At 40.8% G+C, this 57,671-nt stretch carries 58 protein-coding genes (1 of these 58 only partly in view); 48 read left to right on the plus strand and 10 right to left on the minus strand.

Annotated features, from left to right (window positions below; genetic code table 11):
- The 9 genes from FTT88_RS02415 to FTT88_RS02455 all read left to right on the plus strand — a co-directional run.
- Positions 1-1,424 carry the 3' end of a DUF3418 domain-containing protein gene (locus FTT88_RS02415; RefSeq protein WP_218953879.1) on the plus strand. It extends 2,494 nt beyond the left edge of the window, so the window shows 1,424 of its 3,918 coding nt (coding positions 2,495-3,918); the start codon falls outside the window, past its left edge; the stop codon is at positions 1,422-1,424.
- A 30-nt stretch (positions 1,425-1,454) separates the two neighbouring features.
- On the plus strand, positions 1,455-2,570 hold the full coding sequence (locus FTT88_RS02420) for a beta-ketoacyl-ACP synthase III (protein WP_078189024.1): 1,116 nt from the start codon (positions 1,455-1,457) through the stop codon (positions 2,568-2,570).
- 11 nt (positions 2,571-2,581) lie between these two features.
- The gene (locus FTT88_RS02425) at positions 2,582-3,349 is read left to right on the plus strand and encodes a 1-acyl-sn-glycerol-3-phosphate acyltransferase (RefSeq protein ID WP_180003116.1); all 768 of its coding nucleotides are present in this window, start codon (positions 2,582-2,584) and stop codon (positions 3,347-3,349) included.
- Positions 3,350-3,562: 213 nt separating this feature from the next.
- Positions 3,563-5,578 carry a hypothetical protein gene (locus FTT88_RS02430; protein ID WP_180003114.1) on the plus strand — a complete coding sequence of 672 codons (2,016 nt, stop codon included), beginning with the start codon at positions 3,563-3,565 and terminating at the stop codon, positions 5,576-5,578.
- A 96-nt stretch (positions 5,579-5,674) separates the two neighbouring features.
- Positions 5,675-7,390, plus strand: a complete 1,716-nt coding sequence (locus tag FTT88_RS02435) for an AAA family ATPase (RefSeq protein WP_180003112.1) — start codon at positions 5,675-5,677, stop codon at positions 7,388-7,390.
- Between the two features lie 244 nt (positions 7,391-7,634).
- The gene (locus tag FTT88_RS02440) at positions 7,635-8,555 is read left to right on the plus strand and encodes a LysR family transcriptional regulator (RefSeq protein WP_078189020.1); all 921 of its coding nucleotides are present in this window, start codon (positions 7,635-7,637) and stop codon (positions 8,553-8,555) included.
- A 9-nt stretch (positions 8,556-8,564) separates the two neighbouring features.
- The gene (locus FTT88_RS02445; protein WP_180003110.1) at positions 8,565-8,891 is read left to right on the plus strand and encodes a gamma-glutamylcyclotransferase family protein; all 327 of its coding nucleotides are present in this window, start codon (positions 8,565-8,567) and stop codon (positions 8,889-8,891) included.
- A 252-nt stretch (positions 8,892-9,143) separates the two neighbouring features.
- The gene (locus tag FTT88_RS02450; protein WP_180003108.1) at positions 9,144-10,154 is read left to right on the plus strand and encodes a sensor domain-containing diguanylate cyclase; all 1,011 of its coding nucleotides are present in this window, start codon (positions 9,144-9,146) and stop codon (positions 10,152-10,154) included.
- Between the two features lie 305 nt (positions 10,155-10,459).
- A complete protein-coding gene (locus tag FTT88_RS02455) occupies positions 10,460-11,626 on the plus strand; it encodes a CynX/NimT family MFS transporter (protein ID WP_257233006.1) in 1,167 nt (388 codons plus the stop codon).
- 32 nt (positions 11,627-11,658) lie between these two features.
- On the opposite strand, the gene FTT88_RS02460 is transcribed toward FTT88_RS02455, so the two are convergent.
- Positions 11,659-12,114 (minus strand): DUF441 domain-containing protein, encoded by a 456-nt coding sequence (locus tag FTT88_RS02460; RefSeq protein WP_180003104.1) that lies wholly within the window; start codon positions 12,112-12,114, stop codon positions 11,659-11,661.
- 151 nt (positions 12,115-12,265) lie between these two features.
- On the opposite strand from FTT88_RS02460, the gene FTT88_RS02465 reads away from it, so the two are divergent.
- On the plus strand, positions 12,266-12,985 hold the full coding sequence (locus FTT88_RS02465; RefSeq protein ID WP_180003102.1) for a pseudouridine synthase: 720 nt from the start codon (positions 12,266-12,268) through the stop codon (positions 12,983-12,985).
- Between the two features lie 138 nt (positions 12,986-13,123).
- Here FTT88_RS02465 and FTT88_RS02470 read toward each other — a convergent pair whose 3' ends face one another.
- The 3 genes from FTT88_RS02470 to FTT88_RS02480 form a co-directional block, all read right to left on the minus strand.
- Entirely contained in the window at positions 13,124-13,567 is a 444-nt protein-coding gene (locus tag FTT88_RS02470; RefSeq protein WP_168378877.1) for a GNAT family N-acetyltransferase, read from the minus strand.
- 98 nt (positions 13,568-13,665) lie between these two features.
- Positions 13,666-14,013, minus strand: a complete 348-nt coding sequence (locus tag FTT88_RS02475) for a type II toxin-antitoxin system RelB/DinJ family antitoxin (protein ID WP_180003101.1) — start codon at positions 14,011-14,013, stop codon at positions 13,666-13,668.
- A 112-nt stretch (positions 14,014-14,125) separates the two neighbouring features.
- Positions 14,126-15,031, minus strand: coding sequence for a pseudouridine synthase (locus tag FTT88_RS02480; RefSeq protein ID WP_180003099.1), 906 nt, complete (start codon positions 15,029-15,031; stop codon positions 14,126-14,128).
- Positions 15,032-15,166: 135 nt separating this feature from the next.
- Here FTT88_RS02480 and tsaE point away from each other — a divergent pair, with 135 nt between their 5' ends.
- The 4 genes from tsaE to hfq all read left to right on the plus strand — a co-directional run bounded on the left by tsaE (position 15,167) and on the right by hfq (position 19,201).
- Positions 15,167-15,646, plus strand: coding sequence for a tRNA (adenosine(37)-N6)-threonylcarbamoyltransferase complex ATPase subunit type 1 TsaE (gene tsaE, locus FTT88_RS02485; protein WP_180003097.1), 480 nt, complete (start codon positions 15,167-15,169; stop codon positions 15,644-15,646).
- Positions 15,636-17,648, plus strand: a complete 2,013-nt coding sequence (gene mutL, locus FTT88_RS02490) for a DNA mismatch repair endonuclease MutL (RefSeq protein ID WP_180003095.1) — start codon at positions 15,636-15,638, stop codon at positions 17,646-17,648. Before tsaE ends, mutL begins: the two co-directional genes overlap by 11 nt.
- A gap of 6 nt (positions 17,649-17,654) precedes the next feature.
- Positions 17,655-18,599 carry a tRNA (adenosine(37)-N6)-dimethylallyltransferase MiaA gene (gene miaA, locus FTT88_RS02495; RefSeq protein WP_180003093.1) on the plus strand — a complete coding sequence of 315 codons (945 nt, stop codon included), beginning with the start codon at positions 17,655-17,657 and terminating at the stop codon, positions 18,597-18,599.
- 92 nt (positions 18,600-18,691) lie between these two features.
- On the plus strand, positions 18,692-19,201 hold the full coding sequence (hfq, locus tag FTT88_RS02500) for an RNA chaperone Hfq (RefSeq protein ID WP_168378882.1): 510 nt from the start codon (positions 18,692-18,694) through the stop codon (positions 19,199-19,201).
- A 153-nt stretch (positions 19,202-19,354) separates the two neighbouring features.
- On the opposite strand, the gene FTT88_RS02505 is transcribed toward hfq, so the two are convergent.
- Both FTT88_RS02505 and FTT88_RS02510 read right to left on the minus strand, forming a co-directional pair.
- Complete coding sequence (locus FTT88_RS02505; protein WP_180003091.1) at positions 19,355-20,662, minus strand: peptidylprolyl isomerase; 1,308 nt, start codon at positions 20,660-20,662, stop codon at positions 19,355-19,357.
- Complete coding sequence (locus FTT88_RS02510) at positions 20,662-23,133, minus strand: LPS-assembly protein LptD (protein WP_180003089.1); 2,472 nt, start codon at positions 23,131-23,133, stop codon at positions 20,662-20,664. The genes FTT88_RS02505 and FTT88_RS02510 overlap by 1 nt, the downstream gene beginning before the upstream one ends.
- 120 nt (positions 23,134-23,253) lie before the next feature.
- Here FTT88_RS02510 and FTT88_RS02515 point away from each other — a divergent pair, with 120 nt between their 5' ends.
- The 28 genes from FTT88_RS02515 to pyrF all read left to right on the plus strand — a co-directional run bounded on the left by FTT88_RS02515 (position 23,254) and on the right by pyrF (position 45,271).
- A complete protein-coding gene (locus FTT88_RS02515; protein WP_180003087.1) occupies positions 23,254-24,267 on the plus strand; it encodes an aminoglycoside phosphotransferase family protein in 1,014 nt (337 codons plus the stop codon).
- Positions 24,267-24,956, plus strand: coding sequence for an N-acetylmuramate alpha-1-phosphate uridylyltransferase MurU (murU, locus tag FTT88_RS02520; protein WP_180003085.1), 690 nt, complete (start codon positions 24,267-24,269; stop codon positions 24,954-24,956). The genes FTT88_RS02515 and murU overlap by 1 nt, the downstream gene beginning before the upstream one ends.
- 84 nt (positions 24,957-25,040) lie before the next feature.
- Positions 25,041-25,673, plus strand: coding sequence for a 16S rRNA (guanine(527)-N(7))-methyltransferase RsmG (rsmG, locus tag FTT88_RS02525; protein WP_180003083.1), 633 nt, complete (start codon positions 25,041-25,043; stop codon positions 25,671-25,673).
- A gap of 24 nt (positions 25,674-25,697) precedes the next feature.
- On the plus strand, positions 25,698-26,480 hold the full coding sequence (locus tag FTT88_RS02530; protein ID WP_078188958.1) for a ParA family protein: 783 nt from the start codon (positions 25,698-25,700) through the stop codon (positions 26,478-26,480).
- A complete protein-coding gene (locus tag FTT88_RS02535; RefSeq protein ID WP_180003081.1) occupies positions 26,477-27,364 on the plus strand; it encodes a ParB/RepB/Spo0J family partition protein in 888 nt (295 codons plus the stop codon). Before FTT88_RS02530 ends, FTT88_RS02535 begins: the two co-directional genes overlap by 4 nt.
- A 31-nt stretch (positions 27,365-27,395) precedes the next feature.
- The gene (locus FTT88_RS02540; protein WP_180003080.1) at positions 27,396-28,037 is read left to right on the plus strand and encodes a MotA/TolQ/ExbB proton channel family protein; all 642 of its coding nucleotides are present in this window, start codon (positions 27,396-27,398) and stop codon (positions 28,035-28,037) included.
- A gap of 13 nt (positions 28,038-28,050) precedes the next feature.
- Positions 28,051-28,473: a biopolymer transporter ExbD gene (locus tag FTT88_RS02545; protein WP_078193671.1), complete on the plus strand. Its 423-nt coding sequence runs from the start codon at positions 28,051-28,053 to the stop codon at positions 28,471-28,473.
- Positions 28,473-30,200, plus strand: coding sequence for a lipid A export permease/ATP-binding protein MsbA (gene msbA, locus FTT88_RS02550; RefSeq protein ID WP_180003078.1), 1,728 nt, complete (start codon positions 28,473-28,475; stop codon positions 30,198-30,200). The genes FTT88_RS02545 and msbA overlap by 1 nt, the downstream gene beginning before the upstream one ends.
- 3 nt (positions 30,201-30,203) lie before the next feature.
- Positions 30,204-31,217: a tetraacyldisaccharide 4'-kinase gene (gene lpxK / locus FTT88_RS02555; RefSeq protein WP_180003076.1), complete on the plus strand. Its 1,014-nt coding sequence runs from the start codon at positions 30,204-30,206 to the stop codon at positions 31,215-31,217.
- Positions 31,218-31,220: 3 nt separating this feature from the next.
- Positions 31,221-31,982 (plus strand): 3-deoxy-manno-octulosonate cytidylyltransferase, encoded by a 762-nt coding sequence (gene kdsB, locus FTT88_RS02560; RefSeq protein ID WP_180003074.1) that lies wholly within the window; start codon positions 31,221-31,223, stop codon positions 31,980-31,982.
- A 13-nt stretch (positions 31,983-31,995) separates the two neighbouring features.
- Positions 31,996-32,979: a DNA polymerase III subunit delta' gene (locus FTT88_RS02565; protein WP_180003072.1), complete on the plus strand. Its 984-nt coding sequence runs from the start codon at positions 31,996-31,998 to the stop codon at positions 32,977-32,979.
- A gap of 15 nt (positions 32,980-32,994) precedes the next feature.
- Positions 32,995-33,336: a PilZ domain-containing protein gene (locus FTT88_RS02570; RefSeq protein WP_111885061.1), complete on the plus strand. Its 342-nt coding sequence runs from the start codon at positions 32,995-32,997 to the stop codon at positions 33,334-33,336.
- A gap of 31 nt (positions 33,337-33,367) precedes the next feature.
- Entirely contained in the window at positions 33,368-34,141 is a 774-nt protein-coding gene (locus FTT88_RS02575; protein WP_180003070.1) for a TatD family hydrolase, read from the plus strand.
- Positions 34,142-34,183: 42 nt separating this feature from the next.
- Complete coding sequence (locus FTT88_RS02580) at positions 34,184-34,798, plus strand: TetR/AcrR family transcriptional regulator (protein ID WP_168378896.1); 615 nt, start codon at positions 34,184-34,186, stop codon at positions 34,796-34,798.
- Positions 34,799-34,807: 9 nt separating this feature from the next.
- The gene (locus tag FTT88_RS02585) at positions 34,808-35,365 is read left to right on the plus strand and encodes a type II secretion system protein (protein ID WP_180003068.1); all 558 of its coding nucleotides are present in this window, start codon (positions 34,808-34,810) and stop codon (positions 35,363-35,365) included.
- Complete coding sequence (gene gspI, locus FTT88_RS02590) at positions 35,355-35,747, plus strand: type II secretion system minor pseudopilin GspI (RefSeq protein ID WP_078188947.1); 393 nt, start codon at positions 35,355-35,357, stop codon at positions 35,745-35,747. The genes FTT88_RS02585 and gspI overlap by 11 nt, the downstream gene beginning before the upstream one ends.
- Positions 35,748-35,793: 46 nt before the next feature.
- Positions 35,794-36,423 (plus strand): type II secretion system minor pseudopilin GspJ, encoded by a 630-nt coding sequence (gene gspJ / locus FTT88_RS02595; protein ID WP_180003180.1) that lies wholly within the window; start codon positions 35,794-35,796, stop codon positions 36,421-36,423.
- Positions 36,424-36,462: 39 nt separating this feature from the next.
- Positions 36,463-37,410: a type II secretion system minor pseudopilin GspK gene (gspK, locus tag FTT88_RS02600; RefSeq protein ID WP_078193662.1), complete on the plus strand. Its 948-nt coding sequence runs from the start codon at positions 36,463-36,465 to the stop codon at positions 37,408-37,410.
- A gap of 130 nt (positions 37,411-37,540) precedes the next feature.
- Positions 37,541-38,137: a 6-carboxytetrahydropterin synthase gene (locus tag FTT88_RS02605; protein ID WP_168378899.1), complete on the plus strand. Its 597-nt coding sequence runs from the start codon at positions 37,541-37,543 to the stop codon at positions 38,135-38,137.
- A gap of 36 nt (positions 38,138-38,173) precedes the next feature.
- On the plus strand, positions 38,174-38,887 hold the full coding sequence (gene ung, locus FTT88_RS02610; protein ID WP_168378900.1) for a uracil-DNA glycosylase: 714 nt from the start codon (positions 38,174-38,176) through the stop codon (positions 38,885-38,887).
- Positions 38,884-40,005 (plus strand): enoyl-CoA hydratase/isomerase family protein, encoded by a 1,122-nt coding sequence (locus FTT88_RS02615; protein WP_180003065.1) that lies wholly within the window; start codon positions 38,884-38,886, stop codon positions 40,003-40,005. The genes ung and FTT88_RS02615 overlap by 4 nt, the downstream gene beginning before the upstream one ends.
- 7 nt (positions 40,006-40,012) lie before the next feature.
- Positions 40,013-40,564, plus strand: coding sequence for a tRNA adenosine(34) deaminase TadA (tadA, locus tag FTT88_RS02620; RefSeq protein WP_078188939.1), 552 nt, complete (start codon positions 40,013-40,015; stop codon positions 40,562-40,564).
- A gap of 26 nt (positions 40,565-40,590) precedes the next feature.
- Complete coding sequence (locus FTT88_RS02625; RefSeq protein WP_078188937.1) at positions 40,591-41,022, plus strand: SRPBCC family protein; 432 nt, start codon at positions 40,591-40,593, stop codon at positions 41,020-41,022.
- Between the two features lie 17 nt (positions 41,023-41,039).
- The gene (gene cmk, locus FTT88_RS02630) at positions 41,040-41,723 is read left to right on the plus strand and encodes a (d)CMP kinase (protein WP_168378902.1); all 684 of its coding nucleotides are present in this window, start codon (positions 41,040-41,042) and stop codon (positions 41,721-41,723) included.
- Between the two features lie 107 nt (positions 41,724-41,830).
- Positions 41,831-43,510: a 30S ribosomal protein S1 gene (gene rpsA / locus FTT88_RS02635; protein WP_078188933.1), complete on the plus strand. Its 1,680-nt coding sequence runs from the start codon at positions 41,831-41,833 to the stop codon at positions 43,508-43,510.
- 162 nt (positions 43,511-43,672) lie between these two features.
- On the plus strand, positions 43,673-43,975 hold the full coding sequence (locus tag FTT88_RS02640; RefSeq protein WP_067767464.1) for an integration host factor subunit beta: 303 nt from the start codon (positions 43,673-43,675) through the stop codon (positions 43,973-43,975).
- 24 nt (positions 43,976-43,999) lie between these two features.
- Positions 44,000-44,365 carry a lipopolysaccharide assembly protein LapA domain-containing protein gene (locus FTT88_RS02645; protein WP_078188931.1) on the plus strand — a complete coding sequence of 122 codons (366 nt, stop codon included), beginning with the start codon at positions 44,000-44,002 and terminating at the stop codon, positions 44,363-44,365.
- 225 nt (positions 44,366-44,590) lie between these two features.
- Positions 44,591-45,271, plus strand: a complete 681-nt coding sequence (gene pyrF, locus FTT88_RS02650) for an orotidine-5'-phosphate decarboxylase (RefSeq protein WP_180003063.1) — start codon at positions 44,591-44,593, stop codon at positions 45,269-45,271.
- Between the two features lie 77 nt (positions 45,272-45,348).
- Here pyrF and FTT88_RS02655 read toward each other — a convergent pair whose 3' ends face one another.
- Together FTT88_RS02655 and FTT88_RS02660 are read right to left on the minus strand one after the other, a co-directional pair.
- Positions 45,349-46,257, minus strand: coding sequence for a lysine exporter LysO family protein (locus FTT88_RS02655; protein WP_180003061.1), 909 nt, complete (start codon positions 46,255-46,257; stop codon positions 45,349-45,351).
- 49 nt (positions 46,258-46,306) lie between these two features.
- Positions 46,307-47,836 carry an NAD(P)/FAD-dependent oxidoreductase gene (locus FTT88_RS02660; RefSeq protein ID WP_180003178.1) on the minus strand — a complete coding sequence of 510 codons (1,530 nt, stop codon included), beginning with the start codon at positions 47,834-47,836 and terminating at the stop codon, positions 46,307-46,309.
- Positions 47,837-47,993: 157 nt separating this feature from the next.
- Between FTT88_RS02660 and FTT88_RS02665 the strand changes: the two genes are divergently transcribed.
- The 5 genes from FTT88_RS02665 to FTT88_RS02685 all read left to right on the plus strand — a co-directional run bounded on the left by FTT88_RS02665 (position 47,994) and on the right by FTT88_RS02685 (position 55,044).
- Positions 47,994-49,001 carry an AraC family transcriptional regulator gene (locus FTT88_RS02665; RefSeq protein WP_180003059.1) on the plus strand — a complete coding sequence of 336 codons (1,008 nt, stop codon included), beginning with the start codon at positions 47,994-47,996 and terminating at the stop codon, positions 48,999-49,001.
- An 84-nt stretch (positions 49,002-49,085) separates the two neighbouring features.
- Positions 49,086-50,237 carry a cell division protein ZapE gene (zapE, locus tag FTT88_RS02670; RefSeq protein WP_180003057.1) on the plus strand — a complete coding sequence of 384 codons (1,152 nt, stop codon included), beginning with the start codon at positions 49,086-49,088 and terminating at the stop codon, positions 50,235-50,237.
- 525 nt (positions 50,238-50,762) lie between these two features.
- Positions 50,763-52,925 carry a malate synthase G gene (locus FTT88_RS02675; RefSeq protein WP_168378907.1) on the plus strand — a complete coding sequence of 721 codons (2,163 nt, stop codon included), beginning with the start codon at positions 50,763-50,765 and terminating at the stop codon, positions 52,923-52,925.
- An 88-nt stretch (positions 52,926-53,013) separates the two neighbouring features.
- Positions 53,014-53,490 (plus strand): hypothetical protein, encoded by a 477-nt coding sequence (locus FTT88_RS02680; RefSeq protein ID WP_180003055.1) that lies wholly within the window; start codon positions 53,014-53,016, stop codon positions 53,488-53,490.
- Between the two features lie 111 nt (positions 53,491-53,601).
- Positions 53,602-55,044 carry an aldehyde dehydrogenase family protein gene (locus FTT88_RS02685; RefSeq protein ID WP_180003053.1) on the plus strand — a complete coding sequence of 481 codons (1,443 nt, stop codon included), beginning with the start codon at positions 53,602-53,604 and terminating at the stop codon, positions 55,042-55,044.
- A 76-nt stretch (positions 55,045-55,120) separates the two neighbouring features.
- On the opposite strand, the gene FTT88_RS02690 is transcribed toward FTT88_RS02685, so the two are convergent.
- A complete protein-coding gene (locus FTT88_RS02690; protein ID WP_180003051.1) occupies positions 55,121-56,107 on the minus strand; it encodes a hypothetical protein in 987 nt (328 codons plus the stop codon).
- A 38-nt stretch (positions 56,108-56,145) separates the two neighbouring features.
- Here FTT88_RS02690 and FTT88_RS02695 point away from each other — a divergent pair, with 38 nt between their 5' ends.
- A complete protein-coding gene (locus FTT88_RS02695) occupies positions 56,146-56,805 on the plus strand; it encodes an SOS response-associated peptidase family protein (RefSeq protein ID WP_180003049.1) in 660 nt (219 codons plus the stop codon).
- A 21-nt stretch (positions 56,806-56,826) separates the two neighbouring features.
- Here FTT88_RS02695 and FTT88_RS02700 read toward each other — a convergent pair whose 3' ends face one another.
- The gene (locus FTT88_RS02700) at positions 56,827-57,291 is read right to left on the minus strand and encodes a MarR family winged helix-turn-helix transcriptional regulator (protein WP_180003047.1); all 465 of its coding nucleotides are present in this window, start codon (positions 57,289-57,291) and stop codon (positions 56,827-56,829) included.
- Between the last annotated feature and the right edge of the window lie 380 nt (positions 57,292-57,671).

Genomic DNA, 57,671 nt, shown 5'->3' on the forward strand with positions numbered 1-57,671 from the left:
ACTGGCGTGCAACTGTAGAACCGAAAAATCCACGGCATTTATTTATCGATGATGATGCGCTTTGGATGAATGACCGTCCAACGACCCAGCAATTTCCAGACTACCTACGAAATGGTGAACTGCGTTTGGCTGCAAGTTATCGTTTTGACCCAAGTCATGATGAAGATGGTGCAACGGTCAAAATTCCAGTTCAAGCTTTGCCGCAAGTGGATGAAAATATTTGGTCATGGGGTATACCTGGTTGGCGACAAAATCTCATTGAAGCTTTACTTAAAGCACTGCCTAAGGATAAACGCCGTCACTTGGTGCCAATACCTGATACAGCGCGTAAATTGATGGATCGTGTCGATGCCGTGCATTTGCGCGAGCATATTTTTAGTTTCTTGGCGTTCCAACTGCGTGGTGAGCAAATCACAGATAAGGACTTTTCTTGGGAACGCGTTGAGCAATATCTGCTGCCTTTAATCAAAGTCATTGATGAAAAAGGCCGTGTGATTGAGCAAGGTCGTGATCTAGATGAACTCAAAGCACGCTGTCGTACGGAAACTCATAGCCCAGTCAAACAGTTAAAAGGTGAGTTTAAAACCTTCCCTGATAATTTTGTGTTCGAAGCATCACAAAAAGTCACGGGTGTGGTGGTGAAACAATATCAAGCGCTTGTTCCAGTCAAAAGCTTTGCGGAGTTGGATGCCAAAGACGAATCTGGCGTGGTGATTCAGACCTTCAATGACCAATTTGAAGCAGTAAAACAACACCGCGAAGGGATCATTCGTTTGGTTCATATGCAGCTGGGGGACTTAGTTCGTCAGTTGAAAAAACAGATTTCTAAACCCTTGGCATTGGCTTATTCACCGCTAGGTGACAAAGCAAAACTAGAGCAAATGTTAGTTTATGCCACACTTCAGCTTGCAATAAATGAGCTACCTGTCAATGTGCAGGAGTACCAAAACCTGATTTTAAATGTAAAGAAATCTTTCTTAACCCATGGGCAACAAGCATTAGCCGTTTTAACTGAAACCTATATTCAATGGCAGGATATACGTCGGAAATTGTTGGTTTTAGATGATTCTGTGTTTGGAAAGAACATTGATGACATTGAAGATCAGCTCGATTTGATGCAACTTTCAGATTTTGTTTATGGCAAAACTTCCGATGTGTGGCTCGAATTTCCAAGATATTTGAAGGCATTAGTCTTGCGTTTAGACCGCTTGCCAAATAACCTACAAAGGGACAATTCTGCCATTGATCAAGTTGACCCATGGATGGAAAAATTATTTAAGTTTAAAAATGACACTCGCCTTAAAGAATTGTATTTCATGGTTGAGGAGTTACGCATCTCTATTTTCTCTCAACCAATGAAGACCAAGATGCCAATTTCTCCATCCCGCTTGCAAAAAGTATGGGATAAGCTCGGAATCAGTTAAGATATAGGTATTTTCTAAAAGGAGTTTTACATGGGCATCCGCATTACGGGTACAGGTCTTTATCATCCAGAAGACGTAATTACTAACGAAGAGTTAGTTGAAGCTTTAAATGCTTATGTGGAACAGTACAACAGCGACAATGCTGAAAAAATTGAAGCCGGTGAACTAGAAGCACGCCGTGGTTCAAGTGCAGAATTTATCGAAAAAGCATCTGGCGTGAAAGCACGTTATGTTGCTGAAAAAAGCGGTATTTTAGATCCAAAACGTTTACGCCCAGTGCTACATGAACGTCCAAATGATGAAATTTCGCTACAAGCGGAATGGGGTGTTGCTGCGGCTAAACAAGCGATGGAAAATGCAGGAGTGACTGCAGAAGACATCGATGTAGTGATTTTGTCTTGTTCAAATATTCAACGTGCTTATCCTGCTGTAGCGATTGAGATCCAAACTGCATTGGGTATTCAGGGCTATGCATATGACATGAACGTTGCATGTTCAGCTGCAACTTTTGGTATCAAACAAGCCTATGACGCGATCAAATCAGGCGCTCGTCGCGTGTTATTGGTGAACGTTGAGATCACATCTGGTCATACGGATTTCCGCATGCGTGACTGCCACTTCATCTTTGGTGACGTTGCAACGGCTTCGATCATTGAAGAAACTGAAACCAAAGCTGGTTTTGAAGTGTTGGATATTGACCTGTTTACACAGTTCTCAAACAACATTCGTAACAACTTTGGTTACTTAAATATGAGTGAAGTCGATGCTGACATCGACAACAACCGTTTCCGTCAAGACGGTCGTAAAGTATTTAAAGAAGTGTGTCCATTAGTGGCGAAAATGATCACCAAGCAATTGGATGACAACAAAATTGCGGCAACAGATGTAAAACGCTTCTGGTTACACCAAGCAAATGCCAGCATGAATGAATTGATTCTGAAACTGGTTGTGGGCAAAGAACATGCTCAGCCAGACCTTGTGCCAATTATTCTTGATGAATTTGCCAATACTTCATCAGCAGGTGTCATTATTGCATTGCACCGTACTGCGAATGAAGTAAACCATGGCGAGTACGGTGTACTTTGCTCATTTGGTGCAGGCTATTCAGTAGGTTCTGTACTTGTTCAAAAACATGATGCTGCCTAAGGTCAGCACATTTGCAGGTTGAACATGATGCAAAATGGATAAAGCGTTTAAGCGCTTTATCCCGCATGTATTTCACGCCAACGTTTTTGGGCGCTGAATATATCGATGCATCTAAACCTGCAATGTATGTAGGGAATCACACAATTTACGGTGTACTCGATTCACCGGTGATTATTGATTATCTCTACAATGAACATAAAGTGGCTGTGGTCAGTATTGCTGATCATAGCCATTTTTATTTGCCTGGTTGGCGTGGCATGGTCAAAAAGTTCGGTGCAGTCCAAGGTATTCAGGACTATGTCAGAACAGTGATGCAACAAGGTTATTCCATTTTGGTTTTTCCCGGTGGCGGTCGAGAGGTTTTGAAACGCAAAGGCGAAGCCTATCAACTGATCTGGAAGCAACGTTATGGCTTTTTAAAACTGGCGCAAGAATTTAATTATGACATCGTGCCTTTTGCTGCTTTAGGTGGGGATGAAGTCTTTGAACTGGGTTTTGATGCCAGTGTGATCGTTGAACATCGTTGGTTTAAACAACTATTAAAAATACAAAAACTCGATAAATTATTACGCCATGGTGATGTGATTCCGTCTTTACCCAAACGGATTATCCCCAAGCGCATTCCGTTCTATTTTCAATTTTTACCCCGTCAAAGTTTAAGTCATATTCAGAGTGTGGAGGATTTAAAGCGTTATCGAGAGGCTCTACAACAAGATATTTACACTGCGATAGAACAGCTCAAAAAAATCCGTGCAGAACAACATTCTACAGATCAATAATAGTGACTACTCTGAAACTTTACCCATTTTTTATCCGTCACAGCTCAAAATCATGGTGAATTTTGTCACAACAATAGCCTTTAGATTATTTTATTTAACGCCTTCGTATTGACCTTTTGTACAGCTATTTGGCCGATTAATGGCAGTAGTCGGAGCATTAAACTTTGACTATAGTGAAGGTTGCAAAATAATCAACGATCGTTAGGGCGGAAGATGGAACAGAACAGCTTGACCCCGCAGCTTGAGCATATTGCTCGGCAACTTATTCGAATATCTCCAAGTTTAAAGCAGTTGTATCAAGAGCAAATGGATCTTGCTACAGCACTCAATTCACAAAATATCTTTAAAATTGAGCAAGAGCAGCACCGCATTCAACTGTGTAATGGACTGTGGGCCTTACAACTACAAAGTCGTGAATCAATTGGTTATCAGTTTCCTAGAAGTTCGTTTAGACCTATCAAAATTGCTGAATTGCATTCGACAGTGCCTTGTATTGAGACAATAGAAGATTTCTTATTTCATGAATTATATTTTTTTACTGGAGACCTAAAGCCGCAACATTCACTTTTGCTCAGAGAAAAAGCACAGCAGTTTAGACAATTGATCTTACAGTCGATTTTTCAACATCTAAATGGGCCAGCGCGTGTTCAGCAGTTTTTAGCACAGATGACAGCAGTTGAAGCGCAAATTTTTGATCAGTTGATGCAAGAGCAGCAGATTTATCAGACACCGCTATTACAAACGTATATCGAATGCCAAATCTGTCTACCCCATTGGTTGATGCAAAAGATTGAGCAGATGTTTGCGCTTCATTCACTTACAGAAGCTGAAATATTGCCGATACAGCTCTTGATGGATAGTTTGGACGAGATTTGTTTTGCTACAGCACAATTTTTAGATCCAACGATTTACCGGATCATGAGTTTGAGTTATGAAGATCGGTTCAATTTACAAGAATTAAATGAACATATAGAAGATATTATTTTGTTGCTCGACCATGCATATGAGCGTCCCAATTTGTTGGGTTTTATTCGTTTGATGCATCGGGATGTTTGGGCAGAGCAGGACATATTAAGCCATAGCAATTTTGTGCAAGCCACAGCAATTTGGCAAAAAAAATGTGGAAAACTCCCTTTACTCGATAACAACCGTGCAGTGCGATGGATGTTCAAGCAGTCAGCCGAAGTGTTGGATTGGCTGAGTCGTAATTTTCAACACAGTAATGTACGAGTGGCTGTGACGGCATTAAGTTTTGTCGATACGCAGCATATTTATCCAACATTGATTCTTGCGACCTTACAACATTTTCAATTTATTGCAGCGCGCTTATTTATTCAAAATTGCCATGCGATTGCGCATGAACATGATTGGTTTAATCATGAAAAAAATCTGCAGTTTGTTTTACAGCGAAAATATCAGCCGCACGATGATCATCGTGTAGTGATCAGCCCATCGATTTTGTATTTAGATGAGTGGTTGATCTTAATGCGACAGGTGTTAGGCGCAGAGGATCAGGCCATAAAAAAAGTCTATCTACCTTTGAGCCGTATTATGCAGGCCTATCTGCAACATTTAGTACGTTGTACGCAGCAATTACCGCAGGCTTTGATGGATTATATCCGTCCAGAAACCCAAGAAAATCGCCAGTTTTTAAGTATGTTACGACAGCATAAAATTCAACTGCAGGATTTTCGAAATTTATTTTATTTAAAGCATGCTAATTTAAGAGTATCTGTATTTGATGCATATGTGCGTGACTATGTTAGTGCGACTTATTCTACAGGTCATACAGTCCCTAAAAATATTACCTGGAATGGGGTCTTTCATCAGGCGGTGCATTGGCATGCTAAGCAACAAAAGCAAGAAATGTTAACTCAATTAAAGCGTAAATTTGCGACAACAGTCTGGCAGCCATTTACAACAGAAGACAAAATATATTTTCAAGATTGGGTCTTTGAAGAATTAAAAACCATCGATCGAATTATTGATGAATCTATTCACTTTAAACATTGTTTGGCATCAAGTTATAGCGCCAGTATCATTGCAAGAGTATATGTAGCTTTTCATATGTACCATCCCATTTTGCATGTATCGATGACTTTGGGCTGTCATGTGCAAAACCACATTTTGGTTTTTGATCAACTTGAGTATTCAAATAATACCCAAGCAGAAATAGAAAAAGTAAATATCGCCAAAGAATTTTTAAATAGGTTCAATAGCTTAAAGTAAGATTGGCGAAATACGGATTTAGGAAACTGTGTTGTGCGCTTAACTTTTGAGTCAAAAATCGTTAGGCTATAGCCGTTCTTTTACGGTATAGGTCTTATGAAACAAGAAACTGCACTCAAGCTGCTCAAAGCAGGCGAAAATGTGTTTTTAACAGGTTCGGCTGGTGCAGGGAAAACTTATACTTTAAATCAGTACATCAATTATCTAAAAGCGCGCAAAGTGCCGGTGGCAATTACGGCTTCTACAGGGATTGCTGCAACCCATATGAATGGCATGACAATTCATACATGGGCAGGGATTGGCATTAAAGATGCGATTTCCGAAGATGAGTTAAAGCGCTTAAAAGAACGTAAATATTTAAAAGAGCATTTGGAAAATGCCCAAGTTTTAATCATCGATGAAATTTCGATGTTGCATGCCAAGCAATTAAACTTGGTGAATAAAGTTTTAAAATTTTTTAAAGACAGTGAAGATGCTTTTGGGGGGATTCAAGTCATTGTTGCAGGTGACTTCTTCCAGTTACCCCCTGTGGGACGCAAAGGTGAATTAAACCGTGACAAGTTTTGCTTTATGTCTGAGGCATGGGTAGAAGCGAAGTTTCGCGTGTGTTATTTGACCGAACAACATCGTCAGGGTAATGACTATCTCAATGATATTCTAAATGCGATTCGTGCTCAGCAAATTACTGGCGATCATTTGCATGCTTTAAGGCAGACAAGTTCACAAAATATAGGTGAAACCTTTACGCGCTTGTATACCCATAATATGGATGTAGATAGTATTAACTATAAACATCTAAATGAAATTGAGCAAGAATCTCGCCAGTTTGATGCCCAATGTGATGGTAATGATAAACTGATCGAAACCTTAAAATCTTCAGTGCGTGCGCCGGAAACTTTGACCTTAAAGAAAAATGCCAAAGTGATGTTTGTAAAAAACAACTTTGATGTGGGCTATATCAATGGCAGTCTCGGTGAAGTGATAGGTTTTGAAGAAGATGATGAATATGGCATCTTGCCTAAAGTAAAGCTCACTGATGGCACGACCTTAGTGGTCGAGCCTGAAACATGGTCTGTCGATAATGATGATGGTAAAACCATTGCCAGTTTCCAACAAATTCCACTGCGATTGGCCTGGGCAATCACCATTCATAAATCTCAAGGGATGACCCTTGCAGCGGCTGAAATTAACTTAACGCATACTTTTGAGAAAGGTCAGGGTTATGTGGCATTGTCGCGTTTAAAAACATTAGATGGTCTGCGTTTACTTGGTTTTAATGAACAAGCCTTAGAACTCGACAGTTTGGCGATTAAAGCCGATCGACGCTTTCAGGAACTCTCTGATGAAGCGGAAACCAATTTTGCAGAGGCCGATTTAACCGTTCAACACAAAGCCTTTATTCGCCATTGTGGCGGAACACTGAATGAAGTGGAAATCGAGCGCAATGAAAAGAAAATTGCCAAAACTGGTGCGAAACAAAGCTTTGCCACAGCGACTTTAGATCAAACTCGTGAATTGTTTGAAGAAGGTTATGAAATTCAAGATATTGCAGTGGAGCGTGGCTTAACACCAGCCACCATTATTAACCATTTGGCTCGTCTGCAAAAAGAGCAAGGTTTAGATATCTCGGTGGCACATCCGGGAGAAGACGTGGTTGAGCAGGTGCGTAAAATTTATAAACGCTTGGCGAAACGACAAGACCCAGCACATTATAATGATGACGGCACGGTTAAGCTGCGCCCAATTGTGGAGTTGACCAGTCCACGCATGGGTTATGACCAAGTTCGTTTGGCTTTATTATTTGTGGAATAACACATTCTTTGGATTACATACATTTAAAGCCAGATTGATCAATCTGGCTTTTTTAATAAGAGGCATCGTGTTTATTTTCATCCTTTGCATCTGCTTAAAAACGATGAATTGGTGATTAAAGTTCCAAATAAAACTTTAAATGAATAAAACTTAATAAAATAATGATAAGGTGAGTATAATTCATTAATGCTTTGCGAAAAATATTCGATTGCAAAGTTGCTCCCAAGTTTAGTTGAGAACAATCATGTTGGAATTACGCCATCTCAAAACCTTATTGGCACTCAGAGAACACGGTTCTTTGGTCGCTGCATCTAATGATCTGTGTTTAACGCCTTCTGCACTTTCACACCAGTTGAAAGAGCTAGATCATTGGTATGGGGTAGAGGTGGTGAACCGACGCACACGTCCTGTTACTTTTTCGAATGTTGGGCAACGTTTACTACGCCTTGCTGATGATATTTTGCCGCAAGTTCAAATTGCGCAATCGGACATTACACGGATTGTGCATGGTCAAACCGGCCGAATTATTTTTTCTTCTGAATGTCATAGTTGCTTTGACTGGCTGATGCCGTTATTGAATGTCTACCGTCAGCAATACCCTGATGTAGATTTGGACTTTGCTTCTGGCTTTGAAGCCAATCCGCATGAACTATTACAAACGGGCGAGTTTGATCTTCTGATTACGGCAGACCCAATCAATTTAAAAGGTGTGGAATATTTCCCAATCTTTGAATATGAGTCTCGTTTGGTATTGTCAAATACACATCCATTGGTTCGTGCGACAAATGTGACTGTTCAAGAATTAGCAGAAGAAACGCTGATTACCTATCCGGTCGATAAACATCGTTTAGATATCATGGCAAAATTATTTTTACCGGCCAATATTCAACCTAAACACGTTCGTACTACAGATTTGACCCAGATGCTGATTCAGTTGGTTGCTAGTGGTCGTGGTATCGCGGCATTACCTGATTGGGTAGTGAATGAATATGAGCAAAAAGGTTGGGTGACCTCTCGACGTTTAGATTGTGTTTCACCTGAAGGTTTAAGACGGACCTTGTACGCAGGCTATCGTACCGAAGAGGCTGAAAAAAGCTATTTTGAAGGCTTCCTAAAACAGTTGGCGAAATTCTCACAAAAGCGCAATCAATATTATTCCAACTAAGGAGGATCTATGACACAGAGTCTTTTTGTATGCGGGACATTACGTCTAGGTCAGCCCAATGCTCATGTGATGGAGCACATAGGTGGCGAGTGGAAGAAAGGTGTGGTTTGGGGTGAGTTAGAACATAAAGGCTGGGGTGCGGCGATGGGCAGTCCGGGCATCCGTTTATCGAAGGCAGGTCAAGCCATTGAAGGCTATGTTTTTATCTCTGAAAACTTAGCAGCTCATTGGGCTGCTTTAGATGAATTTGAAGGTACTGAATATCAACGTGTTGCTGTCGATGTACAACTGGAAGGCGGAGAATGGATGCAGAGTGAAATTTATGCATTGAAATAATATCCAGGGGGAGAGTCGTAAAATACGTGGGCCATCCATACATCATGACTTTCCCCAACCTTCGATATGTGTATCGATGATTCTGCTTGCTCTGTTGTTTCCTTGAGTGCAATTTTTTAAAGAGCCGTATCTAAAAGAGTTGTATCTAAAGTGCTTGAATGCACAGAAATCACTTTAAGATCGCTATACAAGTGGATGAATAATTTTTAGAATTGAGCTGTATCTCACATTGAACCCTGTTTGAACTCAATCATGCCCAATTCTATAGAACCCTCACCAACTCAACTCATGTCTGTGATTCAAACTCAGACAGCTATTGCCAAACTGGGTTTAGATCTAAATGCAGTGATGACCGTAGTGGCAGAACAGGCGCAGCAGATTACACATGCTAAAGGTGCAGTTGTAGAGTTGGCTGAAGATGGTGATATGGTCTATCGTGCAGTGTCTGGTGGGGCGAGTCATTTACTGGGTTTAAGACTTCATATTGAAAATAGTTTATCGGGTCTATGTATAGCGCAAAAACAAACACTGTATTGCCAAGATTCGGAAACAGATGCACGGGTAGATCGCGTGGCATGTCAACGTGTTGGATTGCGTTCGATGGCAGTAGTGCCATTGATTCATTGTGATGAAGGTGTCGGTGTTTTAAAGATTTACTCTGACCAAGTCGATGCCTTTCAGGAAGCCGATTTACATATATTGAGTTTGATGTCTGAGTTGATCGCTGCGGCGATGTACCATGCAACACGTTTCGGTGCGACAGAGTTATATAAATTGGCGACTCAAGATAGCTTAACAGGTTTAGCTAATCGGGCTTTGTTTGTCGACTTTTTACGCCAAGGTATAGAAAAAGCACGTGCGCAGAAAAAAGTGCTAGGTATCTTGATGATTGATATGGATGGTCTGAAGCCGATTAATGATCAGTTTGGACATCGCATTGGGGATGCTGCACTGAAAGAAATTGCACAGCGCATTTTGCGTGAAACACGTCAAGATGACTTGGTTGCACGCTTGGGTGGTGATGAATTTGCTGTGATTTTAACCAATATTGCCAACTTAGAGCGTGCGCAAACGGCGATGAATCGAATCGCAGAAAGTTGCGGACTACCGTTTGCATTTGAGCAAATGAGTTTGAAAATTGGTGCCAGTATTGGCATGGCTTTATTTCCAGAAGATGCCGAATCCATCGATCAATTGGTCGAAATGGCAGATTTGAAAATGTACGCCAATAAGCGTGAACGGAAACAAGTAAATATTGAATAACTCACTGCTTAAATAATTCACTAATTGTTATGCAGGTGAATTCCTTCACTACCGCCAAATTATTGAAAGTATCAGAAAAAACATTTTTGATGGGAATACGTGTTGTCTCAAATAATTGCAGATGACATGACTAAGTATCGTTGTTTAATTTAAATCAAAGTGCGCTTAGCATGTGACGGTGCAAGATGATTAAATAATTGAAAAATCATCTAAGGTCATTTGTTTTTTGACTCAAAATAATATTTTGAATTGTTAAGCTGTGCACTATTGCATGGCGAAAAGAGCATGACAATTCAATGAAAGGGATGTCAAAAGATTTATTCATTATTGCGGCAGGTTTTGTTGCTGCAATGCATATCGGGAAACTACCGCCCGCAATACCTGTATTACAACAGCAACTCGGCATTAGCTTTATTCAGTCTGGTTTATTGCTCTCACTAGTACAGGGTGCAGGAATGTGCTTTGCATTGTTGATTGGTAGTTATATCCAAAAAATTGGATTTAAACTGTGTATCTTATTGGGCTTAAGTCTATTGACGATAGCAAGTGCATGGGGGAGCTTTGCACAAAGCTTTGATGTCTTGTTGCTACTGCGTGTCATAGAAGGATTTGGCTTCTTATTGGTGACACTCACAGGGCCTGCATTTATCCGTCAGCTTGTACCGCTACAGCACATCAGCGCAAAGATGGGACTGTGGAGTGCTTATATGGGCGGAGGTATGGGCATAGCCTTATTGGTTGCGCCATTTCTAATTGCTCAATATGGTTGGAGTGTGGTTTGGCTCAGTTTCGCTATGATTACTGCAGCATTACTACTCTGTATCGCTATGTTTATTCCTCAGCCTAATGTGGCGCTGAATACAACACCTATTATTGGTCTCATTCGGGATACTCTGAAACATCCAGCAGCATGGCTTTTGGCGCTCATTTTTGGGACATATGCAGGGCAATGGTTTGCTTTGGTGGGTTTCTTACCGATGATTTATGCACAAAACCAAATTTCAGCTGAATTGGCAGGCGCTTTAACAGCCAGTGTTGCCGTTGCGAATGCAGTGGGCACATGGGGGTGTGGACTGCTATTACAGCGTGGTTTTCAAGCTAAAACTTTAGTCCAACTGGGTTTTGCAGTTTTGATCATTTGCTCCTTAGGGTTTTATCTCTTTAAAGATGCGTTACCGTTTTTATTGCAATATTTAACGGTGTTTAGTTTTTCGCTTTTTGGAGGCTTGGTTGCTGCGACGGTCTTTGCGCAATCACTGCATTTTGCACCTTATCCTGCGGCAATTAGTACGACGGTCGGCATGATTTTACAATGCTCTGCCATATCACAATTTGTTCTGCCACCTGTGATTGCCACTGTGGTTTCACAAACTGGAGCGTGGTTTTGGGCGGGGATCTTGATGTCAGCATTATCATTCGTTGGAATCATGCTTAGTCGACGTTTATTTCAAATGCAGCATGGCTCAAATTAAAATTTTGTTAAACCGCTATGTCAGCAACGGCCTTATTGTTTAATCCCAATCAGTAGCGACAAGATGCCTGCTGCAATGAGTGGGCCGACAGGTACACCACGCAGCATGGCAACACCTGCGACTGTCCCAATCAATAGTCCGGCAACCACATCTGGCTGATTGGACATCAGTTTGACACCGCGACCGCCTAACCATGCGACAAAGATGCCAATGGCGATTGCGACGAGGGATTTCCAACTTAAAAAGGATTTTAAAATCGAATCACCGGGTATTTTTCCGCTAGCGATCGGCGTGAGTACGCCAATGGTTAAAATAATAATGCCAATGTTTAAGCCATATTGTTGCAGATAGGGGAAAAATTCACTTAAAGGCGTGATGCGGAAAATAATCAAGACACCTGCTGCTATGGTGATCGCTGTATTGTGGCTAAAGATGCCACAAGCCAATAACACCAATAACACGATCAGATTTAAATCCAACTGAGACATAGGATATTCGTGAGAAACTTCAATAAATAATCAATAGTGTAGCGCAGAAACATTAAAAACTGGCGTTCAAGATTATTTCCGCTATTTTTCCTGCAAGTTGGCTCGTGGTTCAGTATAAAATAGCAATATATGGTGTTTATTAGGTTGTTCTATGTTTTTGGAAAAAATGCTGCAATCACAAGGTTTTGGTTCGCGTAAATATTGCCAACAGTTGATTAAAAATGGTGCGGTCGAAATACACGCTGAGATTGTAGATAATCCAAAGCAAAAACTGGACTTGAATGATTTAACTTACAGTGTGCATGGTCAGGACTATGTCTATCGTGAGCATATCTATATTGCGTTAAATAAACCCCAAGGTTATGAATGTTCGCATCAGGCAACCCATCATTTTAGTGTTTTTGAATTATTTGATGATGTGCTGTTAAATCGTGGTCTGCAATGCGTCGGGCGACTGGATCAAGACACCACGGGACTGTTGCTGCTCACGGATGATGGTCAATATCTACAAGCGCTTACACACCCTAAAAAGCATGTTGCCAAAGTGTATTCGATGCATACCGCAGATCCTGTGACGCCTGAGCAAATACAACAATTAGAACAAGGCGTGGAGCTTCGAAACGAAAAAGGCATCTTCGCTGCAACCGATGTACAGCTATTGGCTTCACAGCAATTACAAATGACTGTCCATCAAGGGGTCTATCATCAAGTAAAGCGGATGTTGGCGGCTGTCGGTAATAAAGTTGAAACTTTACATCGAGCTCAAATTGGACAATTAAAGCTTGAAGATCTCGCTGAGGGTGAATGGATTTATTTGAATGCAGCGCAAATTGAACAATCGAAATTTCGTGAAAATCTAAATCCACAGTAATGGGTATTGGGCTTTGATACGTCATCATTTGAAGGATGAATGTGCGGTATTAAAGCCCCTTAATATGTCTGCTATCTACTGATCGAAAGATTCGTTTCTAATATGCGTTGATGATGTATTTTAATGCCGAGCAAGGCATTAGCGAATAAAGTAATGATAAGTTTGAAATTCATCATCTTTAATGAAGCCCATCGATTCATAGAGCTGATGTGAGTGATAGTTATTTTTTTGAGTTTCGAGGCTGATTCGAAGCGCACCTTCATGTTGAGCAAAGAGAACCGCGGTATCGATCAATTGTTTGGCTGAACCCTGACGACGATATACAGGGCTGACATAGACATCATCTAAAATATAGTAGGTTGAACAAGCCACAGATGAAAAGCCCAAATACAGTAAGATAAACCCAGTAATCACATCATCTTTTAAGCAAATAAAAATTACACTTTCATTATTTTCAAAACGTTGTCTTAGAAATTTATATGAGATATCAAGATTAGAAGAGGTGCCATAAAATTGGCGATATTCATCAAATAAAACAGCAAGTGGATGAAGGTCTGCTTCTGTTGCGCGTCGAACGATCATTTTTTTCTATACTCCATGCTATTTTTATCAGTCTTGCATGAAGCATATCGAATTTTCGAAATTGGTTGATTTATAAATTGTTTATAAATGCGACAGTGTTAAGTTTTGTCACTTTCACCCAAAATTGCATTGAGTTCTTCAAACAAGTCGAGATGATCATCATCTAATAATGGATCATTATTTAAAATTTCTAATTCAGCAGGGCTAATTTCAGTGGTTGAAATGGCTTGGGCTTCTTGTTGTTTTAATTTGCGTAACTTAATCAATTGTTCAATATTGATATTTTGGTTTTCAATAGAGAAGGGGATTGATTTGGTTAAAACAACTTGTTTAAAGAATAGACGTACAGCCTGTGCAGGTGTAATGCCTAATTGTTTAAACACGGCAAAGGCCTGTTTCTTTTCCTGTGAATCGAGGCGGATTTGGTAGACTTCAGTTTTTCTCATATTCTTAGAAAGCTTTAAAATACTTAACTTTTCGCATTTATTCTAATCAAAACTATCATAAATTCAAGAATGTTCGGCAGTATTTTATCAATTTAATGTAATGACAATCGATTTACAGTGTCAATTCATAGGCAGAACTGAATTGAAAAGCCTGCTCTGTCACAGGATCGATAAACTCAAGATGTTTCGCAAGTAGTTGTAAAGGTTGGCTGAAATCGTCATCTACCTTATGTTGTACTACTGGATAAAAGGGGTCATTTTGAATTGGAATGCCCAAAGCATTTAAATGTACACGAAGTTGGTGTTGCTTGCCGGTATGGGGCTTTAATTCATACTTTGCATGGTTTCCATGCTGCTGGATCAGCTTAATGTATGTTTCACTATTTGGCTCACCATCTACCAGTTGCATTGTATAAAAAGGCTGACCTTTTTCCATACGATAGCGAGTTGTGATAGGGAAATTTAATTCATCTCGATAAGCTGCAATGGCATGATAGGTTTTTTGAACTTGCCGCTTGGCAAACATCTGTTGATATAGCCCACGGCTTTCGACACATTTGGAGAAGAGCACCACGCCGGCAGTTTCACGATCTAAACGATGAATCGGCGTTAGCTGTTCAAGCTGCGTTTGTTTTTTGAGTCGAACCAATAAGGTTTCTTGTACATACTGACCGGTTGGACTCATGGTGAGAAAATGTGGTTTATCGACCACAATGAAATGATCATTTTCAAACAAAATCTGATGCTCAAAAGGAACATGGATTTCATGCGCTAAGAATCGATAATAATAAACATGACGATTGGCTTCAAAAGGACTGTCTATCGTTAAAACGTCACCATTTGCGGCATAGACCAATCCATCCTTAAATCGTTGTTGCCACTCTGCTGCTTGGATATGAGGAAATTGTTCACACAAATATGCATAGACGGTAGAGGCTTGCGTGTGTTGACCGTCTAGGAAGACTTTGCTGGCACTGACACCATTGATCATCGGGGGAGTAAATTCAAAACTGTGCATGAAGAAAGATCTAAAAACTGAGCAAATGAAGCAGAGAACACATCATGAAAAATGCTCAATCTATAGTGTGAACATATCCATTTTAGCCAGTGCGATGCTATCATATTTAATTCTTATGTACATGTTGTGAGTAATATGCAGTATTCATTCAGTCTGGAACTTAATAGTGAAGTCGATACCCAAAACTTAGCTACCGTACTGGCGACGCATTTTACGACGGGTGTAGCGTATTTAATTGGTGACTTGGGTGCAGGAAAGACCACGTTAACACGTTATTTTTTACAACACTTGGGTCATCAAGGTGCGGTAAAAAGTCCAACCTATACATTGGTTGAACCTTACAATATTCAAGGACAAGATATTTTTCATTTTGATTTATATCGTCTGAATGACCCTTATGAGCTTGAACTTATGGGTATCCGTGATTATTTAGAAACGCCGAACGCCCTATTTTTATTTGAATGGCCATCTAAAGGGGGCGACGAAATCCCTGAGGCTGATTTAATTATTAATATTGAAAAGTCTGCGGATGAAACCACCCGTACAGCGACTTTAAGCTCTTCTTCAAAAACTTTGCAAAACGCTTTGGAGCAAAAATTTAACCATGCTGAATGAAATCAGTGCCCGCCGCATTCGAACGCTTGATCCTGCCTTAGCCAACCAAATTGCCGCAGGGGAAGTGATTGAACGTCCCGCTTCTGTGGTCAAAGAATTACTGGAAAATGCCATTGATGCAGGGGCGACTGAGTTGATTGTTCGTATTGAACAAGGCGGCAGTACACTGATTGAAATTATTGACAATGGTCGGGGCATCCACCCTGAAGATTTACCTTTGGCGGTCATGCGCCATGCCACCAGTAAAATCCAAACTGCTGAAGATTTACATGCCATTGTAAGTCTAGGTTTTCGTGGGGAAGCCTTGGCTTCGATCGCTGCGGTGTCTCGTTTGACTTTGACCAGTAGCCAAAATGATGACGGTGTAGGCTATCAGGTCGAAGTAAATGGCACTGCATTTGATTCGCAAGAAATTCAGCCTGTGGCAGCGACGCAAGGCACCACCATCCGTGTGCAAGATTTATTTTTTAATGTGCCTGCACGGCGTAAGTTCCTCAAAAAACCGGGGACTGAGTTTGGACATATCGAAGAAATTGTCCGTCGTTTGGCACTGACCCATTTTGATATACGTTTTGTCCTTGAGCATAACAATAGTATTAAGCTGAACTTGCCGATTGCAGACAGTGGCGCGCTCCGTTTTCAGCGGGTACAACAATTATTAGGCCGTCAATTTACTGAAAATGCGTACTGGATAGATGCTGATAGCGTCAATATGCGTCTCAGTGGTTGGTTAGGCCATCCTTCAGATGCACGTGCGCAGGCCGATATGCAATACGTATATGTGAATGGACGTATCGTAAAAGACAAGACCGTTTCACATGCACTTCGCATGGCTTATGACGGTATTTTGCATGGGCATCAACATGCCGCTTATTTGTTATTTATGGAAGTTGATCCTGAAAATATCGATGTGAATGTGCATCCGACCAAGCATGAAATTCGGTTTCTAAATCAACGTGAAGTACATGAGTTTGTTCGTCATTTTGCCAAATCGACATTAGCGCAATTTCAAACCGCGACCGCCGAATTGTCATCTGCAATGAAACTTGATGGGCAGGCACACGAAAATATTATTCCGCAGCCGCGTCATCAGGAACAATTTTCATTACATCAACCTCAGCCAGTTGCAGAGCAAGGCACAAATTTTGTCAGTCCAGAGATCGCAGGTGGACTTACTGACTTTAGTTCGCCAGCAACGGTGCAATATGCTTCAAATCATGCGCCAACAGGTCAGGAAGCTTATACACAGCAATATTCAAATGCGTCGAACAATAGCACTGGATATCAGTCAAATATAGCGGGTTCCAGACAGCTCAATAATGCATTGCAAAGTTATTTAGCGCCTTTACGTCAAACTGAGTCGTTAAATGATCCGGATACCGCTTTAGCTGAACATATTCAGCAGAAAGTTGATGAGCATCCTTTGGGGATTGCCATTGCGCAATTGCATGGTATTTATATTTTGGCCCAAAACACCGAAGGTTTAATCATTGTTGATATGCATGCTGCGCATGAGCGCATCGTTTTACAACAAATGAAAACGGCTTGGGATAAACCTGAGTTTTGGACATCACAGCAGTTGCTGATTCCTAAAGTCGTCAGTATCAGTCGGATGCAAGCGATGCGCGTCGATGAGCTCAAAGAACAATTGGCACGCCTAGGTTTAGAAATAGACCAATATGGCGATGAGCAAGTCATTGTCCGAGGTGTTCCTGCCATTTTGCATAAAGCAGACTTTGATGCGCTGATTCCAGATTTATTAAATGATTTAGACCCAAGTGATCAGGTTGCAGGGTTACTACAAAAGCGTGATCAAATATTGGCAGGCATGGCCTGTCACGGCGCTGTACGCGCACACCGTATTTTAAGTCTATCTGAAATGAATGCATTACTGCGTCAGATGGAACAAACTGAATTTGCCAGCCAATGTAACCATGGGCGTCCGACGTGGCGTGCGTTTCCATTGGCACAGCTAGATAAACTTTTTGCTCGGGGAGAGTAGTTTTACATGTCAAATCAATTGCCGGTCATCAACTTAATGGGACCAACTGCAAGCGGTAAAACCGCCTTGGCATGTGAATTATACGAGCAAGGTGGATTCGAATTAATTTCTGTCGATTCTGCTTTGGTTTTTCAGGATATGGATATTGGTACGGCCAAGCCGAGTAAAGCTGAGTTGGAGAAATATCCACATCATTTGATTGATATTATCAGTCCGCTAGAAGTGTATTCGGCAGCGAACTTTGTGGAAGATGCCTGTGTGCTGATTGATGATATGCATGCCCGAGGTAAAACACCGATATTAGTCGGTGGTACGATGTTGTATTACAAGGCTTTATTGGAAGGGTTGTCTTCAAATTTACCAAGTGCAGACTATGCTGTACGTGCTGAAATTGAAGCCAAAGCTGAGTCGCAAGGTTGGGATGCTGTATATGCAGAATTGTGCAATGTAGACCCATTGGCAGGTGAAAAATTTAAACCGAGTGATAAGCAACGAATTATCCGTGCGCTCGAAGTTTTTAAGTTAACCGGTAAACCCATTACTCAGTTACAAGCTGAGCAACCTAAAAACCTACCATACCGATACAATTTTCATAATTACGCATTATTGCCCGACCGATTAGAGTTACATGAGCGTATAGCTCGACGTCTAAAAATAATGTGGGAAATTGGATTTTTAAATGAAGTGAAAGCTCTCATTGAAAAATACGATTTAGATGAAAATTTACCCTCTATGCGCTCAGTTGGATATCGTCAAGCTTTAGATTTTTTGAAAAATAGTGATCAAAGTAGCGAAAAACAGCGTGAAATGGAGGATAAGGCACTTTTTGCAACACGACAACTTGCAAAACGTCAATATACTTGGTTAAGATCTTTGCAAGAAACGCATAAATTTACTACATATTTAACTGCGCAGCAGGCTCAAGAAGACTTGCGAAAGTGCTACGGATAAAGCAAAATTTACAGACTACCTTTTTGATAATTTTTAATTGAAAAGTAAAGGTAGCTTTTGCGCTGATTTTTATTATTTTTTGGAGTTATAACATGTCTAAAGGTCAAACTTTACAAGATCCGTTCTTAAATTCTCTCCGTAAAGAACGTATTCCTGTGTCGATCTTCCTTGTCAACGGTATTAAATTACAAGGTCATATTGAATCTTTCGACCAATACGTTGTTTTATTAAAAAATACTGTAAGCCAAATGGTTTACAAACATGCTATTTCAACTGTTGTTCCAGCACGTAACCCACGTCCTGCTGGTGCTCCTGCTGGTGCTCAAGGCGCTGCCGGCTTCGGTGGTCAACAAGGCGGCTTCGGCGGTCAACAAGGTGGCTTCGGTGGCCAAGGTGGCTTCGGTGGTCAAGGTGGTTTCGGTGGTCAAGGTGGCTTCGGTGGTCAAGGTGGCTTCGGTGGTCAAGGTGGTTTCGGCTCTCAAGGTGGCTTTGGTGGTCAAGGTGGCTTCGGTGGTCAAAGTGGTTTCGGCGGTCAAAATGCTGGTTTTGATGGCGAAACTAAATTTGAAGATGCTCAAGACGACGAAAACAACAATCGTTAATTGAATTAAAAAAACCTCCCAAATGGGAGGTTTTTTTTGCCTATAAAAGAGTAGATTGTTTTCACAAAGGGTATGTAATAATTACTAAAGTGCTGAATGATGATAAGAATCGACATAAAAAAACCAGCCGAAGCTGGTTTTTTGTTTATTCACTTATTTCTTTTTACGATCTAGAGCAGGGTCTTTAATTTCAACATAGGCATTGTTGCGTATTTCACGTAACCAGCTGTCCAGTTCAGTGTCAAATTGACGCTCACCTAAAATCTGACGTGCCATACGTTCTTGTACTTCATGTGTCATGTCTTGTTGACGTGTATCTGTTACTTGCAGGATGTGCCAACCAAACTGAGATTGGAAAGGTTTGCTGATTTCACCTTTCGCTGTTGATTTCATCATCGCTTCAAATTCTGGAACCATAACACCTGGGCTAACCCAACCTAAACTACCACCATTGGCAGCAGAACCGGTGTCATTCGAGAATGTTGAAGCCAAGACAGCAAAATCTTCACCTTTTTGCAGGCGGTTATACAAGCTGTCTATCATTTGTTTTGCGTTTTCAGGACTCACCACTTCAGAAGGTTGAATCAAGATATGGCGAGTTTGGTATTGTGGAACAATGGCTTTTTGTTCGCCACCTTTACGGTCAACCAATTTTAAAACATGAACGCCATCACGTACTGAAATCAGTTCAGTGGTTTGACCGACTTGCAAAGGTGCTACACGTGCAGCAAGTTCATCTGGAATATCAGATAAGTTGCGGAAGCCCATATCTGCACCGTCAACTTTAATGTCTTTGGTGCTGTATTTGTTGGTAATCGCTTTAACATCGTTACTTGCTGCCAGTTCTTTACGAATGTCTTCAGCGATTTTAACGGCATTATCACTGCTAGCAACGCGTACATGTAAGACGTGGACTTGATTACCTAGCGCAGCTTGACCTTGTGGTGAACTTAAGAAGTTTTTCACATCTTGGTCACTGATTTGAATGCGAGAAGTGACCAACTGTTGGCGTAGGCGTTGTAAAGCGATGTCTTCAGCGATGCGTGCACGTAAACCTGCATAGGTATTTGGCGCAACAGCATCTAATTTTTGCTGAAACGCTTCTAAGCTTGGAGAGCCTGCGTCTTTTGCAACTTTAAGTACGGCTTCATTGAGTGATTTTTCATCCGCTTTGACGTTATAGCGTTTCACTTGTTCAAGCTGTGCTTGGCGCGTAATCAGCTGTTCTAAAGCTTGTTGCTGCAAGTATTCGGTCGGTGGGATGGTTTGTTTTTTTGCTTGAAGTTGGTGAGTAATTTCGGCAATGCTTTGATCAAGATCACTACGTAGAATCACGCTATTGTCAACGACAGCTACAATTTCATCTTTAGGTTGCGCAGCAGCAAATACAGATACAGAAGTCGATAGGCAAAGTGCCAAAGCTGACGCTTTAAAAATTTGTTTTAACTGTTTTGTCTTCATTAACGTTCTGTCCAAGATTGATTAATATTGTTAAAACCCAACACTCGGTTTTCAAGCAAAGAGGTTAATTTATTGTTGAAGCCACCTAAACCTTTTAGGGTGAACTCCGCCATAATGGCACGTTTTGGTTTAACATCTGAAGATGTTACATCATCTAAATCGTTATAGTACGAACGACCATAAACTGAAACACCCCAGCAGCATGACTCGTAGTTCACACCAAGTAAATATTCACGCGCAATACTGTTGTCGAGGTCATATTGTGCATGACCGATAATACGCCAGTTATTGTGTATAGGTTGAATAAACGATGCTACTGCTTGGTCATAGCTGTCTTGGCGGTTCGGAATGTCTTTACGATAGAAATAACCGACATTGTATAAATTGCCTTTATTTCCTGTGTAATACATTTGAATATCGCGCTGAGCATTATCACCATTCGCCATCCATGCAGAATTGGCATTGACACTGATGCTGTCAGATAGTTGGCTAGAAATGCTCACGACAGGGCCAGTATGGCGTTCGGTATCAAATTTATCAGAGACGTTGTTTAGCGTGACGCGGCGGTCTTCAAAATAGAAACTTTGACCAACGCTAGCTTTTAAACGCTCAAGACCTACATCATCAAATAAACTATAGCTTAAACCTAGAGATGCGAAGTTGTTGTCTTCTAAACGGTCATTACCGTAGAAGCGACGCGGGCTAAATAATTGGTCATAGTTAATTGACGCTGTGGTTGAGTCAAAGTTCGGGTTAGTGTCTTGGTTTTTGTATGGAGAATACGCATAGAAGAAGCGAGGCGTTAAGGTTTGTAGATAACGACCTTCGCGCTCCATCACAAGACCCGCATCTAAAGTGAATTGCGGTACAACGACCGATTTACTTTCATTTGATGAACTAATGTTTTGTGCATTAACGGTGTCTTGATCGTAAATGGTGTTGACGTTACGAATCGTTGCTTCAGGAATCACAAATGACCATGGGGTACGATAGTTATAACGTACACTAAAGTCGTTATAAATACGCGCGCCGCTTGGCTCATACATTGGCGAATCGACAGTGCTGCTTGGAATATCGTTGCTACGTAAGTTCTTTTTGAAGTAAGCCGTATCATTGTTAAATTCGTACTGTAAGCCGAGCGGATTACCAGTCTTGTAGTTCAGTAGGAATTGTGGCAAGCGCGCATATGGACGGTCTTCATCACTGACAGTTTTATCCAGTGTTTGGAAGTCTTCCACTTTAAGCTGTGCTTTTAGGCCAGGGATACCATTTTTATAATTGAGTTCCCATGCACGGCGTAAGTTCAGGTCAGTTTTTGAGTTTGGATTATTATTGAGATCTGAGAAATAGTCTTTATCAGATGCATAATTGTATTCTAAATTTGTCGTGAATTGATCGTTAATTTTCCAGTTATGTAGGAAATGTAAGTCTTTACGATCCTGATCATCATACTTTTGGTCGGATGGTAAATAACCCCCCCACACCATCCCTGAACCAAAGTTTTTGGTCAAATAACGGAATTCACCTTCCATCATTGCGCCACGGTCTGCAATATAACGTGGTGTTACTGTAGCATCATAGTTTGGCGCAAGGTTTAGGTAAACTGGTACTGCAAGTTCAATACCGCCATCATTGGTAAAACCAAAGCTTGGGGTCAAAATACCTGTGGTACGGCGGTCATCAATCGGGAAGTTGAAGTAGGGCACAGCCATCACAGGTACGTTTTTTACATATAATGTTGTACCTTTGGTTTCACCGCGGCCAGTTTCTTGATTCAGCTTAATTTTGTCTGCTTGAATTTTCCACGTTGGTTTTTCATCGGGTGGACAAGTGGTATAAACCGCATTTTCTAATTCTAGGGTTTCTGTTGAAGTGCGCGAAATTTTTTCAGCGCGACCGTGTGCATGCTGCTGTTCAGCAATAAAGAAACTGTTATTTAAATCACCCTGTTGGGTTTTTAAATTGTAATCAATCGAATCACTTTGAGAAATCAGCCCAGACTGTGCCATTTGTACGCGGCCAGAAGCATTGGCGTAGGTTTGGGTTTTATCAATTTTGATTTGATCGGCACGAATTTGACGACCTTCTTGGTCAATCAGAACATTACCTTCAAGAATGGAGTCGCCATTCGGGTCAAAATGACCATAGTCTGCGGTAATGGTAGAGGTTGCATCTTCAGGTGCGACTGCTTTCGTTGTTGGAGCAACTGGGGTAATCCAGGTGCCTGTACAAAACGCAGAACTTAATTGATTGGTGTTGCGAATCTGTGCTTCAGGTGCAGATTTATCGACATAATATTGTTCGAAGAACTGCTGCCCCGGATAAGCTTCTGAAATGCTTTGTTTGAGTTGTTCTGTATCGTCATCCGTGGACGGGTTTGAAACAGGTGCTGCATAGCTTGGTAACGAGCTACCACATAGAAGGGTTAAGATCGCAGTCGCTAAAGGATTAAATTTAAACTGATGCTTCATTTGTCTCATTAACCAGGTATGCTTAATCGCAATTAATTATTGTCGCATCATAGAGAAAAAGTTGATAAGTAGCTACACTTAGCACTTTAAAAACTCAGCCTGTATTAGAATTTATCGCAAATGAATACACAACGTGAACAATTGATACAAACATGGATTTCATCTGTACTCGATTCAGATCAATTTGAAATTAACTTCTTAGCAGGCGATGCAAGCTTCCGTCGTTATGCACGAATCAAATTGAATAATAAAACATTTATGCTCATGGATGCACCACCAGAAAAAGAAGATTGTGGTCCTTTTGTGTCGATTGATGAATTTTTTGATGCACATGGCGTGCGTGTACCACATATCGTGGCCAAAGACCTTGATCAAGGCTTCTTATTGTTAGAGGATTTTGGTGATGTTTTATTGTCCACGTTGTTGAATGATCAAACCGTAGACGCACATTATGCTCAAAGTTTTAAACAGTTGATTCAATTACAGTCAATTGATGGTACTGCTCATTTTCCTGCATATACCTATGAAAAGCTGATTTCTGAAATGGAGCTGCTAACCGATTGGTTATTGCTATCTCTACAAGTGCAGCCTACTGAAGAAGAATCGGCACTCATTAAACGTACCTTTGCTATCTTAGCCAATGCTGCATTGGCTCAGCCTCAAGTGATTGTGCATCGTGATTTTCATAGCCGTAATTTGATGGTACTTGATGGTGAGCAAGATCAGGGTGTGATTGACTTCCAAGATGCTGTGATTGGTGCAGATACTTATGATTTGATCTCAATCACACGTGATGCCTATGTGCAGTGGAATGCAGATCGCGTTTATGCATGGTTTAAAACGTTCTATGATTTGCTACCTGCATCGGCTAAAGAAGGTCGTAACTTTGAGCAATTCAAACAAGACGCTGACCTGATGGCGATTCAACGTCATATCAAAATTTTAGGTATTTTTGTGCGCTTATTTGAGCGTGATGGTAAATCGGGTTATCTCAAAGATTTGCCGCGTGTGATGTGGTATTTACTTGAAGAAAGTAAACCGTATGCAGAATTACAACCTTTTATGCAATTTATTCAGGCTAAAGTATTGCCGAAATTTGAAGCCAAATACGGCACTTATGAGGTTGTTGCATAATGAAAGCCATGATTTTAGCGGCGGGTCTCGGAAATCGGATGCGCCCTTTAACATTGTATAAGCCAAAGCCTTTGCTTGAAGTGGGTGGAAAACCACTGATTGTTTGGCATATAGAAAAGTTAAAAAAAATTGGCGTAACTGAAATCATCATCAATTCTGCATGGCTTGCAGATATCCTGATTGGTACTTTGGGTGATGGTTCGCAGTTTGGTGTAGATATTCGTTGGACACGTGAAGCGGAAGGTCTGGAAACAGCCGGTGGCATTATTAATGCTTTACCTTTGCTTGGGACAGAACCGTTTATTTTAGTCAATGGTGACGTCTGGACGACCTACGATTTTTCGGCCTTGCTCAATGTTGAGCTAAAAGATGACTTGGCACACTTGGTCTATGTGACCAACCCAGCGCAACATCCAAAGGGTGATTTTATCTTGGATGCTGGGCGTAGTTATACCTTTGAGCAAGAACATGCAGGCGAAGCACTCACCTATAGCGGAATCGCAGTTATACATCCAAACATGTTTAATGGATTGGAAGCGGGTAAGCGTCCGCTCGCACCTTTATTGAAACAAGCCATGTTGGATGGAAAAATTTCTGCAGAGAAAATGCAAACTGCGTGGGTTGATGTTGGCACACCTGAGCGTTTAAGTGATCTAGATCTACAGATTCGCCAAGGCATGTACGATTAAGTGCATATTCGCTAAGCGTTAGCTACTGTTCCACGGCTTAGAAATCGGTATACTTCAGTTAATTTTTATTGAGATGTCTTCTTTATGCATCCTTTTTTTCAAGACTTAAAGCAAGGTAGTCAAAAGCTTGGCTTAGATTTGAGTGAAGAAGCATTAAATCTATTGCTGAAATACCAAGATGCCCTAGTGCTGTGGAACAAAGCGTATAACTTGACCGCTATTCGTGATCCTAAAGAAATGTTGGTTAAGCATTTATTGGATAGCTTAAGTATCCTAAATGATTTGCCTGCAGGTCGTTTATTGGATATCGGTACGGGTGGTGGCATGCCGGGCATGATCATTGCACTGTGTCAGCCTGAACGTGAATGTGTGCTTTTAGATGCCAACGGTAAAAAAATTCGATTCTTAAAACAATTTATTGCTGACTTAAAACTAAAAAATGTCATTGCGGTACAAACACGTGTCGAAAATGAAGACAGCATTAATGAACTGGGGCAGTTTGATGTGATCACCAGTCGTGCTTTTGCATCGTTAACGGATTTTGTGGATGCGTCTAAACCGTATATGCATGCGCAAAGTATTATCGCGTCGATGAAAGGCTTAATTCCTGAAGAAGAAGTTGAAACACTAAAAAGTGATTTCAAGATTGATATCGTTGCATTAAAAGTTCCACGACTTGATGAGCAGCGTCATTTAATTTTTCTTAAACGTATTTAAAATTTTCAAAGGACTGGGGTTACCATGGCTCAAATTATTGCGATTGCAAACCAAAAGGGTGGCGTAGGTAAAACCACAACGGCTGTGAACTTGGCTGCATCTTTAGCCATATTAAAAAAACGAGTTTTACTTGTGGACATGGATTCACAAGGCAATGCCACGATGGGTTCGGGCATTCAAAAAAATGATTTGTTGTATTCAGTCACGGATGTCTTACTTGGTGAAGTGCCAATTGAAACCGCTATTTATAAAGCGGAAGTGGGCTATAAAGTTTTAGGTGCAAACCGTGACTTAGCTGGCGTTGAGCTTGCAATTGCAGATCAAGACGGTCGTGAGTTTATTTTACGTGAAGCATTGGCAAGCGTCGAAAAAGACTTCGACTATATTATTGTCGATTGTGCACCAAGTTTAAGTTTGATCACTGTCAATGCACTTGCAGCGGTACGTGCTGTGCTTATTCCAATGCAGTGTGAATATTATGCCCTAGAAGGTTTGGCTGACCTAACCCAAACCATTGACCGTATTCAGCAAGCTTTAAACCCAGATCTAGAGATCGTGGGTGTGCTTCGTACCATGTACGATGCGCGTAATGCCTTAACACGTGATGTGTCTGCTGAGCTTGAACAATACTTCGGTCAGAAACTTTATGACACGGTTATTCCGCGTAATATTCGTTTGGCTGAAGCGCCTGCGCACGGTTTGCCAGTGATTTATTTTGAAAAAAGCTCGAAGGGTGCAGTTGCTTATTTGAACTTGGCAGCTGAGATGTTAAAAAAAACCAAAGTAAAAAAAGGAACTAAAGCATGACCGTAAAAAAACGCGGACTGGCTAAAGGTCGTGGTCTGGATGCCTTACTCGGCTCAATCCAAAAAGAAAAACTACAGCTCGAAGCAAAAGCTTTAGATCATGGACAGTTAAAACAAATTGATGTGCATTTATTGAAACGCGGCGAGTATCAACCGCGTCGTTTCATTAAAGAACAAGATTTACAAGAACTTGCTGCATCGATTGAAAAGCATGGTGTCATGCAGCCAATCGTCATTCGTCCTGTCGAAGATGAAAAGCATCCCTACGAAATTATTGCTGGTGAGCGTCGTTGGCGTGCGGCTCAGCTTGCAGGTTTAACCGAAGTTCCTGCCATTGTTCGTGACTTGAGTGATCAAGTGGCAATTGCATTGGCATTGATTGAAAACATTCAACGTCAAGATTTGAACCCAATCGATCAAGCCATGGCTTTGCAACGCTTCCATGACGAATTTGGTTTAAGTCATCAAGAGATTGCTGACACGGTCGGTAAAGCACGTACCACGATTAGTAACTTGCTACGCCTCTTGTCTTTAGCGGATCAAGTCAAAGACTTTATGCAGCAAGGTTTGCTCGATATGGGGCATGCACGTGCGATCTTGACGTTAAAAGCCAAAGATCAGCTTAAAGTTGCTGAAATGGTGATTGAAAAAAGTATGTCTGTACGTCAAACCGAACAATTTGTTCGTGATTTGAATGCACCAAAACAACAAAAAGCTAAACCAATTGTTTCATCAGACATTCAACAACTGACACAACGTCTCTCTGATCGTTTCAGGGCAGACGTGAAAATTGATCATAATAAACAAGGGAAAGGCAAGCTGGTGATTAGCTACCATACTCTTGAAGAGCTAGATGGCATTTTAAATATTTGTCTAGCTGAATAATTTTTAAATTCGATTTATTGGGGAAAATCAAATGTGGGAATTAGTCAAAGCGGGCGGGTGGTTAATGATCCCGCTCGTCATTTGTTCGATCTTTACGGTAGCCATTACCATTGAGCGCTTTATTCGTTTAAAGAAATCAATGGTGTTACCAAAAGACTTGATGATGAATGTAAACACATCGGTGAAAGATGTGGTGCAGCAGCTAAAGCAAAGTTCAACTTTACAACAAAGTACATTGGGTCGTGTCTTGGATGCTGGTTACACCAGTAAAGATCAAAACGAGCAATATGCACGTGCGCAAATGGAAGTCACAGCGTCACAAGAAATTGGTTATTTAGAAAAAAATATCAACTTTTTGGGCACTTTAAGCGCTGTTGCACCTTTACTAGGTTTGTTGGGTACGGTGATCGGTATTATTGAAGCATTCTTAATGATTGATATAGGCACCAATAGTGATCCAGTGTTGATGATGCCGGGTATTTCTAAAGCCTTGATTACCACTGCTGCCGGTATGTTAATTGCTGTACCTGCATTATTTGCACATCGCTATTTCCAACGTTTGGTTCAGGAATATGTGGCTGAGTTAGAACAGCAGTCGACGTTATTTCATGCCGCTTTGTTTTATAAAAAAACACCTGAAGTAGAAAGTCAGGACATTCAGAAAGCCAGCTGAGTGGAGACTGCGCATGAAATTTAAACGTCGTCAGGTTGAAGATATTCATATCAACCTCACACCGATGATTGACTGTTTGATGTTCATTTTGGTGTTCTTGTTGCTCTCGACTACCTTTAACCAGATGAGTCGAATGAACCTGACTTTGCCAGATGCACAAGGTGTTCCACCTAAAAACTATGATCAAAAAATTGAAGTTGTGGTGGATTCAACAGGACATTATTCTGTCAATGGTCAGTCATTGGCGAGTAAAGAAGTCTCTGATTTGAATACTGCAATTAAACAGACAGCCAATGATCGTCGTGATTTAATGTTTGTGATTGCCGCAGATGCAAAAGCAACACATCAAGATGTGATTCGGGTGATGGATGTTGCAGGTCAACTTGGATTTGTGAATATCAACATCAGTACCAAAGTTCCAACTCGAGGTTATTAGTGAAGCACGATTTTAAGGTCTATTTACGCCTATTAAGTTATTTAAAACCTTTTTGGGGAATCGGCCTGCTGGTTTTGCTTGGTTTCGGTATTAATGCTGCGACAGAAGTTTCTGTCGCAAAATTATTGGAACGCATTATTGAAGCCATTCAAAACAAAGATCAAAGCTTTACAACCTTATTTCCACTCTTGGTGGTTTTATTGATGTTCTTCCGTGGACTCGGTTTGTTCATGGGGGGATATTTTACCGCAGTGATTTCTCGAAACTTAATCTTTAATATTCGTCAGCAAGTGTTCGCAAAACTCATGCGTTTGCCTTCGCAATATTATTTAGATAATTCGAGCGGTCATATCACTGCAAAAATTATGTATAACGTTGAACAGTTGACGGCAGCATCATCTGAGTCACTGAAAACGATTGTACAACAGGGTCTGATTACCATCGCATTATTGGGTTATTTGCTCTATACCAACTGGCGTTTAACTCTATGTATTTTGATTTTTGGCCCAATTATTGGTCTGATTATCCGTAAAGCATCCAAGCGCATGCGTAAATTATCCATGCAAGTGCAAAGTACCATGGGTGACGTTAACCATGTGGTGCAAGAGACAGTGCAAGGCAACCTAGTGGTTAAGGGCTTTGCAGGGCAAGATTATGAACAAAAACGTTTTTATGAAAGCTCAATGGAGAACTTACGCCGCGGCTTAAAAATGGTTGTGGTGCAACAACTCAATAGCCCAATTGTTCAGCTGATTATGTCGATCGCGCTCAGTATCGTGATGTATATCGCGCTACGCCCTGAGATTTTACAAGATACATCAGCAGGTGAGTTTGTTGCCTATATCACTGCCGCAGGTATGTTGAGTAAGCCGATTAAAACCTTAACGGATGTCAATGAAAAACTGCAACGAGGCATGGCGGCAGCTTATTCAGTTTTTGAATTGCTCGATATGCCAGAAGAGGTGAATAACGGCACGCTGAAGCCTGCTTTGAAAGGTGATGTCGAATTTAAAAATGTTAATTTGATCTATGCCGATGGTCACCATGCGATTCATGACTTCAATTTAAAAGTGAATGCAGGGCAAACTGTTGCATTGGTTGGGCGTTCAGGTGCAGGTAAAACCTCACTGGTCAATCTGTTGGTGCGTTACCAAGAGGTATCCTCAGGCCAATTGTTGCTTGATCAGCATGATATTCACGACATAGAACTCAATAGCTTGCGTACTCAGATTTCGATGGTGAATCAGCAAGTGGTTTTGTTTAACCGTACTGTGCGTGAAAATATTGCTTATGGTCAACTCGAGCATGCAACAGATGAACAAGTCATTGCTGCTGCTAAAGCTGCATTTGCACATGATTTTATTATGGATTTACCGCAAGGTTATGACACTCCATTGGGTGCGCAAGGTTTAAACCTGTCTGGTGGTCAACGTCAACGTATTGCGATTGCGCGTGCGATTTTGAAAAATGCACCGATTTTAATTTTAGATGAAGCGACCAGTGCGCTAGATAACGAGTCTGAATTTTTCATTCAGCAAGCATTTGACGCTGCGATGCAAGATCGTACCACGATCGTGATTGCGCATCGTTTATCGACCATTGAAAATGCAGACTGTATTGTGGTGATGGATAAAGGGCGTATCATTGAACAAGGTTCGCATACGGAATTGATGGCACAACGTGGTGCATATTACCAACTTCATCAGCGTAATTTTGAGGAAAATTAAGTCATGTATTTTGCACAATTGATTCAGGATGCTTGGAATGAACAGGCAAAGTGGCTCATTGTGTTTAGACCTTTGTCATGGCTTTATCGTGGTGGATTTTTACTTAATAAAAAACTCTATCAATCAGGTATTAAGCAAAGCTATAAAGCGCCTATTCCAGTCATGGTCATTGGAAACATCACAGTAGGTGGAAGTGGTAAAACCCCATTGCTCATTCATTTGGTCAGTTATTTGAATAGCTTAAAGCTGCGTGTTGGTGTGATCAGTCGTGGCTATGGTGGTCAAGGACCATTTCCGGCCTATGTGGATTTAGACTCGACGGCTGAAATCGTGGGTGATGAACCGAGCTTAATTGTTCAGTCTACAGGTGTGCCAATGGCGGTCGGTCCAAATCGCCAGCAAAGTATTGAGCTGCTACTATCCAAGCATGAATTGGATTTGATTATCTGCGATGATGGTTTACAGCATTGGGCGCTTCAACGTCAGTTGGAGTGGATCGTACTGGATAATAATCGTGGTTTAGGCAATGAAAAATTATTACCCGAAGGTTATTTGCGTGAACCGAAAAAGCGCCTTGATACTGGGACGGTCATTGAACATTCAGCAGATCCAAGTTCCCCACTGAATATGCACCTAGAAGCGGCGCAGCCTTATTTGCTCAATAAAGATCTTGTGACGACATTTGATGCAAACAAAGATTTCTATGCTGTGGTGGGTATCGGATTTCCGCAACGATTTTATAAAACCTTAGAAAATATAGGGATTCATCAATTTCAATGTCATGAATTCCCAGATCATTATGAATATGAGCTGAGTGATTTGCAGTTTGAAGATGCCAATCCCATCATTACCACTGAAAAAGATGCAGTTAAAATTTTAGCGATCCTCAAAAATAATCCAGATTTTAAAAGAGAAATATGGGTTGTTCCTGTAGATGCAGTGTTATCACCTGCGTGTTATGAAACTTTGCATGCGCAGTTGAAACAACTGGGTCTGAAACTTCCCGAAGGCATTTAATTTATGAAACATATTGTTATTCCTGCACGTTTTTTAAGTTCACGTTTACCAGGTAAGCCATTGCTTGAAATTCATGGCCGTCCGATGATTTTACGTGTGGTCGATCAAGCCAAAAAAGTTGCAGGATTCGATGATCTTTGTGTTGCTACAGATGATGAACGTATTGCCGCAGTGTGTCGTGCGGAAGGGGTTGATGTGGTATTGACCTCTACAGAGCATCCATCTGGGACAGATCGTTTAAGTGAAGTTGCGTGTATCAAAGGTTGGGCAAGTGATGACATTATTGTCAATGTGCAGGGCGATGAACCTTTGCTTCCCGCTCAATTGGTAAAACAAGTTGCACAATTACTCGTTGATCAGCCGACATGTTCAATGTCGACACTCTGTGAGCCGATTCATAGTCTGGATGAGTTTCAACGTGACAGTATCGTCAAAGTGGTGATGTCAAAGCACAATCAAGCGCTGTATTTCAGTCGTGCGACTATTCCTTATGACCGTGATGGTGCAAAGCAAGTAGAACAAACCTTGCATGATCAAGCTTATCGTCATTTAGGACTTTATGCATACCGCGTAAAACTCCTTCAAGAATATGTCACTTGGGATATGGGTGTGCTAGAAAAATTAGAAAGCCTTGAACAATTACGCGTTTTGGAAAATGGTCACCGTATTGCCATTGCTGTGGCAGAAGCGAACCTTCCACCGGGTGTAGACACTCAAGCTGACCTTGATCGTTTGAACCAAATGGATGTTTCAAGCTTCGAATAAGGTTAAACGATTTATGCAAAATGACATTGTGGCGCAAGTGTACCCTTGGCAGCAAAATACATGGAATACATTAACCAGCCGTTTTCCACAACTGGGACATGGCGTGCTTTTGTATGGCAAAAAAGGCTGTGGTAAAGAGGCATTTGCAAAACAATTTCTTGCATGGGTGCTGTGTCAAAAACGTGATGAGCGGACTGAGCCATGTGGTGAGTGTGGGAGTTGCCAGTGGTTAAAGTCAGATACACATCCAAATTTTGTCCACATTAGTACAGATGAAGACAATAAAAAGCAAAATGCCAAAATTAAAATCGAAAAAATTCGTGATTTATTGCCCTTTGTACAGCAAACCGTAGATGGTTGGCGAGTTGTGTTGATTGAGCCCGCTGAAGCATTAAACATTGCGTCATCGAATGCGTTGCTGAAAACACTGGAAGAGCCTGGCGAACGCATTGTGATTATGTTGTTGGCAGAGCATTATTTGAAATTGCCGGCAACCATTCGTAGTCGAATGCAGCACTATGCATTGGATCGTATTGAACCCGAACAATCACAGCAATATTTACAGCAGCATTTGCCTGATAGTGGTGAAACCCAGCGCAAAGTTCTCATGAACTTAGCCAGTCAAATGCCATTACAAGCGATTTCATTGGCAAGTAGTGAATGGCTAAATATGCGCCAAGAGTTTCTACAAGATTGGCAAAAACTTGTGACACAAAAAAACATGCCGATGGCAATTGCGAGCAAGTGGAATAAAGCACTGAGTTTTAGTGATTTTAGTCAAATGTTTGAATACTTGTTGTCCGATATAATTTGTGTCAAGCTAAATCAATCCATAAAAAATATAGATTTGGATTTTGGGGTGTTGGCAGAGCAATATTCGCTCGAAACACTCTTTGGGATTTATACAGAATTACAGCAGTCTAAGCGGTTCATCGAGCAGAACGTACAGGGGAATCTGGTCGTAGATGAGCTTTGCATCAAACTGATGAATGTTTAATTAAGGGGAAACATCATGCAACCACGTATGGGCGGGATCGTTCACGCTAATATTCCAGATGTGGAAACACTTTTTGCGAGCTACATGCCTTATGTCGTTGGTGGCGGTTTATTTGTACCATCAAAGCAAGCTGTGAAAATGGGTGATGAGGTTTTCTTATTGGCGACTTTGCCTGAACAAAGTATAAAAATTCCTTTGACAGGAAAAGTAATTTGGATTTCGCAAAAGCAAAATGGTATTAAACCACAAGGCTTTGGGATTCAATTAAGCGGCGAAAAAGGCGTTTATTTTAAAACAGAAGCAGAACGTTTACTTGCAGGGCTTAAATCTGAGGGGCGTAGAAGTTACACTATGTAGTTACAACTGTGAAGACTTGTAGGTACATATTGTGTTTGTAGATACCCATTGCCATTTAACCATGCTCGACCTAAGCCCTTATGAGGGTAATTTAGATCTTGCATTGGATCAGGCTCGTCAAGCCGGGGTCTCAAAATTTATGAGTATCTCGGTTGATCTAGATGACCATATCGAACTTTCAAAAATTGCTGCACGTCATGCCGATGTAGGTTATTCCGTTGGGGTACACCCATGTGAAGATCCTGCAACGATGGCTCGGGCAACAGAAGAATATCTCATTGAATTAGCACAAGCTGAAAAGGTTTGGGCGATTGGTGAAACAGGGCTGGACTATTTTCATAGTACAGACTTTATTGCAGAGCAAAAAGAATGCTTTGCCCGTCATATTCACGCATCGCAAGCCGTAAAAAAACCGGTGGTTGTACATACCCGTTCTGCAAAGCATGATACGGTGGATATTATTCGTGCAGAGAAATCTACTCACGGTATTTTGCATTGTTTTACTGAAGATTGGGAAACGGCAAAAGCTGTCTTAGATTGTGGATATTACGTGTCATTTTCAGGCATTGTTTCTTTTAAAAATGCACAAGATTTGCGTGATGTGGCCAAGCAAGTACCATTGGATCGAGTGCTGATTGAAACTGATAGTCCATACCTTGCACCGATGCCCTATAGAGGAAAGTCTAATGAACCAAAATACGTTCCTTATGTAGCCAAAGCCTTAAGTGATGTATATGATAAGTCAATTGAAGAGATGGCTTTCATTACAATGCAAAACTTTGAAAATCTCCTCGATCTTAAGTAAATAATTTGAATTGATATAAGAGTAAGAGAGTATAGGGTGAAGATGGATCGTCAAGCTCAGTTTAGAGCAAGAGAAGCATTAATTTTCCAAGTGGCAGAGCAACTGCTATTGGAAAATGGCGAAGCAGGGATGACACTAGATGCGCTAGCGGCAGAACTCGACTTGGCAAAAGGGACGTTATATAAACACTTCCAAAGTAAAGATGAACTATATATGTTGCTCATTATTCGTAATGAACGCATGTTATTGGAAATGATTAAAGACACCGACAAAGCTTTTCCTGAACACCTTGCTTTCTTTATGTTGCATCACTTACATCACCCAGAACGTACAGTGTTGTTTCACCAAATTGAAGAGCGTTTATCGACAACGGGTGTGGGTATTCAGCACTTGTTTAGTGAACTATATCAAGTGCGCAAACAGCGTCTAAGATTGATTATCCGTATGACTGAGCGTTATTTGGAGTCGATTCAAAGTAGCATGCCAGTACGTGATTATCTTGCTTCAATTTGGTCACTTACACATGGCGCCGCAGCAATTTTGAACTCTAGTTTTTATCAGCGTTATTTGGGTTCAAGAGACACCTTGCGGGTTGCTTATATTGATCAAGCCTTGGCCTTACCAAAACAAGTGCATGCGGTTGCTCAATTCGCTTAAAGGCTGTTTATGAAAATAGCATCACCATCATCGGTTCGTGGCTTCACCCTCGTTGAATTGATGGTGGTGATTGTGATTATGGGCATCATGGCCTCATTGGTGCTTTTGAATATCGGTGGGACAGATCAACGCAAAGCCATGCAAGCACGCGAAGTGTTTGTAATGGATCTGAAACGAATATTACGTGATGCAAATGATCAAGCTTTAATATTGGCCTTACAGCAAAAAGCTGGAACGGATGTCAACACGCAAAGCTATGCGGTACAAGAATATTTACCAGAACAAAAACGTGTAGAAAATAGTATTTTAAATCAGAACAATAAATGGCAAAACTATAAAGATTTTGAAACCCGAGTATTACCTGAAAATGTCTCTTTTACGATTCAGCCTTTAGATCAGCAGTATGAAAATGCTAATAATGATGATTTGTTAAATACCAATGCACCCAAGTTGATATGGTTGGGTAACGGCGAGGTAAAGCCTGTGCGTATACAGTTTTATTTTGAAGAACGTGCCATTGGTAATGAAATCGAAATTGATCATTTAGGGAAAGTTAATGCGGGCTAAAGGGTTTACGCTACTTGAAGTCATGGTGGCATTGGCGATTTTTGCGACGGCGGCAATGGCTTTGTCTAATGTTGCGATGCAATATACACAGTCGACAGCACACGCAATTTTAAGAAATAAAGCACAATTCGTTGCGCTGAATGAAATCGCTAAGATGGAAATCAATCGTGAATGGATGACAGGTACTGCATCAAAACAAGTCACTGAACAAGGCGAACAATGGCAAATTGACAAAAAAGCCCAAGCCACCATTAGTCCAAATGTACAACGGATTGATATCCAAGTGAGTTTGATGAATGCTGAAACAGGCGATGTGGAAGCAGGGATTAGCAGTTTGGTGTTCTTTAACTATAAGGCTCCATTGGATGAAAATAATAACTAGAAAAAAACGTACATCTCAAGATATGCCTGTGCTTGTGCAGCAAGGAATGAAGAATCAAGCAGGATTTACCTTAGTTGAGCTTTTGGTTGCGATTGCCATTTTTGCAGTGCTGTCTGCTTTGGGCTGGAAGGTCTTTGATTATGTCTCGAAAGTGAAGGAACGAAACGCAACCCATGAGGCAAGGCTGAGTCAGTTGCAAGATGCCCATCAGCAAATTCTCAGAGACACAGTACAAGCTGTGCCTTTAACTGCCAATATTAATGGAGACATTCAACCAGCGCTGGTGTTGCAAAATGGCCGATTTAATTTCAGTAAGACTGGTGTCACTGACCCATTAAATCAGGGTATTGCACCTGACGAGCGAGTGGAATATCAATACAAAGCTGATGAAAAAAAATTGTATCGGCTAAAATTTAAAAATCTCAACCAAACGGGGCATGATCAGCCAGATTCGAGTGTTTTACTGGATAATATTGAACAATATAAAATCACGGTACTCAATCCAAATGAGTTGGACAGTTGGCCAGATTCAGCTGCAGATATGAATAATGAAAAAACCATACAACTGTTACCACGCGGCATTAGGATGCAACTCACAGTCGATGGGACAGACTATGAATGGCTATTCAGTTTGTTAAATACTGATTTTTTATTGGATAAAAATAAGAATGGTTAACGGTCAGGTTGTGGGGTCATTTGAAGTTCGGAGTTGCTTATGAAACAGCAACGCGGCATTGCTTTATTAACCATCCTGATGATGGTGGCTTTGGCAACCATTGTTGCAGCAGGCATCGCAAAACAACAAGCCAATACTTCTGAAAATACCGCCTACGTGATGCGCCAAAATCAATCGATGTTATATGCGAAAAGTGCCGAAGCATTTTTTGCCGAACTTCTGGTAAATGATGCTGAAAATGCAGGGCAGGTGGATCATTTACAAGAAAATTGGGCTCAGCCCATGCCTGCTTTTCCAGTGGAAGGTGGAACTGTTGCAGGTGTGCTCCAAGATGAATCTGGCAAATTTAACCTCAATAGTTTGGTTTCAGAGGAGGGTGTGGTAAATGACAAAGCAAAGTTATGGTTTGAAAAAATATTGCAGCGTGTTGGTTTACCCGCAGAATTAAGTCAAGCTGTGATCGATTGGCAAGATGAAGATGATGAGACCTCTGGCCCGATGGGAGCTGAACTGGCGTACTATCGTGGTTTAAATAATGCGGCACTACCGCCAAATGCAAAATTTCATAGTGTGGAAGAGTTGAAATCAGTCCGTGGTTTTGAAGGTGCTCAATATAAACTGATTGCACCCTATGTGAGTAGCTTGCCCTCGCATGAAACAACGGTAAACATTAATACCGCTCCTGCATTTTTGTTGGCAACCATGGATGATCGTTTAGATGTCAATGCAGTCGAACAAGCTTTGCAACAAAAAGCTGCCAAATTTGAACATTTTGAAAATATCAATGATTTATGGGCAATGGAGCCATTTGCACAGGTGAGCACAGAAAATCGAGAAGTTTTAAACTCACAATTGGGTGTGCAGTCGAACTATTTTAAAGCGCAAATTGAAATTATTTTAAATGAAAGAAAGCGTCAATTTACCAGTGAGTTAGTGCGAAAAGATAAAGATGTATATGTGGCTTTTCGCAGTATGGCACCATTTTAGGTCTTAAATATCGCTAAATTTTCATGATGCCTTTTCCCAATTGTGCTGAACAGCAAAATTAATGCCTCTTGTTAGACTTTTGCATTATAATCTCTGAGAACCCATAGATTATTTGATTGCATTACGACACATGTTAATTCGTAAGTTATTTAAGTTTGAAAACGCGCATATCGTGCGTAATTGCACGTCAGACCGTTGCAAACGTTCCATTCATGGACACAGTTATAAAGTCGAACTATTACTTAAAGCGTCGAAACTTGACCATGGACAAATGGTTTACGATTTCGGTTTGCTCAAAGGGGTAATTAAAGACTTATTTGACAGTTTTGATCACGCGATTTGTTTTTGGCAACACGATGATGCTGAGTACATTCGTGCCTGCAAACAGTTCAGTGCACGTTGGGTCGAACTACCCGTATCGCCCTCAGCGGAACAATTTTCACGGATCTTCTTTTACTTGGCACAACAAGTTCTAAAATCAACAGAAACTCAAAATGGTGAGGGTGATGTTGAAGTGTATTCTGTGATCGTACATGAGACGGACACAGGCTATGCGCAAAGCTTTTTAGAAGATATCGACAACGCACAAATGGGGCTGTTGCAGTTAGATCAAATCGTCTTTTCCGAACAGGTTCAGTCGGAATGGAACGATTCCCAGATGTATGAAAAATTAAAACAGGGTCAAAAATTTTTAAACCCTGCAGTTGATTTACAAGTTAAAATTTAAGTAAGTATTTGGTTTTATTAGGATTGGTTAACAGTGATGTCTTTAACAGAAGAGCAACAAGCAAAACTCGCTAAAGTGCAGCTTGATGCTAGCTGGAAATATGGCCTAAGTGAGTTTTTGCTTAGCCCCCGCATGGATGAGTTAAAAGACTTTCTGCTACAACAAATGAAACAGGATAAAGTGATTTATCCACCGAATCCGCTGATTTTTAATGCCTTAAACACGACGCCTATGGCGAATGTAAAGGTGGTGATTTTAGGCCAAGACCCGTATCATGGGCCAAATCAGGCACATGGCTTGAGTTTTTCGGTACAAAAGGGGGTTGCATTACCACCTTCTTTACGTAATATTTTCCATGAGTTAAATACCGACCTTGGGGTGCCTGTGTCAAAACATGGGGACTTAACACGCTGGGCAGAACAAGGTGTTTTGCTTTTAAATGCGGTACTGACTGTTGAGGCTGGGCAACCAACTTCACATCAAAAACGTGGCTGGGAGGATTTTACAGACCATGTGATTGATGTTTTAAATGAGCAACGTGAGCATATTGTCTTTATTTTATGGGGGGCATATGCACAGCGTAAGGGACAACGCATTGACCAAAATAAGCACTTGGTGCTAAAAGCCGCGCATCCATCTCCTTTGGCTGCAAACCGCGGTGGTTTTTTTGGTTGTAAGGTGTTCTCAAAAAGTAATAATTATCTTAAACAAAATGGCATTGAGCCAATAGACTGGCAGCTGGACGCATGACTTATTCTCCCGTTTCAAAAAATTATCACCCAGATCTGATTGTGGAAGAAGCGAAAAAGGGCTGGCGCATTGTTCGCCTGAATCGCCCAAAATCGCTTCATGCATTAGATGAATCTATCTGTACAGCATTGCTTGAAGTCTTTCAGGACTTTCAACATGATGATGCTGTTAAAGCGATTTGGTTGGATTCCACTACGCCAAAAGCATTTTGTGCAGGTGGCGATGTACGCAAATTGCGACAATTGGTGGTCAATGATGAAGTTGAAACGGCGAATAAATTCTTTGAACAAGAATATGCCCTAGATTTGCTGCTGCATAACTATGCAAAGCCGATTTTGGTTTGGGGCGAAGGTTATGTCATGGGTGGTGGTTTAGGTCTATTTATGGCCGCACCTTTCCGTTTGGTGACACCTTATTCGCGTTTAGCAATGCCTGAAATTAATATCGGTTTGTATCCAGATGTAGGTGCGACGCGTTTCCTAGCTGACCGTGGTGCTATTGGTTTGTTTACGGGATTAACAGGCTCGATTATGACCGCAGCAGGTGCTTATGGTATCGGCTGGGCAACCCACATTTGCGATGCACAGCGTGATAACGTACTTGAAACTGTCATCAATATTGATTGGGATCATTATCCAGCGGGCGATTTCCGTGCCATTGATGACACTTTAAATAGTATGCATCGTCCTGTGGGGCCGGGCCCATTACAAAATTCATTAGATGTGATTCAGAGTGTGTGCCGTGGGCACAATTTTGAACATGACTATGAATCAATTATTGGTTTAAGCGATGCACGCAGTGATTGGCTACGCCAAGCCAGTGAAAATCTGCAAAAAGGTTCACCTGCAACCGCAGCATTAACATGGTTATTGTGGCAGTGGGGGAAAAAAGTGCATTCTTGGAATGAAGTGTTTGAACTAGAAACTCAAATTTCAGAGTGGAAAATTCGTCATGCGGACTTTGTGGAAGGTGTGCGCGCCCGCCTAGTCGATAAAGACCTGTCTCCAGAATGGAAAAAAGGTACAGATCTTTCCCTCAAAGGAATTCTGGCTGATGAGCCTCCTGTAACCAATATTGACAGTTGGAATGCGCTGTTAAGACAGTATGGTGTAATTTAATTAATTGATGTCTGAACCAAACTTATATAGTGATGAACACTGGATGCAGCTGGCTTTCGAGCAGGCTGCACAAGCTGCAGAATTGCAAGAAATTCCTGTAGGCGCAGTCATTGTGAGTCAAAATCAAGTCATAGGTGCAGGGTTTAATGCGCCGATTTCTCTGAAAGATCCCACCGCACATGCGGAAGTACAAGCTTTGCGTCAAGCTTGTTTAAATATCGATAATTACCGTTTACCCGATGATGCAACCTTATATGTAACATTGGAGCCATGCACAATGTGTGTGGGTGCTTTGGTACATTCGAGAATTAAACGTGTGGTATTTGCGACGACTGAGCCTAAAGCAGGTTCTTTGGTCAGTTCGCGTCAATTATTAAATTCAGGCTACTATAACCATATCTTTGAGTTTGAGCATGGTTGCCTACAAGAGCAATGCTCCCAACAATTAAGTGATTTTTTTAAAATGCGTCGTGAACAAAAACGACTGATGAAGTTACAGGAAAAAGCCACTTTGACTGAACTTAATTTAAAAAATCAAGTAAACTCTACTGACAATTAATATTGTCAAATAAAATAGGGTACACCATGAAATCCATTCAAGTAAAAAAAGAATTTAATGCACCGGTCGAGCAAGTTTTTGACTTACTTTCAAAACATTCGACCTATAACGTGGCTTTTGCACCGATTCAAGTGGTGCGCGTCAAAGATTCTGCAGATCCTGAACGTCCTGATGGTGTGGGTTCTGTACGTCGTATGGGCTTTGGGCCAGTGAAGCCGTTACAAGAGCAAATTACCTTGCTTGAGCCAAACCAACGCATTGAATATAAGATTATTAAAAACCCACTGGTGAAACATCATTTGGGTGTGATTCAATTCGAAGCGATCGATGCTGCGCGTACTTTAGTCACTTATACGATTGAATTACAGGCGCGTGCGCCATTCGTTAGTCAATTAATCCTTGCGCAACTGAAGTCAGCGATTAAAATTGGTTTTTCAAAACTTGCAAAAACCGTATAAACAAAAGTGGAAGAGCAATGACAGTTCAAATCATTACAATTGATGGCCCAAGTGGCTCAGGTAAAGGAACATTGGCAGCAAAAATTGCGGCACATTATCAGTTCCACTTACTCGACTCAGGTGCGTTATATCGTCTGTTGGGATTGTCATTGCATAAGCAAGACTTAATTGATGCATTAGACTCAAAGCTCGATGAATGCGTAAAAATTGCAACAAATTTAGACATACAATTTGTGACAAATGAAGCAGGTGTTTCGGTGCTTTTAGATGGTGAAGATGTCTCAAAAGTTATCCGTACTGAGAGAGTCGGAGAGTTTGCCTCAAAAGTTGCTGCAATTCCTGCACTTAGAACTGCGCTTTTAGAACGTCAGCATGCCTTTGCCCAAGCACCTGGTTTGGTTGCAGATGGCCGTGACATGGCAACTACGATTTTTCCCAATGCTCAAGCCAAGATTTATTTAACGGCTTCTGCTCAGTCCCGTGCAGAGCGCCGTGTAAATCAGTTGCAGGCTATGGGCGTGGATGTTAAAATAAACGACATTTTAGCTAATATCGAAGCGCGTGATAAGCGAGATATGGAACGCACAGTCGCTCCACTCAAGCCTGCGCCAGATGCTTATTTTATTGATAGTTCAACTTTGAGTATTGATGAAGTATTCACGCTGATGACGAATTACATCGATCAGCAATTAGCAAACTAAAGAATTTTCAGCAGAAGCATAGCTTGATCAGTCTTATACGGACTATGTAGACGCTTAATTAAACCGGCCTTGTCTGATCCAAGACCGCTGACTTTACTAGGTATATCATGACCGAATCTTTTGCAGCCCTCTTTGAAGAAAGCGAATTAAACCTCAACGTTGAAAAGGGTGCTGTCATCCAAGGCGTTGTAGTAAATATCGACTCTGACTGGGTAACAGTTGACACTGGCCTTAAATCAGAAGGTATTGTTGACCGCGCTGAATTCTTAAATGAACAACGTGAACTTGAAGTTCAAGTTGGCGACACTGTTGACGTAGTTGTTGAAGCTCTTGACAACGGTATGGGTCAAACAGTTTTATCACGTGAAAAAGCTAAACGTGCTGAAACTTGGACTAAACTTGAAAAAATCTTTGAAGACGGCGAAATCGTTACTGGTGTTATCTCTGGTAAGGTTAAAGGCGGTTTCACTGTTGACATCGGTCCAGTTCGTGCGTTCCTTCCAGGTTCTTTAGTTGATACTCGTCCTATTCGTGATACTACTCACTTAGAAGGTAAAGAGTTAGAATTTAAAGTAATCAAACTTGATGCTAAACGTAACAATGTTGTTGTATCTCGTCGTGCTGTTATGGAAGCTGAATCTTCAGCTGACCGTGAAGCTCTTCTTGCTCAGCTTGAAGAAGGTCAAACAGTTACTGGTACTATCAAAAATCTTACTGACTACGGCGCGTTCGTTGACCTTGGTGGTATTGATGGTCTTCTTCACATCACTGACATGGCTTGGAAACGTATCAAGCATCCTTCAGAAGTTGTTGAAGTTGGTCAAGAAGTTACTGTTAAAGTACTTAAATTCGACCGCGAACGTAACCGCGTATCTTTAGGCCTTAAACAATTAGGCGAAGATCCATGGTTAGCGATCATGAACCGTTACCCTAAAGGTTCTATCGTTAAAGCTCGTGTAACTAACTTAACTGACTACGGTTGCTTCGCTGAAATTGCTGAAGGCGTTGAAGGCTTAGTACACGTTTCAGAAATGGACCATACTAACAAAAACATCCACCCATCTAAAGTTGTTCAGATCGGTGACGAAGTTGACGTTATGGTTCTTGAAGTAGATGAAGAGCGTCGTCGTATTTCTCTTGGTATCAAACAAACTCGTGCTAACCCATGGGAAGAGTTTGCTAAAGAACACGACAAAGGTGAAAAAGTTTCAGGTACTATCAAGTCAATCACTGACTTCGGTATCTTCATCGGTTTACCAGGCGGTATCGATGGTCTAGTTCACTTGTCTGACATTTCTTGGAACGAACAAGGCGAAGAAGCTATCCGTCGTTACAAGAAAGGTGACACAGTTGAAGCGGTTATCCTTTCAGTAGACGCTGAAGGCAACCGTATCAGCCTTGGCATCAAACAAATGAACAGCGATCCGTTCAACGATTTCTTAGCTGCTAACGAACGCGGTGCGCTTGTTAAAGGTACTGTAACTGCAGTTGACGCTAAAGGCGCTACTGTTAAGTTAGCTGACGAAGTTGAAGCGACTCTTAAAGCATCTGAAATCAACCGCGACCGCGTTGAAGATGCAACTAAGTTCCTTGAAGTTGGTCAAGAAGTTGAAGCTAAAATCATCAACGTAGACCGCAAATCACGTTCTATCAACTTGTCTATCAAAGCGAAAGACGAAGCTGAAGAAAAAGAAGCAGTAGCTAACTTGAACAAGACAGCTACAGCAACTTCAGACAATGGTCCTAAGACTATTGGTGATTTGATCAAAGCTCAAATGAACCACTAAGTAAGTGTTTGAATTGTATTGTTAATGTAAATTAATTAATATATTTTACACAATTACTGTAACGGTAGCGTAGTAAGTGATTATTACGCTACCGTTTTGTATTTAAACAGGTTATTATCAGGAAACTGATCCTAGGTAGCTTGATAATTAAAGAGGTCGCAGATGACTACTGAAGCACTTAATAAGTCTGACTTAATAGAGCGTATTTCTCTTAAAAACCCACACTTAGCTGAACCCTTAGTGGAAGAGGCCGTTAAGATAATGATCGATCAAATGATCGAAGCTTTGTCTACAGACAACCGAATTGAAATCCGTGGTTTTGGTAGTTTTGCATTACATCACCGTGAACCACGTGTGGGTCGTAACCCAAAAACAGGTAAATCAGTTGAAGTTGCAGCAAAAGCTGTACCGCACTTTAAACCTGGTAAAGCTTTACGTGATGCGGTAAACGAATCTGCAAACTAATTCAAAACATTGTTAGGGGTGTTTATGCGTTACGTATTGGTCGTAATTCTACTGGTCCTATTTGGATACTCATTGGCTTTGGTTCTGCAAAACGGAACTGAACTTTCAGTCGATTTGTTGTTTACACAAGTACCTGCAATGCGTTTAGGGCTTTTATTGCTATTAACCTTGTCATTAGGTTTGGTGTTAGGTCTTTTATTGGCAGTGCAAGTATTTCGAGTATTTCAAAATAACTGGGAAATTAAACGTCTACGTAAAGATATTGACCGCCTACGTAAAGAGCAAATTCAAACTGCTCAACTGGCTGCTGCTGAAGCGGCTGCACATACGCGTCATGAAAAGACAGTTTTAGATATTGATGCGAATGAGCGTCCTTCTAACCCGTTATAATTGGGTTTTAGAAGTAAATTAACTACTTTTATGAGTAGATTTAAATTTTATATTTAACACTCCGGTGGATCATCGGGGTGTTTTTTATGGGCTGAAAAAATAAAACGCTTATCTCAAATAAAATAATGAGATAGCTCAATTCAAATAACATGAGTTTTATGACTTTCTGATCAAGTTGAATCCATCTATAATGCACTAATTTTGTCAAAATGAAGGGTAAGTCTCTTGAGTATCATCGTTGCACTAGATGCTAAAAGCCAATATGACGCACTTACAATTGCAGAGCAGTTAGATCCTGCATTATGTCGAGTTAAGGTTGGTAAAGAGTTATTTACCCATGAGGGTCCAAGTGTCGTTAAGGCATTGCATGATAAAGGTTTTGAAGTATTTCTAGATCTAAAATTCCACGATATTCCAAACACTACAGCGCAAGCAGTTTGTGCAGCTGCGGATATGGGTGTGTGGATGGTCAATGTCCATGCATCAGGTGGCCGTAAAATGATGGAAACCTGTGTAGAGCGCCTAAAGGCGGGCAATTACAATACTCAGCTAATTGCTGTTACGGTTTTGACATCAATGGGTCGTGAAGATCTTGCGGAATTAGGCTTAGATGTGGAACCTTTTGAACATGTGAAGCGTCTTGCGACTTTAACGAAAGAAAGTGGTTTAGATGGTGTAGTGTGTTCGGCACAAGAAGCGAAAATGTTACGTGAAACTTTGGGTGCTGACTTTGCATTGGTAACACCGGGTATCCGTCCTAAGGGTTCTGCAGCGGATGATCAAAAACGAATTGTGACACCTAAACAAGCCATGCTTGATGGTTCTACACATTTGGTGATTGGCCGTCCAATTACTAAATCGGATAATATGCGTCAGACTTTAAAAGATATTTTGGCGACACTTTAATATTTACCCTCTCTCTAACTCTCTCCCAAAGGGAGAGAGAAAGTCCTCTCCCTTTGGGAGAGGATTTAGGTGAGGGGTTAGATAGCCGCCAATATACTCACTAATATTGGTGCAAGTACAGAAAGGATAAAGCCGCTGACCATGGCATGTGGAATAAAATCATTACCACAGGCTTGTTTGACCATAGGTAGGGTGACATCCATAGCTGTTGCACCCGCAGATGAAATTGCAGATCGTGGGTAACGCCAGCCAATAATATACATAAATACAATCGCAAAAATTTCTCTGAATAAATCATTCATCAGCGCGATACTGCCTAGATGCGCATTTTTTAATTCAGTCACGACGATGCCTGTCATCGAATAGAAACCATAGCCTTGTGACAACATAATCAAATCTTTCAAACTGATTTGTGGCAATAAATAGGCTGCAGCAAAAGCGCCCAAAAGTGAACCGACAATACAGCCGAGTGGAACAAGTAGAATTTTCCAATTTAACCAAGAATGATCGAGTGGTGAGTAGGCGAGATCTAGACCAATCAGAAACATAAAGACTAAGAGTAGATCCCAAGTACTAATATGTGGCTGAAGACCAAAATGTGCTGCCATTTCGGCAAATACATAACCTAAACCTAATGCAATAAAAGCATAGCTAATATTGATGAGTGAGCTTGTTACTAACTGCATGGACACTCTGCCATGACTGGGTTTATAGCCTAAAAGCTTAAATAAAATATAGCAGCAAATAAAAGCACCCACTGAGGTAAATAGTGCAATAAGTACTGATGAAGAAAGGATTTGCAGAGGTGCTGGAATAGTGTGTAATGTTTCGGAAAATTCGATTGCAATCGCAAATAACAAAATATAAGTAAAGTACGGCAGTAGTTTAAAGGCGATTTTTTCAAGCCAAGTGGGTAGGTGACGTGCAAGAATAAAACCAAGCCCTAAACAGGCCAAGAGCTGGAAAATCAACCAGAAAGATTGCATACAAAAATAGGCAGATAATGAATACCTGCCTATTATGACCTGTTATTGCTTAAGCTGCATGACTAGATTTTGTTTTACTGAGGAGTCGAAAATCGGCTGGATTTATTTTTCGAGTAGCCAGCCAATATTTCCATGTATAAGTTGGCCACAGTGCAAAATTTTTACCGCCATTTTGTTGATACCAGCTCACGCAGCCTGATTGCCATACCGTGCCATCAAGCATGTCTTGTACATGAGTGTTAAATTGATCTTGCACCTGATCTTTAACAGCGATGGCTTGAACATTAGATTTTGAAACCAATTGCATCATTTGTAAGATGTAATCGACTTGTGCCTCAATCATAAATACCACTGAATTATGGGCAAGTACGGTATTGGGGCCTAATAATTGGAACAGATTTGGAAAGCCTTTGGTGCAAATGCCATAAAAGCTTTCTGCGCCAGCCTGCCACACTTGTTTGAGTTCTTGAGCATTTTCACCAATACATTCAAATGATTTTAAATAAATTCTTGGATCGGTAATAAAGCCAGTCCCATAGATTAAGCAGTCAATTTCACGGGATTTTCCATCTTTGGTAATAATGGCATTTTCAGTGATTTCTTGTATTGCATCACTGACCAATTCCACATTAGGTCGATTAAAGGTTGGAAAGTATTTATTAGAAATTAAAATGCGTTTACAACCCATGATGTAGTTTGGCGTTAGTTTCTTGGCAAGTTCAGCATCTTTCACTTGATACTTAATATACAGTTCTGCCAGTTTTTGCGCATACTTCATGGTGGTCGGCTTAACAATTGGCACGACACGTGATTCGTTGGTCCAATACAGGCGAGCGCGGTGAATTTTTCGAAACCAATCATATTTTTTAAATAATGATTTTTCTAAACCATGATAACTACGTTCATCTCGTGGAATGACCCAAGCTGCGGTACGTTGAAAAACATAAAGTTGCTGTGTTTGTGGTGCAATTTCTGGAATGTATTGGATGGCACTGCCGCCTGTACCAATCGATGCGACTTTTTTACCTTCTAATGGATATTGATGATCCCATTGCGAAGAATGAAACACTTTACCCTTAAATTTTTCAATGCCCGGAATGTGTGGAATTTGCGGGACATGTAGCGGGCCAGATGCAAAAATCACGTATTGAGCGGTAATTTTAACACCATCTTTGAGTTCTAAATGCCAGTCGCAGGTTGATTCATTGTATCGACTTGAAAGCACTTCACTATTAAAGCGACAGAATTGTTTTAAATTATATTCACGGGTGACGTGTTGGATATAATCAAATATTTCAGGTGCTTCGGCATAACGTTTTGACCAATCTGTTTTGGGTGCAAAAGAAAGCGAATACATATGTGATTGCACATCGCAGGCAGCGCCAGGGTAGCGGTTCTCACGCCAAGTTCCACCAAAATCATTGGCTTTTTCGAGAATCAGGAAATCTTGATTGCCTTGTTGGAAAAGCCGTATTGCCATAGCAATACCACCAAAACCACCGCCGATGATGGCGATTTGCGTATGAATTTCCGAATTGGCTTTTGGGGTTTGCACTGTTTTTGTTTGCGCTTCCTGCATCATTTTTTTAATTCCAAGCGAGATTACAAACTAAGCATACTTGAGTTCATGATCAGAACAATATGATTGAGATGACAGAAAAATTGATCGAAACGGCAATGTTCATAATTGCAAATTTGTAGTAAAAAAGAAGAAATTTAATGTCATTTTACGATTTATGAAACGATCCATTCTAAGCCTGATGTATCTTGTACAAGGAATGCGTAAAGCAGGCGTAGATGTCGATCAACGTTTGCAAACTATCGGGCTGCGTGTCGATGCACTCGATCCTACTTCGGTGATTCATCCGAGTTTGGAGTGGGATGTACTGAAAGTCATTGGTAAAGATGTAGAACCTGAGCAAGGGTTATTTATTGGTCAGCATTATACGTTGGCGGGTTATGGTCCGTTGCTGATGTTATTGGTCACCAGTGATACTTTACGCCAAGCTTTAAATCAGGGGATTCGCTTTCAACAGTTGACACATCTAACTGGGCGTTTGAGTTTGCAAATCAGTCAGCATAAAGTGGCCTTATGTTATCAACCCCAAGATGTGTATGCACCACTGGGTGCATTATTGGCACAGTCGGAAATTTCTGGAACGTATAAATTCATCCGCGATCTTTACAAAATGATGGGGTTATCGACACCACAAGTTCAAATTGATTTGCCTTTTGCTGAACCCAAAGATCCTGAAAAATTAAAAATGTTCACCGATTATTATGGTCCACAAGTTCGCTTTGGTGCGCCATTTGCGGCATTTTGGTTCGATGAAGATGTTTTAGATATTCGTATTCCATCCGCAGATATTATTACTTTTCGATTATATGAGTCGAAGTGTATTGCGGAGTTAGAACGTTTAAGCGCCGATGAAGATGCGCCATCATTGGTTCAACGTGTGCAAGATTATTTGGAATTACAAAGTGGTGCGATGCCAAGTATGGCAGCAACTGCTCAAGCGTTGAACTTGCCTGAAAGAACTTTGCGTCATCAACTGCAACAGTTAAATACCAGTTATAAGCAAATTCGTGAAGATATTATTAAAGATAAAGCACTCCGTATGATTGAATATAATGAATATTCAATTGAAATGATTGCAGAATTGCTGGGCTATTCAGAACCTGCGGCGTTTAATCATGCGTTTAAACGTTGGTTTGGGCATAGTCCGAGACAATATAATAAATAGCCAATGCGCTTTACTGCCAAAGTGTTATATCTTCGAGTTTATTCTTCGTTATAATTCATTTAGCCCCAAAAAGTATTTAATGATATGTCAGATTTTCAGTCACCACACAACACCGCATTTACTCCGATTTCACCGGCTGAGCGTTATGCTCAAGCCTTAGCATCTGGTCAGTTTTTACCAGATCAGGAACAGGCGCAAGCAGTGCATGAGTTGGATCGAGTTTGGCAAGAATTAATCCAACGTTTTAAGGCTTCTAAAAAAGCGTTTCGTCGTTTCCGTCGTCAAACTGCACCGAAAGGGGTGTATATGTGGGGCGGTGTAGGACGTGGTAAAACTTGGCTGATGGATCAGTTTTATGATTCTGTGCCATTTCGACGCAAAACTCGTATGCATTTCCATCACTTTATGCAGTACGTACACCGTGAATTAAATAAGCTTTCAGGTCAGCGTAATCCACTCGACCTTGTGGCCGACCAAATTTATAAAGAAGCGGTCGTGATCTGCTTCGATGAATTCTTTGTATCCAATGTCACGGATGCGATGATTTTGAGCGATCTATTCCAAAAATTATTTACGCGTGGCATCACTCTTGTTGCAACATCTAACATTGCACCCGATGGCTTGTATAAAAACGGGATTCATCGTGACCGTTTTATCCCAACCATCGAAATGGTAAAAAAGAACTGTGTGATTTTAAACGTAGACTCAGGCGTAGATTATCGTTTACGTGTATTGAAACAAGCGCAGTTGTTTAAGTCGCCTTTAACACATGAACATAAGTTGTGGATGGCACAGCGTTTTACAGCATTAACGCAAACCCAAACGGTTTCACAAGAGCCAATTATTATTAATCAGCGTATTGTGGAAACCATTGGTCATACGGAAGATGTACTGTGGTGTGAATATTCTGAACTTTGCCTAAAACCACGTAGCCCAGCGGACTTTATTGAAATTGCCAATATTTATAATACGGTCTTGGTGAGTAATGTGCCGCACATGACGGATTATTTGTCTGAAGGGACACGTCGTTTTATCTACTTGGTTGATGAGTTTTATGACCGTGGTGTGAAGTTGTTGCTTACTTCAGAAGATACGATTATTGAATTATATCAAGGTGAAAAATTGGCATTTGAAATTGAGCGTACACGTTCGCGCTTATTGGAAATGCAATCTGATGATTATCTACATACCTCTCACCGTCAAATCAATGCACCAGAATCTACGCCAGAAAATTAAGCGTTTCTGTTGGAATGAAAAAAGAACGTCTTGATGGCGTTCTTTTTTTTGATTTTTAGTTTTAGAAAACATGTATAAATTAAGAAAAGCTGTGGAACGAACAATAGAAGTTAAAGCCAAGTCTCATGATAAAAGCATCATTAAATAAGAAGTATGGCTGTTTAATAATTCATCGATAAAAGCGTTAAATTTAAACTGATTGGTTGAAGTTGTAGCATCGACATTGGCAGCATTTCATGGCTTAATCGAGTGAGTTTGTTTGACGCTTGGGTCTATTTGTTCAGTTTTAGAACAAAATTCTGCACTTAAGTCTAATTTCGACATTTCAAAAACTTTATACACTGTAAAAAGGTATTCAGGCTGATGATGACGTCGTATTTCTGATCTTTATTATGTTGAATGATGAGGGTATTTCATTACATAGAAAATGATCATTATTTAGGAATGTGATAGTACTATTCAGCAAAGTATAAATGGGTATACTAGAATCTCTTGTTATAAAAAATAGCAATATCAGGAAAGACAATGACTGCACGTATTCAAAAAGGCAAGTTAGCGATTGCTAAAGAACTTTACGATTTCATCGAAAATGAAGCACTACCGGGTTCAGGTTTAGACAGTGAAACTTACTGGAAAAACTTTGAACAAGTCGTTGTCGATCTTAGCCCAAAGAACAAAGCACTATTGGCTAAGCGTGACGACATTCAAGCTAAAATTGATGAATGGCACCGCAACAACAAATTTGAACTCGAAGCTTACAAAGCTTTCCTTACTGAAATTGGCTACTTATTACCAGAAGTAGAAGATTTCCAAATCAGCACAGAAAATGTAGACGAAGAAATCGCATTATTGGCTGGTGCGCAATTGGTAGTACCTGTGCGTAATGCACGTTACTGCTTAAACGCTGCGAACGCACGTTGGGGTTCACTCTACGATGCTCTTTACGGTTTTGACGTGATCTCTGAAGAAGGCGGCGCGGAAAAAGGTAAGGGCTATAACCCAGCTCGTGGCGCAAAAGTTATCGAATTTGCTAAAAACTTCTTAAATGAAACTTTCCCGTTAGCAAATGGTTCGCATGCAGATGCAACTAAATATGCGGTAGAAGGCAAAAAGTTAGTTGTAAGCCTAAAAGATGGCTCAACTGCAACTTTAGCGAAAGAAGCTCAGTTTGTTGGTTTTAATGGTGACGAAGCTGCACCAACTGAAATCGTACTTTTAAACAATGGTTTACATGTAATCATTGAAGTTGATGCGACGAGCCCAATTGGTTCAACAGATGCTGCTGGCGTGAAAGACTTAGTTCTTGAAGCTGCGGTAACGACAATTCAAGACTTGGAAGACTCAATTGCAGCAGTTGATGCTGAAGAGAAAGTTGAAGGCTACCGTAACTGGTTAGGCTTAATGAAAGGTACGCTTTCTGAATCTATCGAGAAAAATGGTAAAACCGTTACTCGTACATTAAATAAAGACCGTACGCACAAAAACTTGATCGGTGGTGAAACTACACTTCACGGTCGTTCATTGATGTTACTTCGTAACGTGGGTCATTTGATGACAAACCCTGCGATCCTTGTAGATGGTGCTGAAATCTACGAAGGTATTATGGATGCATTGATCACACCGTTATTGACGTTTGCAGACATTAAAGGCGAAAACGAAAACAAGAACTCTCGTAAAGGTTCTATGTATATCGTTAAGCCAAAAATGCACGGTCCAGAAGAAGTTGCATTTGCAGTTGAATTATTTGAGCGTGCTGAACAAGCGCTTGGTCTACCTGCGAAGACTTTGAAAATCGGTATCATGGACGAAGAACGTCGTACTTCTGTGAACTTGAAAAACTGTATCGCGCAAGCGAAAGATCGTACGATCTTTATTAATACAGGTTTCATGGACCGTACGGGTGATGAAATCCATACTTTCATGGAAGCAGGTCCATTCGTTCGTAAAGGCGAAGTGAAGTCTCAAATCTGGTTCCCTGCATATGAAAACCGTAACGTGATGATCGGTCTTCAAGCAGGTTTACGTGGTAAAGCGCAAATCGGTAAAGGCATGTGGCCAAAACCAGATATGTTGCTTGATATGTATAAAACTAAGATTGAGCATCCAGAAGCTGGCGCAAGCTGTGCATGGGTTCCGTCTCCATCTGGTGCTGTTATTCACGCGATTCACTACCATCAGTGCAATGTTTCTGAGCGTCAAAAAGAGTTGTTGAATACTCAACCGCTATCTTTAGATGACTTGTTAACACCGCCTTTAGCGACAGATACAAACTGGTCTGAAGAAGAGAAAACCAAAGAACTCGAAAATAACCTTCAAGGTATCTTGGGTTATGTGGTTCGTTGGGTTGATTTGGGTGTAGGTTGTTCAAAAGTTCTAGACATCAACAACGTTGGTTTGATGGAAGACCGTGCAACTTTACGTATTTCTTCTCAACACGTTGCGAACTGGTTACGTCACGGTATCGTAACTGCTGAGCAAGTTGAAGAAGTATTTAAGCGCATGGCGAAAGTTGTAGATGAGCAAAATGCCAACGATCCACTCTACACGCCAATGGCACCAAGCTTTGATGGCTATGCATACAAAGCTGCTTATGATTTAGTATTCAAAGGTGGCGAGCAGCCTTCTGGTTATACAGAGCCGCTTCTTCATGCTTACCGTTTAAAATTAAAAGGTTATACAGGTGACTAATCTGTAAATCAAAAAAAGCCTCTTCGGAGGCTTTTTTTATTGCTTGAGAAAGTTAGAATGTCGACATAAAAAATGAAAAGGAAACTCCATGTATTTATGGAATGTAAATCGGTTGGTGGATGATATAAGACTGAATAAAGTCTCAGAAAGCCATTATAAAAACTACTATATTGCCAGCTCAATATTGATTTTCTTTAGCTACTTAGCACTGACCTTAACCCCAGAATCCAAACCTACAGAAGCTTGGGCTTCGTTTGTTTTACAAGTTGGTCTGCTGATCAGCTGGGTGAATGCCATATTTAAAGCCAATGGCGGCGAGCAAGGCCGAGATTTTTTAAAGCGCTTTATTGCATTGTATCTACCCGTGACCATTCAGAGTTTAGTTCTCTTTATTGCCATCGGCATTGTCATCGAAGCGCTACTACCCATGTTGACCGTAAACATGGATGAGGCTGCACTTGAGCAACTCACCACAGTTAAAGATCTGAGTTTTGAAGTCGTCATTAGCTGTTATATTTATTGGCGCATCTATAAAGCGATGCAGCAGATTAATCATCCTGTTTAGGTTGCAGCGCTGTACGAAAAATTATTGATAAAGTTTCTTCCTGTTTTTCTCATAGCTTTTCGATACTGAAGTCTTTACATTGGAATGAATGATAAAAATGGGATGGAAACGATGTCAGCTTATACCGCATTAGATTTGCAATATATTGGTGGACAGTGGCGAGCAGGGACTTCAACGCGCCACATCAAGAATATCAATCCCTTTAGCCAAGCAGAGATTTTTGAATTGCAGGCAGCCAGCAGTGTCGATGTAGACAGTGCTTATAGTGCGGCAGAAGCTGCCTTTAAATCAGAAGTGACCAAGCCCATTGAAGTACGTCAGCAAGTCATCACTAAATTAACTCAAACCATTCAGCAGCGCAGAGAAGAAATTATTCAATGGCTGATAGATGAATCTGGTAGTACACGTTTAAAAGCCAATATTGAAGTTGATGCAGCGCTCGGCATTATCCAAGAATCGTTGCGTTTTCCTGAAAAAATGCAAACTACGCAGCTAGAGAGTAAAGACCCGAGTCGAAAGAGTTTTGTATTGCGCAAACCTTTGGGTGTCATTGCGGTGATTAGCCCGTGGAATTTTCCATTTCATTTATCGATGCGTTCTGTGGTGACTGCGATTGCCTGCGGTAATAGTGTGGTGTTGAAGCCTGCAAGTGACACGCCAGTGACAGGTGGAACGTTGCTCGGAAAATTATTTGAAGAAGCGGGCTTGCCGCATGGCGTGTTAAATGTCGTTGCAGGCAGTGGCAGTGAAATTGGCGACTATTTTGTAGAGCATCCTGTGCCTAAAATGATTTCATTTACAGGTTCAACTGAAGTGGGTCAACAGGTGGGGGTGAAAGCGCTAGGAAGTTCACGGATTAAGCGTTTAGCGCTGGAACTTGGCGGCAATGCGCCTTTGGTGATTTTAGATGATGCAGATTTAAATTTAGCCGTTGAACTGACCGTGATGGGGCGTTTTTTGCATCAAGGACAAATCTGCATGAGTACCAATCGAGTGATTGTGGATGAATCCTTGCACGATGCTTATGTTGAAAAATTAATTAAACGGGTAAAAAGCATTGTGGTCGGTGATCCGAATGATGTCGAAACTCTGATAGGCCCTATCATCAATAAGTCGCAAATCGATAAATTAAAAACCATTATTCAAAATGCCATTCAGCAAGATGCGATTTTAGCCTATGCAGGCGGTATAGAAGGTCAATTGGTTGCACCGCATATTTTCACCCATGTGGATGCACATGCTGATATTGCATTAGAAGAAAGCTTTGGGCCAATCTTGCCGATTTTAAAAGCGCGAGATGAAGCACATGCACTAGAATTGGCGAATTCAACCCGATTTGGTTTATCGAGTGCGGTATGTACGTCAAACTTGGCGCGCGGCGGGGAGTTTGCTGCCAAACTCGATATAGGCATGACGCATATCAATGGCATCAGTGTGGCGGATCATTCTAATGCACCCTTTGGCGGTGAACGTAATTCAGGCCTTGGTCGTTTTAATGGTGAGTGGATATTTGAGGAATTTACCCGCACCCATTGGCAAACTTTCCCTGCTTAAAATACGCAAAGTGAAGTCTATTTAATCTTGTGCAATAGACTTCACTGCAGGTTCTGTTATGCAGGACATTTTTAGTTTATTTCCATGAAATATGCGGCAGAATATAGTCCCAAAAACGGCTCCAACGTGTTTTGTAATACAGAAAAGCGCCAAGATCTTGGCTTGAACAATTATCCTGATAGTACATTTGCTGATTCATCAACAGCATAGGTTTACGCTGCAAAGCCGTCATATATAGCTTGACCTGAACCTTGTAATTGTAGATTGAATAATTAGAAGAAATAGTCTCGGTTTTCATTTTTTGGATATTGTTAATATACACATCAAACTTCAAGCCATTTTTGTAATCCGTTGCCTCATGAATTGTTCGATCTTCGATTGGAATAAGCGGATTGTTATCACTAAACGCTAAATATGCATTATGTTTTTGTTTTCCTTGTTGATAATTAAACTGAATAGCTGAATTTGCAGTGGTGAAATAGGGGAGCGCATCCAGAGGATTGATCTTAAAAGTGCCTGTACAATCTGTCCTGACACGGCCTTCATCTGCGTTCACTGTAAACCAGTCAAATTGATCTTCTAATTCTGTCGTGTGGGCTTCATCTGCGTCAGGAAGAATCACGCCAAATTGATCTCGTTGTCTTTGCTGATTTTGCATCAAGCGATAACTATTTTGAGCATGTTTTGCAAAACGGATTTCAGGAAACATTTCTGGAGATGTAATTTTAAAGTCAGAGACATTGATCATTTCACCATAGGGCAGGATGACTAATGAGAACTGCTGCTCTTGGGTGTTGGGAAGATTTTTGACCGTGACCCAATGATGTGTACTGATCATTTGCTGATTGCGAAAATGCTTATATTGAATGCGGTACTTGCCTGCAGGAATCTCAGTCTCATTGATTAGGTCTTGTTTAAATGGATATTCGTTGAGATAGAGCGCGTCGAGACTAAAAGGTAGAAATGAAACGGTATGTACAGAGACTTTTGCGGCATGTGCGGTTGGATACAGGTACATACTTAGAATTAAGACGATAAAGCGACTTCGGTCTAGATTTTTCATTTATTATAAAGATTGAATTTTTGCGGATTATGGTAAATATGTGTGCTAATTTCAAACCGATTACCTTATCGCAATTAAAGTCTCAAAACTTGCCTGAAATCAGCTTTGAATATCCTGAGGAAGTCTATCCAAATTATGATTTGCCGCTACTCTTTAAGTCTGAACAAGGGCTAGAGTGGCGAAAAGTGAATTTTGGCATGGTGCCTAAATGGGCCGAAGACAAATCAATTGCACTTAAAACCTATAATGCCCGAAATGAAACTTTGTATCAAAAGCCTACGTTTATTAATGCGATTTCAAAATGTAAGTTTGGCGTAATACCCGTGTCTGAATTTTATGAGTCAATGTATATCGATAATAAGCCGCAGCGTTGGAGTGTTAAGCGCAAAGATGGAGAAGCGTTTTATATAGCTGCCTTATATGACATTTGTAGACAAGGTGACGAGATTGTACGTTCAAGTACCATGATTACGATGGATGCTATTCAGCATGAGATGATGAAACACTTTCATGAGCCGGGCAATGTAAAGCGCTCGGTGATTGTGATTCCGCATGCGCGATTAGAGGAATGGTTAAGCTGGAAATCACCCAATATCCAAAGTTTTGTACAGGGTTTTCCCGTTGATGAATTTGAATGCGCGCATGCACCTAAAATAAAAATCGAAAAAATCAGTCCCCAACTGAACTTTTTCGATTAATACTTCGGTGATGCAGAATGCTTAGCGCGCTAAGTTTTTGAAGATGTGCTTTAAGCTTTCCATGGTTTTTTCAATTTGTAGCGGTGTTAAGCCTTCAAAAGATTGCTCGAGAACGACATTCGTTAGATCGTTAATCTTCTGCGTCATTGCAGTGCCTTTATCGGTTAACACGACGCGGGTAATACGCGCATCATCTTCACAAGAATAGGTATCTACTAAGCCTTCATCTTTTAAGCGATAAACAATTTTGGTTGTCGTCGACATTTTAGACACGACCATTTCAGATAAATCCGAAACGCTCGCATGTGGCTTAGACTTGAGTGCGAGAAGGATACGGCGACGTGAATTATCAACACCATACTTTTTTAAGGCATGGTCAACGTTTAAAACGTATTGAGCATGAACCTGAGTGACCCAGTAGAAAGGAAAATTTTCTAAGCTAAAGTCATCGGTGGATGGTAAAAATTTTGAATACTTTTTTGTCATGAAGAAGTCCCCTGAATATTTGTTTTAATTTTATTTAATGTTTTAACATTCTATTGAAAAATAGAGGGTAATAGCAAGAGTTCACAATAAAAAAATAGAAAGTAGAAGATATCTCATTTTTAGATTATCTTAATAGATTATATTGATATTCTGTCCAAGCGATTAAAAAAGAATAAAAGTAATTTTTGCTATAGAGAGATAGTGTAGTGAAATAAATAAGTTTTTAATTCAAATTGAATATTAATATATTTTACCAAAAGGTTGAAATAAATAATTCATTAGATTTGTCATACAATCTTATACAACGCATTTAATTACATTTAATTAAAAGTCAGGTGAATTCATACTTTTTTTAAAGTGGAAGAGGAGATCTCAAAAAG

Origin of the sequence: Acinetobacter sp. YH01024 (genome assembly GCF_013420195.1) — a bacterium.
Lineage (GTDB): Bacteria > Pseudomonadota > Gammaproteobacteria > Pseudomonadales > Moraxellaceae > Acinetobacter > Acinetobacter amyesii.

Excerpts from the sequence above, each read along its gene's own strand:
- FTT88_RS02420 (WP_078189024.1), top strand. The coding sequence starts at position 1,455 with ATGGGCATCCGCATTACGGGTACAGGTCTTTATCATCCAGAAGACGTA.
- FTT88_RS02430 (WP_180003114.1), top strand. The coding sequence starts at position 3,563 with ATGGAACAGAACAGCTTGACCCCGCAGCTTGAGCATATTGCTCGGCAA.
- FTT88_RS02435 (WP_180003112.1), top strand. The coding sequence starts at position 5,675 with ATGAAACAAGAAACTGCACTCAAGCTGCTCAAAGCAGGCGAAAATGTG.
- FTT88_RS02440 (WP_078189020.1), top strand. The coding sequence starts at position 7,635 with ATGTTGGAATTACGCCATCTCAAAACCTTATTGGCACTCAGAGAACAC.
- FTT88_RS02445 (WP_180003110.1), top strand. The coding sequence starts at position 8,565 with ATGACACAGAGTCTTTTTGTATGCGGGACATTACGTCTAGGTCAGCCC.
- FTT88_RS02450 (WP_180003108.1), top strand. The coding sequence starts at position 9,144 with ATGCCCAATTCTATAGAACCCTCACCAACTCAACTCATGTCTGTGATT.
- FTT88_RS02455 (WP_257233006.1), top strand. The coding sequence starts at position 10,460 with ATGTCAAAAGATTTATTCATTATTGCGGCAGGTTTTGTTGCTGCAATG.
- FTT88_RS02460 (WP_180003104.1), bottom strand. The coding sequence starts at position 12,114 with ATGTCTCAGTTGGATTTAAATCTGATCGTGTTATTGGTGTTATTGGCT.
- FTT88_RS02465 (WP_180003102.1), top strand. The coding sequence starts at position 12,266 with ATGTTTTTGGAAAAAATGCTGCAATCACAAGGTTTTGGTTCGCGTAAA.
- FTT88_RS02470 (WP_168378877.1), bottom strand. The coding sequence starts at position 13,567 with ATGATCGTTCGACGCGCAACAGAAGCAGACCTTCATCCACTTGCTGTT.
- FTT88_RS02475 (WP_180003101.1), bottom strand. The coding sequence starts at position 14,013 with ATGAGAAAAACTGAAGTCTACCAAATCCGCCTCGATTCACAGGAAAAG.
- FTT88_RS02480 (WP_180003099.1), bottom strand. The coding sequence starts at position 15,031 with ATGCACAGTTTTGAATTTACTCCCCCGATGATCAATGGTGTCAGTGCC.
- tsaE (WP_180003097.1), top strand. The coding sequence starts at position 15,167 with ATGCAGTATTCATTCAGTCTGGAACTTAATAGTGAAGTCGATACCCAA.
- mutL (WP_180003095.1), top strand. The coding sequence starts at position 15,636 with ATGCTGAATGAAATCAGTGCCCGCCGCATTCGAACGCTTGATCCTGCC.
- miaA (WP_180003093.1), top strand. The coding sequence starts at position 17,655 with ATGTCAAATCAATTGCCGGTCATCAACTTAATGGGACCAACTGCAAGC.
- hfq (WP_168378882.1), top strand. The coding sequence starts at position 18,692 with ATGTCTAAAGGTCAAACTTTACAAGATCCGTTCTTAAATTCTCTCCGT.
- FTT88_RS02505 (WP_180003091.1), bottom strand. The coding sequence starts at position 20,662 with ATGAAGACAAAACAGTTAAAACAAATTTTTAAAGCGTCAGCTTTGGCA.
- FTT88_RS02510 (WP_180003089.1), bottom strand. The coding sequence starts at position 23,133 with ATGAAGCATCAGTTTAAATTTAATCCTTTAGCGACTGCGATCTTAACC.
- FTT88_RS02515 (WP_180003087.1), top strand. The coding sequence starts at position 23,254 with ATGAATACACAACGTGAACAATTGATACAAACATGGATTTCATCTGTA.
- murU (WP_180003085.1), top strand. The coding sequence starts at position 24,267 with ATGAAAGCCATGATTTTAGCGGCGGGTCTCGGAAATCGGATGCGCCCT.
- rsmG (WP_180003083.1), top strand. The coding sequence starts at position 25,041 with ATGCATCCTTTTTTTCAAGACTTAAAGCAAGGTAGTCAAAAGCTTGGC.
- FTT88_RS02530 (WP_078188958.1), top strand. The coding sequence starts at position 25,698 with ATGGCTCAAATTATTGCGATTGCAAACCAAAAGGGTGGCGTAGGTAAA.
- FTT88_RS02535 (WP_180003081.1), top strand. The coding sequence starts at position 26,477 with ATGACCGTAAAAAAACGCGGACTGGCTAAAGGTCGTGGTCTGGATGCC.
- FTT88_RS02540 (WP_180003080.1), top strand. The coding sequence starts at position 27,396 with ATGTGGGAATTAGTCAAAGCGGGCGGGTGGTTAATGATCCCGCTCGTC.
- FTT88_RS02545 (WP_078193671.1), top strand. The coding sequence starts at position 28,051 with ATGAAATTTAAACGTCGTCAGGTTGAAGATATTCATATCAACCTCACA.
- lpxK (WP_180003076.1), top strand. The coding sequence starts at position 30,204 with ATGTATTTTGCACAATTGATTCAGGATGCTTGGAATGAACAGGCAAAG.
- kdsB (WP_180003074.1), top strand. The coding sequence starts at position 31,221 with ATGAAACATATTGTTATTCCTGCACGTTTTTTAAGTTCACGTTTACCA.
- FTT88_RS02565 (WP_180003072.1), top strand. The coding sequence starts at position 31,996 with ATGCAAAATGACATTGTGGCGCAAGTGTACCCTTGGCAGCAAAATACA.
- FTT88_RS02570 (WP_111885061.1), top strand. The coding sequence starts at position 32,995 with ATGCAACCACGTATGGGCGGGATCGTTCACGCTAATATTCCAGATGTG.
- FTT88_RS02580 (WP_168378896.1), top strand. The coding sequence starts at position 34,184 with ATGGATCGTCAAGCTCAGTTTAGAGCAAGAGAAGCATTAATTTTCCAA.
- FTT88_RS02585 (WP_180003068.1), top strand. The coding sequence starts at position 34,808 with ATGAAAATAGCATCACCATCATCGGTTCGTGGCTTCACCCTCGTTGAA.
- gspI (WP_078188947.1), top strand. The coding sequence starts at position 35,355 with ATGCGGGCTAAAGGGTTTACGCTACTTGAAGTCATGGTGGCATTGGCG.
- gspJ (WP_180003180.1), top strand. The coding sequence starts at position 35,794 with ATGAAGAATCAAGCAGGATTTACCTTAGTTGAGCTTTTGGTTGCGATT.
- gspK (WP_078193662.1), top strand. The coding sequence starts at position 36,463 with ATGAAACAGCAACGCGGCATTGCTTTATTAACCATCCTGATGATGGTG.
- FTT88_RS02605 (WP_168378899.1), top strand. The coding sequence starts at position 37,541 with ATGTTAATTCGTAAGTTATTTAAGTTTGAAAACGCGCATATCGTGCGT.
- ung (WP_168378900.1), top strand. The coding sequence starts at position 38,174 with ATGTCTTTAACAGAAGAGCAACAAGCAAAACTCGCTAAAGTGCAGCTT.
- FTT88_RS02615 (WP_180003065.1), top strand. The coding sequence starts at position 38,884 with ATGACTTATTCTCCCGTTTCAAAAAATTATCACCCAGATCTGATTGTG.
- tadA (WP_078188939.1), top strand. The coding sequence starts at position 40,013 with ATGTCTGAACCAAACTTATATAGTGATGAACACTGGATGCAGCTGGCT.
- FTT88_RS02625 (WP_078188937.1), top strand. The coding sequence starts at position 40,591 with ATGAAATCCATTCAAGTAAAAAAAGAATTTAATGCACCGGTCGAGCAA.
- cmk (WP_168378902.1), top strand. The coding sequence starts at position 41,040 with ATGACAGTTCAAATCATTACAATTGATGGCCCAAGTGGCTCAGGTAAA.
- rpsA (WP_078188933.1), top strand. The coding sequence starts at position 41,831 with ATGACCGAATCTTTTGCAGCCCTCTTTGAAGAAAGCGAATTAAACCTC.
- FTT88_RS02640 (WP_067767464.1), top strand. The coding sequence starts at position 43,673 with ATGACTACTGAAGCACTTAATAAGTCTGACTTAATAGAGCGTATTTCT.
- FTT88_RS02645 (WP_078188931.1), top strand. The coding sequence starts at position 44,000 with ATGCGTTACGTATTGGTCGTAATTCTACTGGTCCTATTTGGATACTCA.
- FTT88_RS02655 (WP_180003061.1), bottom strand. The coding sequence starts at position 46,257 with ATGCAATCTTTCTGGTTGATTTTCCAGCTCTTGGCCTGTTTAGGGCTT.
- FTT88_RS02660 (WP_180003178.1), bottom strand. The coding sequence starts at position 47,836 with ATGCAGGAAGCGCAAACAAAAACAGTGCAAACCCCAAAAGCCAATTCG.
- FTT88_RS02665 (WP_180003059.1), top strand. The coding sequence starts at position 47,994 with ATGAAACGATCCATTCTAAGCCTGATGTATCTTGTACAAGGAATGCGT.
- zapE (WP_180003057.1), top strand. The coding sequence starts at position 49,086 with ATGTCAGATTTTCAGTCACCACACAACACCGCATTTACTCCGATTTCA.
- FTT88_RS02675 (WP_168378907.1), top strand. The coding sequence starts at position 50,763 with ATGACTGCACGTATTCAAAAAGGCAAGTTAGCGATTGCTAAAGAACTT.
- FTT88_RS02680 (WP_180003055.1), top strand. The coding sequence starts at position 53,014 with ATGTATTTATGGAATGTAAATCGGTTGGTGGATGATATAAGACTGAAT.
- FTT88_RS02685 (WP_180003053.1), top strand. The coding sequence starts at position 53,602 with ATGTCAGCTTATACCGCATTAGATTTGCAATATATTGGTGGACAGTGG.
- FTT88_RS02690 (WP_180003051.1), bottom strand. The coding sequence starts at position 56,107 with ATGAAAAATCTAGACCGAAGTCGCTTTATCGTCTTAATTCTAAGTATG.
- FTT88_RS02695 (WP_180003049.1), top strand. The coding sequence starts at position 56,146 with ATGTGTGCTAATTTCAAACCGATTACCTTATCGCAATTAAAGTCTCAA.
- FTT88_RS02700 (WP_180003047.1), bottom strand. The coding sequence starts at position 57,291 with ATGACAAAAAAGTATTCAAAATTTTTACCATCCACCGATGACTTTAGC.